This is a genomic window from Longivirga aurantiaca, assembly GCF_042660085.1.
Classification (GTDB): domain Bacteria; phylum Actinomycetota; class Actinomycetes; order S36-B12; family CAIYMF01; genus Longivirga; species Longivirga aurantiaca.
Map to the genome: position 1 here is coordinate 392,853 of NZ_JBHSTI010000002.1, position 55,271 is coordinate 448,123.

A 55,271-nucleotide genomic window follows, 5' to 3' on the forward strand; every position below is an offset into this window, starting at 1 on the left:
GCACCGACCTCGCGCACGCCGGTGACGGACGACGAGATGCACTCCGAGCACCGGTCCGTGGCAGGGCGGTCATGAGCGAGGCCGGCCCGTCAGTGAACGCCGACCCGACCCAGGTCGCGAGCCTGCTCCGGATGGCCAACCAGATCGCGAGCAACGCCCACCACAAGCCGCACGACGCGGCCGTCGCGATGGTCGAGACGCATCTGCGCGACTTCTGGGCGCCGTCGATGCGCGCGCACCTGACCGAGTGGATGGACGCCGGCGGCGAGGGTCTCGACCCCATCGCCGCCGAGGTGCTGGACCGTCTCCGCGCAGGCTGACCGGTCGCGCAACCGTCAGCTGCTCTCGCGCGCCCGGCGGGCGGCTTCGGCCACGACCTCGGCGGGCATGTCGTCCAGAGGCACGTCGCCACCGGTGCGCGCGGGTGTGGCGCCGGTCAGCAGCAGGGCGGGGGAGTCCGGCACCGAGGTGCCCGCGCCGGCGGCGGGCATGCCGTCGCTCCACGAGCCGGCGCCGTGCGTGTGGACGGCGTCGTCGGGGTGGGCGAGCAGGTGCCGGGTCATGGCCACCATGAGCACACCCAGCAGGCCGATCATCGTGAGGCCCAGCACCACCAGAAGCACCATGCCGACCATGAAAGGGCCAAACCGTCGATCCCGCCCGTCGAGACGGGCCTCGGACCGGTCGTCTCAGCTGGGTCGGCCTGCCGCGATGTAGGAGGTCTTGACCGTGGTGAAGAACTCGCGGGCCTGCTCGCCCTGCTCGCGCGGCCCGTACGACGACCCCTGGCGTCCGCCGAAGGGGACGTGGAAGTCGACGCCCGCGGTGGGGACGTTGACCATCACCATGCCTGCGGTGGACCGGCGGCGGAAGTCGGTGGCCGCAGCCAGGGACGTGGTGACGATGCCGGCGGTGAGGCCGAACTCCGTGCCGTTCGCGACGGCGAGCGCCTCGTCGTACGACGCGACCTGCACGACGGAGGCGACGGGGCCGAAGACCTCGTCGCGGTTGATGGTGTCCTCGGGCCTGGTCCCGACGACGAGCGCGGGCTCGAGGTAGAAGCCGTCGGTCGGGCGCTCGAGGCGGCGGCCGCCGATGACCGTGCCCGACTCGTCGCGTGCGATGCCGACGTACCGCTCGTCCTGCGCGAGCTGGGAGGAGTCGACCACCGGGCCCATCTGGGTGCCGGTGGCGCGGGCGTCGCCGACCTGCAGGGCGAGCATGCGCTCGGTGAGGCGCTCGACGAACAGGTCGTGGATGCCGGCCGTGACCACGAAGCGCGACGACGCCGTGCAGCGCTGCCCGGTGGAGCCGTAGGCGCCCTGCAGGGCGCACTCGACGGCGATGCCGAGGTCGGCGTCGTCCAGGACGACGAGCGGGTTCTTGCCGCCCATCTCGAGCTGGACGCGGGCGCGCGATCCCTGCGCGGAGGCGAGCACGCGCTCGCCGGTCTGCACCGAGCCGGTGAAGGACACGGCGTCGGCGCTGCTGGTGAGGATGTCGCCGATGTCGCGGCCGCGTCCCATCACGAGGTTGAGGACGCCGTCGGGCAGGCCCGCGCCGTGCAGGATGTGGACGAGCTCCCACGCGCTGCCGGGCACGAGCTCGGCCGGCTTGAACACCACGGTGTTGCCGTAGGCGAGGGCGGGCGCGATCTTCCACGCGGGGATCGCGATGGGGAAGTTCCACGGTGTGATGATCGAGACGACGCCGACGGGCTCGCGTGTGACGGCCACCTCGACACCTGGGCGGATCGAGTCGAGCAGCTGGCCCGCCGGGCGCAGTGCCTGACCGGCGTGGAACTTGAGGATGTGCGCGGCGCGCACCACCTCGCCGACGGCCTCGGGCAGGGTCTTGCCCTCCTCGCGGGCGAGCAGGTCGCCGAGCTCGTCCTTGCGGCGGATGATCTCGCTGCCGGCGTTGTCGAGGATCTCGAACCGCACCAGGGGTGAGGCCTCGGCCCAACCGGACGCGGCCGCGCGGGCCGCGGCGAACGCCTCCCGCGCCTGCACTGCGTCGGCGAGCGCATAGCGACCGACCACGTCGGAGGTGTCCGACGGGTTCACGTTCGTGTTCACGTCGGTGCCCTCGACCCACGCCCCACCGATCAGGTTCGGGTGCACGTCGTCCGGGCCGATGGACTCACGCCGACCGTGCGTCGTCATGTCCTGCGCTCGCTCTCATGGGGTGGGGAGGGGTGGTGCGTGGATTCCTATGCTTGCTCATGAGCGCCCCGGTTCGTCCTCCGAGCCCCAGCGCAGCGGCCCCTGCGAGATCCGTCGGGGTGTCCACGTCGTACGCGAGCGACGCCCAGGGCCCGACGAGACGGCGTGCGCCACTCGCTGCGTGCCGGGTGCCCGAGGCAGGCCCGTACCTGGGATCCAAGGGGAGGCCGTGCCCGGACAGGAGCAAGGTCGTCCCCGAGCCCTCGCGATCGGGAACGAAGCCTCGCCGCCCCCGGGCGGCGCGGATGGCCGCCTCGAGCTCGTGGGTCCGCAGCGCGGGCAGGTCGGCGGGGAGCGCGGCGATCGTGGCCCGGGCGAACCGTCGGCGGGCCAGGTCGGCTGCGACCCGCAGGTCGCCGTTCAGGCTCCCCGTCGCCGGGGAGCACGCGCCGGCCCCGACGTGCTCGGCCAGTCCGACGACGCGGGCATCGTCGGACACCACGACCGTGTGCACCACCTGATCGGCAGCCATGGCGGCCGACACGGTGTCGTGGACGATCGCCAGCACCAACCCGTCGTGATCGAGGTGCGCACCCCGAAGCCGCGACTTCGCCAGGGCGAGAGCCTTGACCGGCACCAGCAGCACCGCGGGATGCGGTCCGTGCCCCTCCGGGCTCAGCATGCGTACGCCGGGCCTAGGCGTTGTCGCCGAACACCGCCTTGGCCTCCAGGAACTCCCGGATGCCGAACACGGCGTACTCCCGGCCGTTGCCGGACTGCTTGTACCCGCCGAACGGTGCGTTGAAGTCGAGCCCTGCACCGTTGATGTGCACCATCCCCGTGCGCAGCCGCCGCGCCACCCGACGGGCGCGCTCGGTGTCTGCGGAGGAGACGAAGCCCGACAGGCCGTAGACGGTGTCGTTGGCCTTGGCGACGGCGTCGTCCTCCCCGTCGTACGTCGAGATGGTGATGACCGGCCCGAAGATCTCCTCCTTGGCGATCGCCATGTCGTTGGTGACACCGGCGATGACCGTGGGCCGCACGAAGTAGCCGTGCTCGAGCCCGGACGGACGGCCGAGGCCTCCGGCGACGACGGTCGCGCCCTCGTCGATCGCGGACTGGATCAGGCGCTGCACCTTGTCGTAGCCCGCCTGGGACACGAGCGGCCCGAGCTGGGTGTCGGGGGCCTCCGGCTCGCCCACGACGGTGGCGTCCGCGGCCTCGGCCGCGATCTTGATCGCGTCCGCGAGCCGGTCGGAGGGCACGAGGAAGCGCGACCCTGCGTTGCAGGACTGGCCCGAGTTGGCGTAGACGTCCCGCAGGTCGCGCGGGATGGCGACGGCGAGGTCGGCGTCGTCGAGCAGGATGTTGGCGGACTTCCCGCCGAGCTCCTGGTGCACGCGCTTGACCGTCGGTGCGGCGTTCTTGGCCACCTCGATGCCTGCCCGCGTCGATCCGGTGAACGACACCATGTCGACGTCCGGGTGGCTCGACAGCGCGACGCCTGCACCAGGGCCGTCACCGTTCACGAGGTTGAAGACACCGGCCGGAACGCCTGCAGCGTCCAGGATCTCGGCGAAGATGACGGCGTTGAGAGGGGCGAGCTCCGAGGGCTTCAGCACCATCGTGCAGCCAGCCGCGAGGGCCGGTGCGACCTTCGAGGCGATGAGCAGCATCGGCCAGTTCCAGGGGGTGATGAGGCCGACGACGCCGATCGGCTCGTAGACCACCGAGGAGGTGCCGACCTTCTCCTCGAACTCGAAGGTCCGCAACGCATCGAGCGCCACGGCGAACTGCCCTGTGCCGCACGGGACATGGGCGTTCTCGGCGAGGCCTCGCGGAGATCCCATCTCGGACATCAGCGCCTCGGCCAGATCGCCGGCTCGCTTCTGGTACTCGACGAGGATGCGCTCCAGCAGCGCGATGCGGTCGGCGACCGAGGTCTGCGAGAACGACTCGAACGCACGCTTGGCCGCAGCGACGGCGCGGTCGACGTCGGCCTGATCGGCCAGCGCGACCGTGGCGATCGACCTCTCGGTGCTGGGATCGATCACCTCGAGGGTGCGTGACGAGCTGGGGTCGACCCATGCTCCATCGATGTAGAACTTCGTGGCGTTCGACATGGTCGACGTCCCTTCACCGGCGGCGGCGCTGCGTCGGACCCGACGTGCGCGCTATAAACGTTTCCAACCCTAGGCACGCCCGACCCGGGTGGTCAAGTGGGGGGTCCACCTACGCGCGAGCCACCCGCAGGTGCGGCCGGTAGCGGGCGACCGCGTCGGCGTCGACCGAGGTGTCGGTCAGCACGGCCTCGACCTCGTCCAGCCCCGCGACCCGAGCCAGGACCCGGCGGTCGATCTTCGAGGAGTCGGCCAGCGCGATCGGATGCTGCGCCGCGGCGATCATGGCCCGCTTGATGGGGACCTCGATCGTGTTCGTGTTGGTGATGCCTCCGTCGAGCGACACGGCGTCGGCTCCGAGGAACGTCCAGTCGGCGCGCAGCTCGGAGAGGAACGACGCCGCCTTTCCTCCGACGAGCGTGAACACCGTTCCGAGCAGCTCGCCTCCGGTCACCAGCAGCCGCGCGGCAGGATCGGTCGCCACGAACTTCGCGATGCGCAGGTCGTTCGTGATGATGGTCAAGGGTTTCCCGCGCAAGGCCACCGCGACCTGGTAGGTGGTGGATCCGCTGTCGAGGATGACGGCCTCGCCGTCGGAGACCAGCGCGGCAGCGGCCTCGGCGATCTCGGTCTTCGCCGCGAGGTTGGCCGTCTGCTTGCGCGCGTAGGGGATGTCCCCCGTCCCGTCCGCGAGGAGCCGGGCACCTCCGTGCGTTCGACGGACGTGGCCGGCGCGCTCCAGCACATCGAGGTCGCGGCGGATGGTCGACGCGTTCACCCCCAGCTCGAGGGCGAGCGTGTGCGCTTCGACGTATCCGTCCCGGACTGCGCGCTCGACGATCGCGTCGCGTCGGGCAGCGGTGCTCACGTGGCCTCCTCGGGGCGGGGTCCGGGGCCCAGTATCCCGTTTTCGCGCAATGCCTTGACGAGAAGGGTGTCGGAATGATGCAGTTCGCGCAACAAGTGCGCGATAACGCGCAACGGCGAGGACTGGAGAGGTTTCTATGACGGCATCGACCCAGGAGCAGACCGACACCGACGGCCTGGCCGTCGGCGCCGGCGTCGACCTCGCCGCCTCGACCCAGGCCGCGGCGCTGGCCGCCTCCCCGTGGGTCGGTCGCGGGGACAAGAACGCCGTCGACGGTGCAGCGGTCAGCGCGATGCGCCGAGCCCTCGCCGGGATCAGGATCGACGGCACCGTCGTCATCGGCGAGGGCGAGAAGGACGACGCCCCCATGCTCTTCACCGGCGAGCGGGTCGGCTCCGGCGACGGGGCAGCCTGCGACGTCGCTGTCGACCCGATCGACGGCACCCGCCTCGCCGCGCTGGGGCTGGGCAACGCGATCTCGGCTCTCGCGGTCGCGGAGCGCGGCGCGATGTTCGACGCGTCCTCGGTCTTCTACATGGAGAAGCTGGCGGCCGGCCCTGCTGCCGCCGGCATCCTCGACCTACGCCTTCCCGTGCGGGAGAACGTGTTTCGCCTCGCCGAGGTGCTGGGTCGCGATCCCGACGGCATCTGCGTCGCCGTCCTGGACCGACCGCGGCACGACGACCTCGTCACCGAGATCCGTGCGACCGGTGCACGCGTCCGCCTCCTCCCGGACGGCGACGTAGCGGCCGCGATCGCCGCGGTCGACGCCGGGAGCGGCGTCGACCTCATGCTCGGTTCCGGCGGCTCGCCGGAAGGTGTCCTCGCCGCTGCGGCGGTTCGGTGCTTCGGAGGCATCTTCCAGGGCCGGCTCTGGCCGCAGTCGGACGCGGAGCGCGCGTGGATGGGCGATCGTGGCTACGAGAGCGGTCGGGTCCTGTCGGCGAGGGACCTCGTGGCTGGGGACGACGTCGTCTTCGTGGCGACCGGAGTCACCGACGGGTCGCTCCTTCGCGGCGTGCGGTCCGAGCTCGGCGTGCCCGTGACCCACTCGCTGGTGGCGGACACGCGCACCGGGATGCGCCATCTGGTCGAGACCCGTCACCCGCAGCGGGATCCGGGAACCGGCTGATCCGAGGGCCATTGCGGTCCCGCGCGGCGAGCGACTACGGTTGATGAAACGTATCTACAAAGGGAGCGTTGTGGTCGACCAGCATCCGGCATCAACTGTGGTCGTGGTCGGCGCGCTCAACGTCGACGCCGTCGTACGGGCGCCGCGGCTGCCTGCTCCCGGAGAGACGGTGGTCGGGCCGCATGTCACCTGGCACGGCGGGGGTAAGGGCGCCAATGCCGCGGTGGCCGCGGCGCGTGCCGGGGCTCGCACCCAGCTCATCGGCGCTGTCGGCGCCGATGACCAGGGCCGGTCCACGCTGCGCGAGCTGGCAGCCGAGGGAGTGGACATCGGTGGCGTCGCCAGCCTGGACGACTCCGCCACCGGGGTGGCGCTGATCGTGGTCGACGCCCAGGCCGAGAACCAGATCGCCGTGGGCCTCGGTGCCAACGCGGACCTCACGCCCGAGTACGTCGCACGCGCGCTCGAGGGCCGGCTCCACGCGGCCGGGTGCGTCCTGGTCAGCACCGAGATCACCCCGGGCGCGGTCATCGCCGCCGTCGATGCGGCGTCGCGTGCTGGCGTGCCGGTGATCCTGAACCCGGCGCCCGTGATCGCCGCAGTCGCCCGCTGCATCAGTGGTGCCACCGTGATCACGCCGAACGAGTCCGAGGCGGACCTGCTCCTCGAGCTGATCGGCGGCAGCACGGGAGGACGTCGCGAAGAGCGGTGGAGCGAGCTGGCCGAGCGTGCCGCAGCGTCCGTCGTGGTCACGCTCGGATCGGAGGGCGTGGCGGTGGTGCAGCCGGGGGAGCCGGTGGTGGTGGTCCCCGCCCGCTCCGTGAGCGCGGTCGACACGACCGGTGCGGGGGACACGTTCAACGGCGTCCTCGCCGCGCGGGTGGCCGCGGGCGACGACCTGAGGGAGGCCGTGGCCTTCGCGGTGGCTGCGGCGAGCCTCTCGGTGACGCGCGCCGGCGCTCGTGGGGGCATGCCGACCTTCGATGCCATCGCCGCGTTCAGCGGACGCGGTTGACACGTCGCCGCACGCATACTATAAACGTATCTACTCTGACCCGTGCCAGGTGAGCTGCGGGCATCGTCCGCGCCGAGCGATCAGGAGACCGCCATGAGCCAGTACGACCCCGATGCGCCGATGGCGCAGAGGTACCCGCGGGTCACCACGCCCGAGCAGATGGATGCCGCGCCGCGGCTGAAGTTCAACGACGGGATCTACACCAACATCTTCATCTCGGCCGAGGGCGAGGACGCCCGCTACTTCCGGCACGGCATCTGCTACGCCGAGCCCGGTCACAAGACCTATCGCTGGGAGCAGTGGGGCTTCGACGAGTCGCACTTCGTCCTCGAGGGCAAGGTGCGCCTGCGGGTCGAGGACGCCGACGGGCGCGTCATCTACCTCGAGGCGACGGCGGGCGAGCACATCTTCCTGCCGGCCGGCTACATCTACGAGCTCGAGGACACCGGTGGCATGAAGTTCTACTGGACCAGCGGGCCGTCCAACCGCAACGGCCTCGTCGAGGTCCCCGACTACAGCGCGACGCTGCGCGCGCAGAGGAGCTGACCCCGATGGCGATCACTGCCAGCACGACCAACCCGTTGAAGGGGGCCAAGCGCTGGGCCTACCTGGCGCGTGCCACGACGATCCGCGTCGCGACCGTCAACGACGACGGCTCCCTCTACCTGACTCCGCTCTGGTTCGTCGTGCGCGATCAGCGCATCTTCCTGCCGCTCGACGCCGGCGGCCGTCACGGCAAGAACGGCACGTCGGGCCGCCCCGTCTCGGCGCTGGTCGACTCCGGCGACGAGTTCGTGACCGTCGCGGGCGTCCGGATCCTGGGCCGGCTCGAGGCCGTCAACGACGAGAACGCCCACGGCGAGCTCGAGGCCCTCATGTTCGACAAGTACTTCTACGAGGGCCACCCCTACGCCCACCGCTACTTCGAGTTCGGCGAGTTCGCCGGTCGCGTCTACTACGAGCTCGTCGTCGACAAGCTCATCGGGTGGGACTCGCGCGAGACGACGGTGTCGGACACGCCCGAACGGCGGAGCCTGCCCGCCCACATCGGCGATCGGCTGGTGTGAGCATGGCAACGGGGCTTCGGGTCCTGGTCGTCGGAGAGTCCTGGATCAAGCACACGATCCACATGAAGGGCTTCGACCAGTTCCACAACACGTCCTACGAGGAAGGCGCCGGCGTCTTCCTCGATGCGCTGGACGCGAGCGGGTTCGACGTGACGTACATCCGTGCGCACGAGGTCTCGTCGCGCTTCCCCACCACGATGGAGGAGCTCCAGGCTTTCGACGTGGTCGTGGTGAGCGACGTCGGGTCGAACACCTTCCTGCTCTGCGACGAGACGTTCCTCAGGTCGGAGAGGGCTGTGAACCGGCTCGAGCTCCTGGCCGACTACGTCCGCGCAGGCGGAGGGCTCGTCATGGTCGGCGGCTACCTCACGTTCACGGGCATCGACGGCAAGGGTCGCTACGGGATGTCGCCGCTGGCTGACGTGCTTCCGTGCACCCTCATGCCGACCGACGATCGCGTGGAGAAGCCGCAGGGTGTGACGCCGTCGTTCGACGACCTCGCCCACCCGCTGCTCTCCGCAGCACCCACGCCCTGGCCCGACCTGCTGGGCTACAACCGCATGACCCCGAACCCGGGAACCGACGTCGTGGCGCGGGTAGGTGATGACCCGCTGGTCGTTCTGGGACAGGTAGAGTCGGGCCGCTCGGCCGTCTTCACGTCGGACCTCGCACCTCACTGGGCGCCACCGGAGTTCCTCGAATGGTCCGGGTACCGCCCCCTGTGGGAGGCGTTGCTGACCTGGACGGCCGGCAAGTCCTAAGAGCGCCTCACGTCGGAAGGCTCACCGTGGCCGAGAGCAGGACCAGGCCCACCATGAAGGATGTGGCTCGGCATGCATCCGTCTCGGTGAGCACGGTCTCCTACGTCCTGAACGGGACCGGCCCGGTCAGCCAGGAGCGCCGCGAGCGGGTGCTCGAGGCCGTCAAGATGCTCAGCTACACGCCCAACGAGGCGGCGCGCGGTCTGCGGCAGCGCAGCGCGCCGACGGTGGGGCTGATCGTCCCGGACCTGACCAACCCCTACTTCGCCATGATCGCCGAGGGAGTGGAGCGGTACTCCTCGGAACGCGATGCCCTGGTCGTCCTGTGCGCCCCCGAGGTCGCGGGAACCAGTTCGAGCGAGCCGACGACCACCCGGCTCCTGCGCAGCCAGCGGCTCTCGGGGTGCATCTTCCTGTCCGGCGCATCGGCCGTGCCGCGGTCGCTCATGGAGCTGACCGAGCTCGGGCCCGTCGTGCTCGTGGACGAGCTGCTCCCCGGCTTCGGCCTCCCCGCAGTCGTGTCCGACAACCGCTCGGGTGCGCGTGCCGTGGCCGCGCATGTGCTGTCCATGGGTCACCGCCGGGTCGGCATCATCGGCGGCCCCTCGACGTTGTGGTCCTCGCACCAGAGGCTTGCCGGCTACCGGGAGGCGTTTGCGTCGGGCGGCATCGAGCCGGACTCGATCCCGCTGGAGGTCGGCGACTACCGCCAGGAGTCCGGCTTCGACGCCGCTCGGCTGCTCATGGCACGCTCCGCGGGCTCCGACCGCATCACCGCGCTCGTGTGCGCCAACGACCTGATGGCCGTCGGCGCCATCGAGTACCTCCGCTCGCAGTCCCTCCGCGTGCCCGAGGACGTCAGCGTGGTCGGGTTCGACGACGTGCCGTTCGCGCGCTCTCTCACGCCGCGCCTCACCACCGTGCGACAGCCGGCGCACGACATGGGTGCTCGGGCCGCCGAGCTGCTGTTCTCGCTCCTCGAGAACCCCGACATGTCGCCCCCCGACTACGAGCCGCTCCCCGTCGAGCTCATGGTCCGCGACTCGGTGCAGCCCCCCCGGGCCTAGCGCACACCTCCCGTGCACCGCGACGGTCGCATCCGACGAGCGCTCGCGTGCTCGGACGCGCCGCGGTGTCGGCGGCATCGCCCCAATTTACCCAAACGTAGCGCGCAGGGTCTTGACGCGTCGACTAGAACCGTTAATAGTTGCCCCAGTGCTTCAGGGCCACTGCTGCTCTAACCCCCTTCGCTGTAGGCGATTCCGCACTCTGAGTCGAAATAGAAACGACTCAACAAGGAGGTGCCCTCCCCATGGGCCGGAGTTCTGCGTTCGACAACATCATCATCAACACGGACAACTACAAGCACTGTCACTACTCGCTGTACCCGCCGGGCACCGAGTACGTGTCGAGCTACATCGAGTCCCGGGGTGGAGAGTTCCCGTCGACGATGTTCGTCGGCCTGCAGGCCTTCATCCGCGAGTACTTGATGCACCCGATCACCCTCGAGGACATCGACGAGGCGGAGTTCATCGTCCGCGAGCAGGGTATGCACTTCAACCGTGACAACTGGATGGGCATCCTCAACGACCACGGCGGCTTCCTGCCCGTCGAGATCGAGGCGGTGCCCGAGGGCACGGTCCTGCCGCCCCGCAACGTTCTCGTGCAGCTCATCAACACCGACCCCAAGTACTTCTGGGTGACGAGCTTCTTCGAGACCGCCCTGCTCCGTGCGGTGTGGTACCCGACGACCATCGGCTCGATCTCGTGGCTGTCCAAGCAGGTCATTCGCGAGGCCCTGGACAAGACGTCGGACAACCCGCAGCTGCTGCGCTACATGCTCCACGACTACGGCGCACGTGGAGTGAGCTCGCAGCAGTCGGCGTCGCTGGGCGGTCTCGCCCACCTGGTGAACTTCGACCAGAGCGACACCGTCCCCGGCATCCTCGCCGCGAAGAAGTACTACAACGCGCAGAAGGTCTCGAACTCCGGTCCCAACTCCGAGCACGCAGGATTCTGCGCCTGGGGTCAGGAGCACGAGGCCGCGGCCATGAAGAACATGCTCGAGACGTACAAGGACAACGGCGTCGTCCTTCTGCTCACCGACACCTATGACCACGAGCACGCGGTCAAGCACATCATCGGCGGCGAGCTCAAGGAGATGGTGGAGAACTTCCCCGGGCTCGTGGGCATCCGTCCCGACTCGGGCGACGTCGTCCAGGTCACGTCGGACACCACCGAGTGGCTGATGGACATCTTCGGCTACACCACGAACAGCAAGGGCTACAAGGTCCTCCCGAACTTCGTGCGCGTCGTGCAGGGTGACGGTGTCACCTTCTACTCGCTGCCCGAGGTCTACATGGAGATGGAGCGCCGCGGCCTCTCGACCGAGAACGCCGTGTTCGGCATGGGTGGGGGCCTGCTCCAGCACCACAACCGTGACACGATGAACTTCGGCCAGAAGGCGAGCTCCGTCCGGATCAACGGCGAGTGGCGGGACATCGCCAAGTCGCCCACGGGGTCGGAGTTCAAGGTCTCGAAGAAGGGGCGTCTGGCTCTGGTCCACAAGGACGGCGAGTGCGCCACCGTCCTGCGCGACAGCGTCGCGCCGGAGGAGAACCTGCTCAAGCCGGTGTTCCGCAACGGGCAGCTGCTCAAGAAGTGGGACTTCACCGAGCTCATCGAGCGGAGCGAGCAGCCCGTGCCGGAGTCGTACTACCTGGACATCGTCGCGAAGATGCGCGAATCGTTCAACCGGGCGAAGTGAGCAGCTAGCGGATGACTGACGACGGAACCGGCCAGCAGGCGCGCGCGCTCCACGTCTTCGACATGGACGGCACCCTGCTGGCCGGCTCCGCGTGCTTGGATCTCTCAGCCCGTGCCGGCTACCTCTCCTCGGTGGAGGAGATGGAGGACGCGTGGGGCCGCGGCGAGATCGGTCACGTGGAGTTCTACGACCTGCTGATCCCGCTGTGGTCCGAGCTCACTCACGAGGATGTCGACGAGACCTTCGCCAAGGCGGGGTGGATCGAGGGTCTTCGCGAGGTGCTCGCGGACATCCGCAGCCGTGGTGAGCGCAGCGCCGTCGTCTCCCTGTCGCCGCACTTCTTCGTGCGGCGGCTGCAGGCATGGGGCCTCGACTACGCCTACGGCGCCGGAGTCGAGATCGGGGAACCGGTTCTCCCAGAACGGGTGTACGTCCCCGAGACCAAGGTGACCGTCGTGGCCGACCTCCTCGCAGAGCTGCGGCTCGGCGCGGACCGGTGCGTCGTGTACGGGGACTCGTCCTCCGATGTTCCGCTCTTCCAGCGGTTCCCCAACAGCATCGCCGTCAATGCGAGCAGCTCCTTGCTGCCCTTCGCGCACGTCACCTACGAAGGCCCGGACCTCGCGAGCGCGTACGCCCTCGGGCGTTCGCTGCTGGGGGACGAGGCCGAGGAGCCCCCCCAGCCATGAGCCCGACCAGCAGCGCCACGCTGCTCCCACCCGGCCACCGGATCCCCGTCGCGCACCGCGACATGAAGATCTTCGGAGGGCGGTCGAACCCCCGGCTGGCGGAGGAGATCGGGGTCCGTCTCGGTGTCGGTCTCAGCCCCGTGACGCTGCGCTCGTTCTCCGGCGGGGAGGTCTACTGCCGATACGAGGAGTCGATCCGCGGCTCGGACGTCTTCCTCATCCAGTCGCTGAGCGCGAACGCCGAGTCGGGCATCGGGACGAACGATGCTCTGGCAGAGCTGCTCGTGATGATCGATGCAGCGAAGGGTGCCAGCGCGCACAGGGTGACCGCGGTCGTCCCATGGTTCGGCTACTCGCGCCAGGACAAGAAGAGCGCAGCCCGCGAACCGATCAGCGCCCGCCTGATGGCGCGGATCCTGGAAGCCTCAGGCGCCGACCGCGTGCTGACGATGGATCTGCACGCACCACAGATCCAGGGGATGTTCCAGATCCCGGTGGATCACATGACTGCCTCGTTGGCGCTCAGCGACCACATCCTGCAGCTGCAGCTCCAGGACGACCTCGTGGTGGTCGCCCCGGATGCTGGTCGCGGCAAGCATGCACGGGCGTTCGCGACCATGGTGGGTGCAGGCTTCGCCATCCTGGACAAGCAGCGGCCGGCCCAGCAGCAGGCCGAGATCGGTTACGTCATCGGAGACGTCGAAGGCAAGACCGCGATCGTGGTCGACGACATCATCGACACTGCCGGCACCATCCGGGCGGCGGCAGACGCGGTGCTCGGTGCGGGGGCCAACCGCGTCCATGTGGTTGCCACGCACGGGGTCTTCAGCGGCAAGGCGTACGAGAACATCGCCTCGTCGGGCGTCGAGCGGTTCTTCGTGACCGACACGATCGCCGCACCGCCCGGCGTTCCGCCGAACGTCGAGATCATCTCGTGCGCCGACGTGCTCGCCGAGTCGATGGTGCAGATCTTCACGTGCGGATCGGTGAGCGCGGTCTTCCGAGGCCACAACCATGTCTACTGACCCGGCGGATGCAGCTCGCCACGTAGGTCGCAGCAGCCACCCTCCCCTCGTGGCCGTCCGTCCGGCCATGCCCGGCCTGGGACTGGCCCTCCTGGCCGTGCGTGGTGCCGCCACTGCGTCGCCAGCGCGGGCCCGACTGTTCCCAGCCATGGCTCTGGGGCTGCGCCGTCGTCGCGCCGTCCGACCGGGGTGACCCCCGCGATGAGGCTCGTGATCGACACCGACACGGCGAGCGACGACGCCGTCGCGCTGATGCTCGCGTCAGCGGCAGACGTGACTATCGAGGCGGTCACGATCGTCGCCGGCAACGTCCCCGTGGAGCTCGGCAGCAGGAACGCCCTGTCCGCTCTCGAGTTCTGGGGCGTCGACGTCCCGGTCTACGTCGGTGAGACGCGACCGCTCGCCCGCCCGCTCCAGACTGCCCAGCACGTTCACGGTCCTGACGGGATGGGCGACTCGCAGCTCCCCGCTCCTCGGCGGGTGCCGCGTGACCCGGACGCGGTCGACGTCCTCGTCGACATCCCCACCCGTGACCCCGGCGCCGTCACCCTCGTGACGCTCGGTCCCTTCACGAACCTCGCCAGAGCCCTCGAGCGCGACCCGGCATGTCTAGGGAAGTACCGGGCCATCTACTGCATGGCCGGCACCCTCGGCCGGGGCAACATCACGCAGCAGGCGGAGTACAACCTCTGGTGCGACCCTGAGGCCGCCGCCCTCGTGCTGGATTCCGGGATCCCGTTGACCTTCATCGGCTGTGACGCCGCGCGGGACTTCACCGGACTCTCGAGCGACCGGCTCGATCGTTGGCATTCGCTGGCGTCACCGCGCGCCGACTTCGCCATCGCCGTCACGCGCGGGGCGGTGCGCTGGTACAGCGACCGCGGCCTGCGCGGCAGCGCCGACCTCCCCGATCCCCTCGCGATGGCGGTGGCGCTGGATCCAGCCATCGTGACACGGTCGGAGACCGTCCATGCGAGCGTCGCACTCGACGACAGCCTGCGCGGGAAGCTGGTGATCCATCCGGACTCCGCGCCGGTTCGCAGGTCAGTGACGATGGTGACCGAGGTGGACGCAGACGCGTTCTGGTCGAGGGTCGACTCCATGGTCGCGGGCCACGATGAGCCCTCCGCCTCCGGCGGCGCTACCCGCTGAGGTGATCGATCAGGGGGCGTCGCCCAGCACCTTGCGGTAGGTGTCCTTGACCGCGATGCGGTCTCCTTCGAACTCGAACACGTCGACGGCTCTCGTGATGACGGGACGGCCGTCCGGGGCCGAGTCGCGCGCGGTCCACCGGACGACGCCGAAGCTGTCGCCGGTGGTGATCTCCAGCTGCTCGGTGGTGCCTGCCGGAGGGTTCGCGGGGTCGAGCAGTCTGGCGTAGGCCCCGCGCACGGCCGCAGCGCCGGTGAACGTCGTCCCGGGCTCGGGGCCGATCGAGGAGCGGAAGACGCAGGTCTCGGTCATGAGCTCCATGAGCGCGTCCACGTCGCGCCTGGCCCAGGCGTCGATGAACTGCTCGAGGACCCTGTGCTCGTCCACCGTACCTCCGAGAGTAATCGTTTCGTGCTTTCCTGCCCGACTAGGCCGCTACGGCTTGAAAGACAGCGTGAATCGACTCTAGCATAGAGGTCGAAACGATTACGGTATTCGTATCCGGCCCTCGGTCCCGTCGCGACGACGGGGCGCGGGCAGGCGGCGACCGTCCACGAGACCTCGAGGAGCACCGCATGACGATCCGCATCGGGTACAAGGCCTCTGCCGAGCAGTTCGACCCGAGGGAGCTGCTCCAGGTCTCCGTGGTGGCGGAGGAGTCGGGCTTCGACGTGGTGGGGGTGTCGGACCACTTCCAGCCGTGGCGGCACAACGGCGGTCACTCGCCGGCGGTGATCCCGTGGCTCGGCGCGATGACCCAGGCGACGAGTCGCGTCGCCCTCGGCACGAGCGTGATGACGCCGATGCTCCGGTACCACCCCTCGATCGTCGCCCAGTCGTTCGCGACGTTGAACTCGCTCGCACCGGGTCGCATCTTCCTCGGGATCGGGACGGGCGAGGCGATGAACGAGGTGCCGGCGACGGGTGCGGAGTTCCCGGCGCCCAAGGAGAGGCGGCTGCGCATGGCCGAGGCGGTCGAGCTCATGCGGCGGTTGTGGTCGGAGGAGCGGGTGGACTTCGAAGGCGAGTACTACCGCACGGAGAAGGCCACGGTGTACGACCGGCCGGAGACGCCGATCCCGGTGTTCTTCGCGGCATCCGGACCGCTGGCAGCCAAGCTCGCCGGTCGGACGGGTGACGGCTTCATCTGCACGAGCGGCAAGGCCCCCGAGCTGTACGAGACGTTGCTGGAGAACGTCGCTGCCGGTGCGACCGAGGCTGGGCGCGACGTCAGCGACATCCGGCGGATGATCGAGGTCAAGGTCTCGTACGACCATGATCTGGACTACGCATACGAAGCGTGCGGGTTCTGGGCTGCGCTCTCGCTCTCGAGCGAGCAGAAGACGGGCATCGAGGATCCGCTGGAGATGGAGCGGGTCGCGGACGCCAACATCGCCAACGCGCACACCCGCTTCATCGTGTCGAACGATCCCGAAGAGGTGGCGGCTCGCATCAAGCCGTACCTCGACCTGGGGTTCCAGGACCTCGTCATCCATGCGCCGGGGCACGACCAGCGTCGGTTCCTGAAGCAGTTCAGCGCCGACGTGCTGCCTCTGCTGCGGGGTGCGGGGAGTTGACTCCGACGCCGCCTGCGGATGGCGTCCTCGGCCGGGAGCCGGTCGACGTCCTCCGTGCCTGGCGCCTCGGTCGCGGCTGGGCTCCGCACGACGCCGCTCGCAGTCTCGGCGCGAGCACCGCGGAGTACCTCGCGTGGGAGTCGGGGACGGAGGAGATCCCCGATGCCGCGCGGCTCCTGCTGGGCCGTCGCCTCGGCGTACCGGCGTCCGCCGCACTGCCGACCGCCGCGCGCCGGTGGCGCGTCGATGCCGCGGCAGAGGACGGATGCGCCAGCCTGGCGTCGTTGCTCGCCTCATGGCGCGCGAACGAGGGGCTCACCCAGAGTGCCGCAGCGGGTCTGCTGGGGGTGTCCTCCGGCGCGGTGGGCCGCTGGGAGCGTGGGACGGTTCCCTCCCCCCAGGTCCTGGCCCGGCTGGCGGCGCTGTGGTCGGTGGACCGGGCGGTGCTGCGCGCAGCTGCCGGCCCCGATCCGATTCGCCGTGCGTCCAGCACCGAGAGCAGCGACGCCACCCCGCTGGTGCTGGCCCGCCTCGACCGGGGCATCAGCCAGGCAGAGCTGGCGCGACGGCTCTCGATCGGCCAGGCGACGCTGTCCCGATGGGAGAGCGGCGAACGCACACCGCATCGTCTTGACGTGCTGCGGATCGCGCAGGCGCTCGGCATGCCTCCGCAGACGGCGGTCTCACTGTTCGAGGCCTACCGCCCGCACCGCCGGCAGTTCGCCGGCAGGCTGCCGGGCTTGGCGCTGCTCCTGGCCGCTCGTGGTGTCGACGAGCAGGCTGCGGCCTGCGTTCTGGGAGTGAGCGATGCGGCCTTGCGGGACTGGGTGCGGGGTGCTCGTCCAGTCCCGGTGGTTGTCATCGACGGCCTGAGCGCTCTCGTCGGCCAGGACCTGTGGCCGAATCTCCCGGAGCTGCGCCGACCGCTTCGCACCGCCCCGGCACCGCCTGTCTCGGCGCTGGCGGCGAGGCGGCAGCAGCTCGGGATCACCCAACGTCAGCTGGGCCGTCACCTGGGAGCCAGCCAGACCACCATCTCCGCGTGGGAGGCGGGGGCACGTCCGGGCAGGTCCTGGCATGCACCCCTCGCGCGGGCCCTGCGATGGGACGTCGAGAGCCTCTGCTCGGCTCTGGGTGTCAAGGAGCCGACGCGGCCCGACGTGACGAGGTGCGGGCCCGGGGATCTCCCCGCGGTCCTACGGGATCTGCGCGAGTCGTCAGGCCTGTCGCGCGCCCAGCTCGGCCGATGCGTCGGGGTCGATCCGCGCACCGTCGGCAAGTGGGAGTCCGGCGCTGGCCGACCCTCGGCCCGGAGCCTGCTCCGGCTGGCTGCGCTGTTCGGAGTGCCGAGCCAGCACCTGGCACGGCTGCGCGGGGGTGGCGGCGAGGCCTGGCGCGCAGACGCCGATCGCCGGACGGCGGTGCGTGCCCGCCCAGACTCGGTGGGCGCGCGGATCACGGCGCTCGCGGCTCGGGCCGGCTAGGACGTCGGCTTCGCGGTCGCGGGCCCCGGCGTCGCGGAGCGCGTGCGGCCCTCCCGCCGACCTGCTGGTTCATGAGGGTGCGCTGGAACGCCCGCACGTTCTAGTCCCGCGTGTGGTTTCTCGCAAGCTTGTTACGTTTCTACTATCAGTACGACAGCATTTCCTCTTGAAAATGCTGAAGGTATTGACGTACTGGACCTGTTCATCATAATCGGTTCCACTCGCTGCACCGCACATCGGAAGGCAGCGCTCGGCGTCCGGACGAAGATCCGGGCCAGACCGCGAGGAGCCCCTATGGAAGCCCCGTTCTTCCCGGACCAGGTGACTGATCACCTGTTCCTGCTCGACTTCTTCTACGGAGTCGCCACCGTGTGCCTGATCCTCATCGTGGGAGCGGTGGGCCTGATCGACGGGGGGCTGGTCCGCCGCAAGAACACCCTCGACAACTGGGTGCAGAAGATCGTCGTGGCCCTAATCGGCGCCGGGTGCATGTGGCTCATCGGCTATGCGATCTGGCAGGTGCAGTTCTACGAAGCGTTCGGGGTCCCGAACCCGATCTCCTCGGCCATCAAGGACTGGTGGGCGCTCGGGACGAACGCCCAGACGTTCTCCCAGCAGCTCGACCCCGCCGTGGCGCCTGAGGCCGACGTCTTCCAGATCTTCATGGCCTTCTTCATGGCCTATGCCGCAGTCGGGGCCGTGCTGATCCACTCCGCGGGCCTCGAGCGCGTCAAGGCTGCGCCGATGTACGTGATGGGGGCCATCGCCGGCGGTCTGGTGATCCCCATCGCGCTCTACTTCACGTGGGGGTCGCTGAGCCCGTTGACGAACAACGGACTCCACGACTACATCGGGGTCTACTCCCTGTACATCGTCGTCGGGGTGTGGGCGCTGATCCTGGCCTGGCGGGCCGGTCCCCGGCTCGGAGCCTTCGCACCTCACGACAGGACGATGGGTCCGATCCCGCACAACTTCGGGTTCTCCGGGCTCGGCATCGCGCTGCTCATGTTCGCTGCGCCGTTCGCCTTCCTCGGCTGCGGCTACTGGATCGGTGATCTTGGCTACTTCGGCATCTCGATGACCACCAGCGGGTTCGGCATCGCCATGCTCAACGTCTTCGTGAGCTACATCGGCGGCGGGCTCGCGGGTGCGCTGATCGCGTACCGCACCAAGAACCCGCTCTTCGCGCTGATCGGTGTGGCCGCCGGCTACATCAGCGCCGGCGCGTGCCTCGACATCGCCAAGCCGTGGCAGACCTTCGTGGTGTCGTTCGTCGGGACGTTCGTCGTCTTCGGCACCTACAAGCTGCTCCACCGGTTGCGCATCGACGACAAGAAGATCGTGCCGCTGGCCCTCGGGGGCGGCATCTTCGGCGCGCTCGCCGCGGGCGTGGTCGGGGCCGGCATGAAGACTGGCGGATTCTTCGGGCTCGAGGGCGAGTACGTCTTTCAGGGCGCGACGATCAGCCTCGGGATGCAGGCGCTGGGCGTCGTCCTCACGGTGGCGTTCGCCGCCGTTACGGGCCTCATCGTGATCGTCGGCCTCGAGAAGACGATCGGCCTCCGGGTGGAGGAGCACGAGGAGCTCAAGGGTCTCGACGACCACTACTGGGAGACTCCTACGTCGCCGTACCACGACGAGCCGGTCGAGGTCGTCGACGCACGGGGATCGCGGCCCACCGCCGAGACCGACTAGCTCGGACGGCGTCGCGGCAAGAAACGCCGCACCAAGGGAGGGCGGCCGGTCGTGGACCGGCGGCCCTCCTTTGTCGTCAGGCCCCTGCTCGCAGCCGCGTCCGACCCGGCCGATCCGCGTCGAGCGGAACACCGCGGTGGAGGCGTATCGCTGCTCTCCCCAGCAAGGCGGCGTACGGGAGCGAGTGGGTGCTACTCAGGCCCTTGTGCGCCGGCTGCGATGAAGTCGTCCCAGGCACGCGGCGACCGCCACGTCACGGACGGAGGAAGTGCAGTCATGGGTCTGTTCCAGCAGATGAAGGATCTCAAGGGATTCGTCGCCGCAGCGCCGGAGATGATCGCGGAGGCGCAGCCGCTGCAGGCCGCTGCCCAGCGGTACGGCGCCGTCACGGCCGGTAGCGCACCGGTGATGGGGATGCCGACCGCCGCGGCGATCGACCCCGCCGACCTCCGCCTGGTGCCGATCGAGGGCGTCAGCATTGATATGTACGCGCGGATCGCGAAGGTGGCCGCGGCCGGCGTCGACCGTGCCTCCCTCGTCGGGTACGCCGCCGGCCTCGGCATCCGCGAGCAGGCGTGGGACTCGGCGTCGTTCCAGTGGAACGAGCGCATGCGCGGCGACATGCCGCTCGCCGTGCACTTCGGCAACCTCTACCGGTCGGTGTCGGTCTGATGGGCTTCCTCAACGACCTGCTCACCCTCAACCGGCAGGCGAACGAGATCCGCGCCCAGCACGACCCTGTGGCGAAGGCGCAGGCGCAGTCTGGGCGCGGGTCGATGCGGGCCGCGCGCGTCGCGATGCAGTCCGCCACAGCCGTTGCGACCGACGCGTCGGCGAGGTCCGGGTGCGCGACGGTGCTCCGCGTCGTCGACACCTGCCTGCGCGTCGGGCGCCACCCGGTCGCGGAGATCGACCTGCTCGTCGACGTCGACGGGCGCCTGCCGTTCCCGGCACGGGTCCGCACGGGCGTCCCCCTCGGCGGCGCCGGCCAGGCAGAGCTGGGCGCGCTGGTCGCCGTACGCGTCGTGGGCGAGTCGGTGGCCGTGCTCTGGGGCGTGCCCGCCCGCTGAGCCCGGAGCGTCAGGCGGACTTGGCCTCGACGTAGGCGCGCAGCGCGGGGGAGAGGGACGAGCCGTCGAGGCCGAGACCGGCCTGGCGCGGCTGACGGTTGAGGGTGCGCTTCACCTCGTCCTGGTGCTCGGACGGAACCTGCCCGCCTGGGTTGGCGACGAGCGCGTCGGCGCATGCTGCGGACAGCTCGCTCCACCACTGATCGAACGGGTGGCCGTGCAGGGCGATGAACGCGGCGAGGTCGTCGTCGGACCAGTGGTCGACGAGGTAGGTCTTGTTCCGCAGGCGGCGTACGTCGTCCCAGTCGTCGATGACCACAGGTGCGCGGCGCTCGTCGACGGTGGCGAGGAATCGCCCGTCGGCGTCGCGCGCGATCTCGAGCATGCGTTCGGACATGCCCTCGACTGTACGCGCCGCCCGGCTGCGCAGGAGCCGGCGAACGACCCGGCCACGCGCGGACGAGGGCCGGCGCCGGTGACGCAGGGTGCCGAGCCATGAGCCTTCGGCGACGCCGCTCGCCCGCGGCCCTTCCTCGAGGTAGTTCGGTCGGACACGCCGGTGCGGACCGGTCGGACGATCGGCAGGGGCCCGTGCGACGTGCCATGGTGGAATCCGGGGTCGGCGCACGGGGTGGGGCGGAGGTGGGTTCCGTGATGGTGGAGCGCGGCCTGCTGCTGCGTCGCCCGGGCGCGGTGCTCGGTGCCGTGCTGATGCTCATCGCGGTCGACTCGCTCATCTGGTCGATCGCGGGTCCCCCTGGCGCGCCGGTCGTCTTCGACCGCGTGGTCGCCGGAGTCCTGGCAGCGTTGGGCGTCGTGTGCCTGGCCTTCCCGCCGGGCGGACGGCGCGCGGTGCTCGAGACGTCGACGGCTGTCGCCGCGGCGCTGCTCACGGTCGCGATGGCCACGCGTGCCACGCCCGAGGGCGTGGTCGCCGTCGGGGTCGTGCTGCTGATGCTCCTCGCTGTCGCCGCGACGTTCGTGCCCACGCGCAGGCTCGCCGTGGGGATCGTCGCGGGCCTCGCCGGTCTCGTGCTCGGCGTCGCCCTGAACGACGTCACCGTGGGCGCGCTCTACGTGTGGGTCATGGGGACGGCCATCGTGGTGGTGCCGCTCGTCGTGTCTGCCCTGATGGCCGAGCTGCGTGCTCTCGTCGACGTCGCGGCCGAGGCCGCTGTGCACGACCCGCTGACCGGCGCGCTCAACCGCCGCGGCCTGGTCGCCGAGGCCGACGCGGTCCACTCCGTCACCGTCCGGGTGGGGACCCCGACCGCCGTCGTGGCGATCGACCTCGACGGGTTCAAGGCGGTCAACGACTCGCGCGGCCACGCGGCCGGCGACGAGCTGCTCGTGGCTCTCGTCGATGCGTGGACGGCGCAGCTGCGGGCCGGCGACGTCTTCGGCCGGTCAGGTGGCGACGAGTTCCTGGTCGTGCTGCCCAACACCGATGCGCGCGCTGCGGAGTCGGCTGTCGAGCGCCTGCGCGAGGCGCACCCGTTCCCCTGGTCGTCCGGAATCGTCGACTGGGACCCCGACGAGGACCTCGACGCCGCGATGGCGCGCGCCGACGTGCTGCTCTACGACGAGAAGGCACGCCGGGCGTCGACCATCGACCTGCGGGGCGCAACGGAGCGGACGTCTCAGGGCGAGTGACCCGCACAGGGACCCGTCTCACCCACCGAAGTGCCAGAAACCACAAGGGTTTTCTGGCACTTCGGTATGTGAGGCGACCTCGGTCAGGCGCGTGTCGGTCAGAGCTGGCCGACGTCGGTGAGGGTGAGGACGGCCTCGCCCGCCTCGTCCGACGCCGCGAGGTCGACATCGGCGGAGAAGCCCCAGTCGTGGTCGCCGGCAGGGTCGTCGAGGATCTGCCGCACGAGCCAGTGCCCGGGCTGCTCCTCCACGATGAGCCGCTGCGGGCCGCGGGCGTCCGGGCCGGTGCCGATGTCGGTGTGCTCCTCGAAGTACGGCTCGAGCGCCTCGCGCCAGGCGTCGGCGTCCCATCCGTCGGCGGCGTCGAGGTCGCCGAGCGCCCACCAGTCGCGACGCGCTGCCAGCTCGACCCTGCGGAACATCGCGTTGCGCACGAGCACGCGGAAGGCGCGCGTGTTGGCGGTGACACGCGGCGGCCCGGCCGGCGTCGGCGCGATGCCGGCGCCGTCGTCGTCCGTGCCCGAGCGCAGCTGCTCCCACTCGTCGAGCAGGCTGGAGTCGACCTGGCGCACGAGCTCGCCGAGCCACTCGACGATGTCGTCGAGCTCCTCGGTGCGGGCGGCGTCGGGCACCGTGCGCTTCAGCGTGCGGTACGCGTCGGCGAGGTAGCGCAGCACGAGGCCCTCGGACCTCGTGAGCTGGTAGTAGCCGACGTACTCCACGAAGTTCATCGCGCGCTCGAACATGTCGCGCACGACCGACTTCGGCCGCAGCTCGTAGTCGGCGACCCACGGGTGGCCGCGCTTGTAGATCTCGTACGCCGCGTCGAGCAGCTCGGCGAGCGGCTTCGGGTGCGTGACGTCTGACAGCAGCTCCATCCGCTCCTCGTACTCGATGCCCTCGGCCTTCATCGCCGCGACGGCCTCGCCGCGCGCCTTGTTGATCTGGGCGTAGATCACCTGGCGCGGGTTGTCGAGCACCGACTCGATCACCGAGACGACGTCGAGCGCGTACGTCGGAGCCTCCTTGTCCAGCAGCTCGAGCGCCCCGAGCGCCATGGGCGACAGCGGCTGGTTGAGGGCGAAGTTGTCGGGCAGGTCGATGGTGAGGCGGATCGTGCGGCCGTCCTCGTCGGGCTCGTCGAGCCGCTCGATCACGCCGCCCGCGAGCAACGCTCGGTAGATCGCGATCGCGCGGCGCACGTGCTGGCGCTTGGTGCGCTCGTCGTCGTGGTTCTCGAGCAGGAGCTTGCGCATCGCCTCGACGGGGTCGCCCGGGCGCGCGATCACGTTGAGCAGGGTCGAGTGCGTGACGCTGAACTGCGAGGTGAGCGTCTCGGGCTCGGAGCCGACGAGCCGGTCGTACGTCGGCTCGCCCCACGACACGAAGCCCTCGGCCGGCTTCTTGCGCACGACCTGCCGGCGCTTGCGCGGATCGTCGCCGGCCTTGGCGAGCGCCTTCTCGTTCGCGATCACGTGCTCGGGCGCCTGGACGACGACGCCGCCCGCCTCGTCGAACCCGGCACGTCCGGCACGGCCTGCGATCTGGTGGAACTCGCGCACCTTGAGGTGCCGCTGGCGCACGCCGTCGTACTTGCTGAGGCCCGTGAAGACCACCGTGCGGATCGGCACGTTGATACCGACGCCGAGGGTGTCGGTGCCGCAGATGATCTTCAGCAGACCCGCCTGGGCGAGGGTCTCCACGAGGCGGCGGTACTTCGGCAGCATGCCCGCGTGGTGAACGCCGATGCCGTGGCGGACGAGGCGCGACAGCGTGCGGCCGAAGCCCGCGGTGAAGCGGAAATCGCCGATGAGCTCGGCGATCCTGTCCTTCTCCTCGCGGGTGCAGACGTTGATGCTCATGAGCGCCTGCGCGCGCTCGAGCGCGGAGTCCTGCGTGAAGTGGACGACGTAGATCGGGGCCTGGCCGCCCGCGAGCAGCTCCTCGATCGTCTCTTGCAGCGGCGTCAGGACGTAGGAGTAGTAGAGAGGCACCGGCCGCTCGCCCGAGCTCACGAGCGCGGTCGGCCGGCCGGTGCGCGCGGTGAGGTCCTGGGTGAAGAACGAGACGTCGCCGAGGGTCGCCGACAGCAGCAGGAACTGCGCCTGCGGCAGCTCGAGCAGCGGCACCTGCCACGCCCAGCCGCGATCGGGCTCGGCGTAGAAGTGGAACTCGTCCATGATCACGAGACCGACGTCGGCGTTCCGGCCCTGCCGCAGGGCCATGTTGGCCAGCACCTCGGCGGTGCAGCAGATGATCGGCGCCTCCGGGTTCACGCTCGCGTCGCCGGTGAGCATGCCGACGTTCTCCGCGCCGAACGTGTCGCAGAGCGCGAAGAACTTCTCCGACACCAGCGCCTTGATCGGCGCGGTGTAGAAGCTGCGGCGCCCGCCTGCGAGCGCGATGAAGTGCGCCGCGGTCGCGACGAGGCTCTTCCCGCTGCCGGTGGGCGTCGCGAGGATGACGTTGGCACCGGTGACGAGCTCGAGGACGGCGTCCTGCTGCGCGGGGTACATCGCGATGCCCTGCGCCTCGGTCCAGGTGCTGAACGCGGCGTACAGCGAGTCCTCGTCCGGAGGCTCGGGCATCAGCTCGGCGAGGGTGGGCGTCATGGGCTGCCCATGCTGCCCGTTCCACGCGCGGAGGGGAAACGAGCACGCGTCCGAGGGCGATGCACGCAGGTCGGCCTGTCTGCCCCGTCACGCTTCTGGACCCGGGCCCGTCGACGTCGCCGAGCGGGGGAGAAGGATCGAGGCAGCGGGGCTCCCACCGGCCCGACCGGGTCGCCGCCTCGCGAGGACACGGAGGATCCACCCTCATGCGCACCGACGTCGTGACGCTCTTCCCCGCCGAGTTCGCCGTCGGCGACAGCGTCTTCGACCTGACGTCCCACCAGTGGCACGAGATCACCGGTATCGGCAGCGGCGACGGTCGGGTGCTGCTCGCGACCGACGACGGCTTGTCCCTCGCGGTTCCGGCATCCGAGCGGCTGCACGCCCGCCTGGCCGTCGAGCACCACGACGTCGCGCTCGAGCATCTGCGCCCGGCCACCGGGGCCGATCAGGTCGCCGAGCAGTTCTGGGACTGAACGGCCGGCGCGAACCCTCCCGCTCGCGCGCCCGCGCTGCCACACTCCAGCAGCCGGACCCGTGACCACCTGGAGGAACCGATGGACCCGCACAAGACCGCAGTCGTGCTCGTGGAGTACCAGAACGACTTCGCCAGCGAGGGCGGCGCCCTGCACGGCGCCGTCAAGGACTCGATGGAGTCGACGGGCATGATCGGCCACACCCAGGACGCCGTGGCCGCCGCCCGGGCCGCGGGGGTCACGATCATCCACGCCCCCATCCAGTTCGCCGAGGGCTACGGCGAGATCACCCGGAACCCGTACGGGATCCTCAAGGGGGTCGTCGACACGAACGCCTTCGTCAAGGGCAGCTGGGGGGCGGACTTCGTCGGCGAGGTCTCGCCCCAGCCGGGCGACATCGTGCTGGAGGGCAAGCGCGGGCTCGACGCGTTCGCCAGCACCAACCTCGACTTCATCCTGCGCAGCAAGGGGATCGAGACGGTGGCGCTCAGCGGGTTCCTGACGAACTGCTGCGTCGAGTCGACCATGCGGTCGGCGTACGAGAAGGGGTTCGAGGTCATCACCCTCACCGACTGCGTCGGGGCCACGAGCGCCGAGGAGCACACGAACGCCATCACCTACGACTACCCCATGTTCTCCAAGCCGATGACCGCCGATGAGTTCGCCGAGACCCTCGGCGGTGCGTCGGCCGCCGACACGTCCCGCGCCTACTGACGCCCGCGGGGCTCCCCGCTCGACGGCCCGTGCTCCGCTCGTCGGGGTCACGGGCCGTCCGCGTCTGACCGGTCCGGGCGCGGGTCGCCAGGACATAGGGACGGCGGAGGTCGAGGGATGGCGGCAGGACGACGGCAACGTCCGGCAGCCCCGTCCCGCGACGTCGCCCAGGGCCACGGTGACCGGGTCGCCCTGCGGTTCCCGTGCGCTCCGGCCGTGCATCGCGGGAGCGGACGGCGGATCCTGGGAGCAGGCGCCGCGACGTCTGTGCCGGCCGCCGGGGGTGCAGCGATGGCGGAGAACGGTGAGGCCGAGGCTCGGGAGCGGGCAGAGCTCGCACCTGAGCAGGCTCGCGAGCTGAGCGCCGCCCTGGGCCACCTCGCGCCGACCGAGCCGCTCGCCCTGCTGTTCCGTGACCTGCGCTCCAGCCGGCGCGGGCTCTCCGAGCGGGAGGCCGCGCGACGCCTCGCGACGTACGGGCCCAATGAGCTGCGGCGCGCCGCCAGGCGCAGCCCCTGGCGCGACCTGCTCGACCAGCTCATCCATCCGCTCGCGCTGCTGCTGTGGGTGGCCGCCGCCCTCGCGTGGGCGATCCGCACCCCGGTGCTCGCGATCGCCGTCGTCCTCGTCATCTGGCTCAACGCCGGGTTCGCCTTCGTCCAGGAGCGGCAGGGCGAGCGCGCGGTCGAGGCGCTGTCGGCGTACCTCCCGCAGAAGGCGGTGGTGCGTCGCGACGGGCGTCGGCGCGAGATTCCGGCGCGCGAGCTGGTGCCCGGCGACGTGATCGAGCTGACCGAGGGCGACCGCGTCTGCGCCGACGCACGACTGGTCGAGGGCGCGCTCGAGGTGGACATGTCCACCATCAACGGCGAGTCGCTGCCTGCCTACCGCACGGCGGCTGCACCCGACAGCGGCGTGCCGCTGATGGAGGCCGCGTCGCTCGTGTTCAGCGGGACGTCGTGCACGGGCGGCGACGCCGTAGCGCTGGTGAGCCGCACCGGCATGCACACCGAGCTCGGCCGTATCGCTGCACTGACCCAGCGCGTGGTGCGCGAGCCGAGCCCGCTCGAGACCCAGGTCCGCAAGGTGGCGTGGCTCATCGCGCTGGTCAGCGTCGGCGTCGGCCTGGCGTTCATCCCGATCGGCGCGCTGATGGCGGGGCTCTCGCTTGCCGACTCGGCCTCGTTCGCGATCGGCCTCATCGTCGCGAACGTCCCCGAGGGGCTGCTCCCCACGATCACGCTCGCGCTCGCCGTGGCCGTCCGCGAGCTGGCGCGCAAGGGGGCGCTCGTCAAGCGGCTCTCCGCGGTCGAGACCCTCGGCGCCACGAGCGTCATCTGCACCGACAAGACCGGCACCTTGACCGAGAACCGCATGCACGCGGTGCTCGTGTGGACCACGTCCGGCGAGCAGTGGCTCGGCGGCGCCCCCATGGCCGACGCCGAGTTCGCGCCGCTGCGCCGGCTCGCCGAGGTGCTCGCGTCCTGCAACACCGCCGAGCTCGCGCCGGACGATCCGGCGCGACCCGACGCAGGTCCGGCCGGCACGGGCGACCCCACCGAGGTCGCGCTCCTCGCCGCTGCCCGCGTGATCGGCGCCGACGTCGACCCGCGGCCGCGCGAGGCCGCCCGGCGGGCGATGTTCCACTTCGACCCCGGCCGCAGGCTCATGACCACCGTCGACGACGTCGGCTCCCGCACCGTCGTGCACACCAAGGGAGCGCCGGAGGAGGTGCTCGCGCGCAGCGCCGCGCTGCTCGACGACCACGGCACCGAGGTGCCGCTCGACGATGCGCGGCGCGAGCTCGTCCTGGCGGCGACCCAGCGGTACGCGGCACGCGGTCTGCGCCTCATCGCCGCCGGCTACCGCGAGCTCGACGGCGGCGACGTGCCGCAGGAGCGGGACGACGCCGAGCGGGGCCTGGTGCTCACCGGCTTCGTCGCGCTGCTCGACCCTGCGCGCCCCGAGGTGCGGACCGCCGTGGATCGCTGCCACACCGCGGGGATCCGCGTCATCGTGCTCACCGGAGACCACCGGCTCACCGCGGGCGAGGTGGCACGCGAGGTGGGCATCGGCGGCCCGGACCTCCTCCCCGTGAACGCCTCCGAGCTCGACGCCCTCACCGACGACGAGTTCGACGCCCTCCTCGCCGGCGGCCGCGAGATGGTCATCGCTCGCTCGTCGCCGGAGATGAAGATGCGCGTGGCCGAGTCGCTGCAGTCGGGCGGTCACGTCGTCGCGATGACGGGCGACGGCGTCAACGACGCGCCCGCGCTGCGTCGTGCGGACATCGGCGTCGCCATGGGCCGGAGCGGGACCGACGTGGCCCGCGAGGCGGCCACGATGGTGCTCACCGACGACAACTTCAACACGATCGCGCAGGCGGTCGAGTCGGGCCGTCGCGTCTACGACAACGTCCGCAAGTTCGTGCTCTACATCTTCGCCCACGCCACTCCGGAGGTCGTGCCCTTCCTGGTGTTCGCGCTGTCGGGCGGGCGCGTGCCGCTGCCGATCACGGTGCTGCAGATCCTCTGCATCGACATCGGCACCGAGACGCTGCCGGCCCTGGCTCTCGGCCGGGAGCAGGCCGAGCCGGGCCTCATGCACCAGCCGCCGCGGCCCAGCGGCGAGAAGCTCATCCGTGGCGCGCTGCTGCTGCGCGGGTGGCTGCTCCTGGGTGGGGTGAGCGCCGTCCTCGTCACTGGCGCCTTCTTCTGGACCTTGCTCGCCGGCGGCTGGAGCCCGGGCGCCGACGTCAGCGTCGGAGCGCCTCTGCACGACGTCTACCTCCAGGCCACGACGATGACCTTCCTCGGGATCGTCGCCTGCCAGGTGGGCACGGCCTTCGCCGCGCGCACCGACCGCGCCTCGCTGTGGTCGATCGGGGTGCTGTCCAACCGCCTGCTGCTCTGGGGCATCGCCTTCGAGCTCGCGTTCGCCGCGCTCGTCGTGCTGGTCCCGGGCGTGAGCGACGTCCTCGGCATGGCCGCACCCCCCGTCGAGCAGGTGGCTGTGCTCCCGCTGTTCGCGGTGGTCGTGTGGGGCGTGGACGAGGTGGTGCGCTGGGTGCGCCGAACGCTCGACACGCGCCGGGAGGGCGCGGCGGTGGGGAGCGCGGGCGGATGAGCGCAGCGAACCGCCCCGGGATGGGTGGAGGCTCGGTTCTCCCGGCTGGAGGGCGGTCCTGCGCCGGCATGGCCGTGTCAGGCGACGTGAAACGCGACGATGACCAGCGTGCAGCCTCACTGCTGTGAGGCCCTAAACTACGTACCTACCCAGCAAAGTTCCTGGTCAGAGCCCTGCGGGGTTGTCTCCAGGGTCTTGCCTACGCCCTCGTAGCTCAGGGGATAGAGCATCGGTTTCCTAAACCGTGTGTCGCAGGTTCGAATCCTGCCGGGGGCACCGACTTCCACTCGGCCGAAGGCCGCCGTCTGGAGGTGCCCCCTCCTCTGATTCGGGAGGAGCTCGACGCTGCCCCGCGCCGAAGGCGCCCGCCCGGCCCCGCGGCGACGGATCCTGCCGGGGCAGTGAGAGATGGTCACGACCTCACGGCCGCTTAGGGTCGGCCCATGGCTCAGGTACGGCTCTTCGGCGACGAGGTCCTCGCCCAGGGCCTGCGCGACCTGCTGCGCTCCACGCACCCTGTCGCGGCCGTCGCCGTCGTCACGCCGGCCGGTACGACGGTCGCGTCGTACGGAGCACCGCTCGAGTCGGAGTTCGAGATCGGGTCGCTGTCCAAGGCCATCACCGGCCTGCTCTACTCCGACGCCCTCGAGCGGGGGATCGTGCAGCCGACCACGCTGCTCGGCGACGTCCTGCCGCTGCCCGACTGCGACGCTGCGCGCGTCACGCTCGGGTCGCTGGCGACCCACGCGAGCGGCCTGCCCCGCCTGCCGAAGGGCTCGCAGACGATCACCAAGACGCTCGAGCTGTGGACCCGGGGCACCAACCCGTACGGCGAGACCCTCGGGCAGCTGCTCGAGCAGGCGCAGCGCACCCCGGTCGGCCAGGTCGGACGGCACTCCTACTCCAACCTCGGCTTCGAGCTGCTCGGCCATGCCGTGGCCGCAGCAGGAGGTACGACGTACCCCGAGCTCCTGCGCGACCGGCTCACCGCGCCGCTCGGCCTGGCTGGCACGTACGTCACCGAGACGGTGGACGACCTGCGGGTGAACGCGATCCGTGGCCGAACGCGCAGCGGACGTGCCCGCGACTCCTGGGTCGGTGAGGCGCTCGCCCCGGCTGGCGCGATCCGTTCCACCGCGGGCGATCTCACCGCGCTCACCGAGGCTCTGCTCAACCGGTCAGCACCGGGCCTCGAAGCGCTCGACCCGGTCGAGCAGTTCGCCGGCCCGGCCGTGCGCATCGGCGCCGCCTGGATGATCCTCAGCCGCAAGGGCCGCGACATCACCTGGCACAACGGCCAGACCGGGGGCTTCGCCTCGTGGTGGGGCCTCGACCGCGCGGCGGGCACCGGCGTGGTGATCCTCTCCGGCACGTCGGCGAGCGTCGACCGCCACGGGTTCGAGCTGCTCGAGGCGGTCACGCCCACGTGACAGCGCCGTCACCGGCACTGGGTACGGTCAGTGCATGACAGGCCCGGACGACATCATCACGATCGCGCTGCGCGTCTTCGAGACCGCGCGCGAAGGCCGCACCGCCGAGCTGGTGAAGTACCTCGACGCCGGCGTGCCGGTCGACTTCACGAGCCCGAACGGCGACACCCTGCTCATCGTCGCGTCGCACCAGGGCCACCTCGACACCGTGCAGGTGCTCCTCGACCGCGGCGCCGACCACTCCCGGGTCAACAAGCTGGGCGACACCGCGCTCGACAGTGCCCTGATGCAGAACCACGACGAGGTCGCGCGCGCCCTCCTCAAGGCAGGCGCGGTCCTCGAGCCGTAGCCGGGCTCGGTCAGTCCTTCTCCCTGGTGAGCGCCCGCCAGACCCAGCTCGAGGCTGCCGGCTCGTCGGACAAGCAGTAAGCCGCCGACGCGTCGACCAGCAGCGTCGACTCCATCGACCGCCTCGCGGCGGGCCTGCCGGCCAGCAATAGCCGGTCGCCGGCATGCAACCGGTGGTCGTCGGGTGGGGCAAGCGTGGTCCCGAGGTAGCTGTCGACCATGAGGCAGACCACGTCGAGCGTCGTGTCGCGGTCGAGCGGGTCGCGCAGTAGATCGCCGAGCAGCACGTGGTGGTGCGCCATCCGACGTTCCACGGCAGGTGCCTCGGTGGCGTTCACGGCGACCTCCCACAGCTCCGGGGAACCGAAGCCGCAGCGCTCGAGCAGCCGGTCCAGCAGCGCGGACGCCCAGGCCTGGCCGAGGTGCGCCGTCGACTCCAGGAAGTGCCACAGCATCGGAGCCCCGATGTGGGCGAGCGCCTCCTGAGCCACCACGGTCGTGGGGACGAGCAGCAGGTCGATGCGCATCGCCTCGAACAGCTCGGTGTTCGACGGCTGGTTCTGCCGGGCCACGACGTACATCGTCGGGTTGGACTTACGGGCGGCTGCCACGAGCGAGAGGTTCGTGATGTCGTTGTCCGTACCGGCGACGAATCCGACGGCGCGGCCGATGCCGGCGCGCTCGAGGATGTCTCGGCTCGTTCCGTCTCCGACGATGACGTCGTCGGCGCCCTCGGGGTCGTCGGTGAGTCCGGTGCCGGCGTCGATCACCATGACCTCGAGCTCCTGGCGGCGCAGGTCGCGGGTCATCTCACGTCCGAAACGGCCGTAGCCGTAGATGATCCAGAGGCCCGGCTCGACGGTCGCGTGCGCCTCGGGCAGCGGAGCGCCGGGGGCGCGGGTGAGCCAGTTCGACAGCTGCTCCGAGGCGGGGGCGCGCAGAGCGACGGTGAAGTGGTCGCCGAACCTGTCGAACGGGTCGATCACCGTGGGGTTGCCGAAGGCCCGCATGCGCGCCGTGATCGCCGACGACGAGCTCCGCGCGATCACCGGCAGGTCCGGCCGCAGCACCGTCGCGGCCATCGTGATCGCGAGGTTCGCCTCGTCGTCGTCGGTCAGCGCCAGGACCCCTGCGCAGCTGGGGTGCTTGAGGCCGGCCTGCACCAGCATCTGGGGATTGCGCGCGTCGGCCACGATGGCCGGTACGTCGGATCCGTACGACCCGAGGTCGAGGTCGTCGACCGCCTCCTCGCGGTGGTCGACCACGACGAACCGGCGGCCCAGCTCATCGAGCCAGGTGCCGAGCAGCTCACCGGTCTGCCCGTGGCCGGCCATCAACCAGAAGGGCTCGCGCATCCGGGTGACCGCTCGACGGAACCTCTGCGCGGCGATGGCCTGCTTGAACGGGCGGGCCTGGAGCAGGGACAGCAGCGAACCGATCGCGTACGCCCACCCCACGACCGTGAGGTAGATCGACAGGGTCACCCACATCCGCTGCGCGTCGTTGAAGGGCTGCGGGATCTCGCCGTACCCGATCGTGGTGGCCGTGTAGCTCATGAAGTAGAACGCGTCGAAGAAGCCCATCCGCCATGGGCCGTCCTCGGACGTCCCCGGTATCAGCGTCAACCCGAGGACGCTGATGGAGAAGATCGTGATGAGGACGATGAACGGGGTCCGCATCCGGCGAAGGACGAGGAACATCGCCTCGGACGACTGGGGTCCGACGGCCTCGCGCACGCGTGCGTTGCTCGGAGCCTGTTCCAGCCACGACATGGCCCGGCCTACCGACGTCGGTAGGAGACGGTCTCGACGACGAGCAGCACGACCGAGACCAGGTTGGCCAGCAGGGCGCCTGCGGAGAGCGAGACGACGCTCGCCATCGCCTCGGGGGTGATGCCCTCGGGGCTTACGTTGTTGGCGTAGACCAGGACGACGGCTGCCGCGATGAGCTGGAGGTCGGCGACCAGGCTCGTCGCGAGGTGGACCGCACCGATCTGGGTGCGGTCGCCGAACTTGAGCACGGTGGCGATCAAGTTGACGATCACCGCGGCGAAGAGCTCGTACCGGTTGTGCACCGACGGGTCGTCGATGTCCCCGATGAAGAAGCCGAAGTTGAGCGTCGCGGCGAGGAGCACGAAGAACCCGAAGATCACTTTCTCGAGGTTCACAGTCACTCCTCCGGCCTGCGTGGTTCCCGTTGCCCCGATGCTAGGGACACGGAGGGCGGTCGTCGGTGCGCCTCGCCGCCCGGGCTCTACCGTCGGCCTGCTTCTGCTCGGCCGGATGGCGCAGGGCTGCGACCGGCCCCCCGAGTCGACCCTCGCCACGGTGGCCTGGCTCGAGGCGCACGTCCACGTCGACCCCGCGCTGGCTGCCCGGGTCCGATCACTCTCGGCATGAGGTGGCCGAAGGGCTAGCCTCCCGCCATGGCCGGCGCCCTCCTCCTCGACCTCGACCGCACCCTCGTCAACGTCCAGCTGTTCACCGACTACGACGCAGCCTGAGCCGACGTCGTGCAGCTCGTGGGCGAGCATCCCGTCGACCTCGGTCTCGACACCGGATGGACGTCGGCGACGCGTGCCTGCATGGCGATCCTCGGCGACCTCCCCGCCGGCGAGCTCTGGACCGCGGTCGACCGCGCCATCGCGGTGCACGAGCATGCGGCAGTCGACCGGTCGGTCACCATGCCCGGGGCCACGCAGTTCGTCGAGGTCACTGCCGACCGACCGACCGCCGTCGTCACGCTGCTGCCGCCCGACGTCGCGGCCGCGGTGCTCGCGAGGCACGGCATGGCGATCGACGTCGTGGTCGGGCGCGACCCCGTCGTACGGCCCAAGCCCAGCGGTGACGGTCTGCGTACGGCGCTCGAGCTCCTCGGCGAGGACGCCGCGACCGCCGTGATGGTGGGCGACTCGTCGTGGGACGCCGCGGCCGCGCGCGATGCCGGGGTCCGCTTCGTGGGCGTGCACGCGCCGAGGTCCGAGTTCGTGGACGTGGACCCGCAGGCTCCGGTGTGCTCGAGCCTCGCCGACGTCCTCCTGCACGTCTCCCGCTGAGCGGTCAGCCTGCGGTCGCGACGTCCACGACCAGCCGCGGCGGGCCGGACAGCTCGGTCACGACGAACGGCGCCTCGCCGTCGACGCCGAGCACCCAGCTGAGCACCGCCTCGAAGTCGCCGGTGCGCACCGCCTCGGTCACCCGCACGGTGTCGCCCGTGACGCGGTCGGGGCCGGTGTACGTCGGCTCGTCCGGCGCGCCGACGAGGTCCCAGCCCGAGGACGGCTCGAGCCTGATCCAGAGGACCGCGCTCCCCTCCACCTCGACGAGGTCGCCGGACGGGTCGGCGGTGGGCGACCCGGAGATGTACGAGACCTGGTAGCCGGGGACCGCGTCACGGAACTCGAGCACGAACCGGTCGTAGCCGGGATGGCCCGCGAGCCGGACGGAGGTGAGCAGGCCGAACCCGTCGTCGCCCGGCGGCCGCGACACCGGCGTCGTCGCGGCACCCGGAAGCGTCGGCGTCGGCTCGGGGACAGGGGTGGTCGTGCTCACGCTCGGCGACGGCGACGGCGACGGCGACGTCGATCCGCTGGGCCCGGGGGCGGGCGAGCCGCACGACGAGAGGACGAGCGCGAGCGAGAGCGCCGTCGCGGCCTGCGCGGCGGTCCGGAACACCCCGGACGTCCCCACTCCTTCGACGGTACGCCGCTCGACCGGCGGTGTCTCCCGGCCGGTGCTCCCCGGCCCCGCCTGTGGTGTGGTGTGCTGTGATGCCCCGGCAGAGGCCCGGGGTCGGGAACAGGACGGAGCGTCAGGGTGCTCGAGGAGCGCTTCGCGGGGGTGCTGGCGGGAGCCGCAGCCGGCGACGAGCGAGCCTTCGACGCGCTCTACCGCGACCTGCACCCCGCCTTGCTGCGCTACCTCCGCTCGCTGCACTGGGAGCTGGCCGAGGACTCGGCGTCCGAGGCCTGGATCGAGGTCGCGCGCGGTGTCAGCGCGTTCGTCGGGCCCGAGAAGGCCTTCCGCTCGTGGGTGTTCGCCATCGCGCGGCGCAAGCTCATCGACCGCATCCGCTACGAGACCCGCCGGCCCGGTGCCTCCTTCGACGACGTCCCGGACGCCGGCCCATCGGTGCCGGATGTCGCAGAGCTGGTCCTCGAGAAGGACGCGACCACGCACGCTCTCGCCCTCATCCGCACCTTGCCGCGCGATCAGGGCGAGGCCGTGATGCTGCGCGTGGTCGTGGGCATGGACCACGCGGAGATCGCCGAGGTCATGGGACGTACGCCCGGAGCCGTGCGCGTCCTCGTCCACCGGGGGCTGCGACGCCTGGAGCGAGAGCTCACCGAACGTGGACTTCGGAGCGTAACGCCATGAGCACATACGGCGTTCTCCCCCCGGACGGTTCAGGGGATGAGCCGCAGGAGCTGGAGGCTTCGATGGATCTCTCCGAGCTGTTCGGGGCCTTGAGCGCGCCGGGCACCGAGGACGAGCTGGCGCACGCCGACACCGCGGTGGCCGCGATGGTCGCCGCGCACGCGCAGTCCGCCGGGGTCGTCGTCCCGCTCCGCTCGGTCAATCGCCGGCCCGCTCTTGTCGCCGTGGGTTCCGTCCTCGGCGTCATGGGCGCCGTCCTCCTCACGGGCACCGCCGCCGCGGCCTTCTCGGGCGCACTGCCCGAGAACCTGCAGCGGATCGCGCACGAGGTGCTCGGCGCCCCCGCGCCCACGCCCCTCGGCCCGGACTCCAGCTCTGACGGGACCGACGGCACCGAGGGGTCGGCCGACGGGACGTCGTCGCGCGGGCAGTCGGAGTTCACCGACACCCCGAGCAGCAACGGCTCCGGCCCCGCCGCCACGCTCGACGCGAAGGCGCTCCTCGGCCTCTGCATCGCGTTCGCCGACAACGGCCCGGACGACCAGAGCGGCGAGTCGGTCGCCTTCAAGGTGCTCTCGGAGGCCGCCTCGGCCAACGACCAGACGATCGAGGAGTACTGCGCGCCCATCCTCGCCACGAAGTCGCCGGGCAAGCCGACCGCTGCACCCGGCAAGCCCACGTCAAACCCGGGAGCCACCACCAAGCCCACCGCGGCCCCGGGGCGGACCAACGCTGCGACCACTCCGCCCGGGAGCACGCGCAAGCCCACCGCCCAGACCGTGGGCCCGGACGGCCGACCCAGCACTCCGCCCCAGCAGACGCGCGCGCCGAGCACCAGCGGCCGCTGACGCGGCCGCCCGGCTACTCGGGCTCGGTCACGTCCGCCACGACCGCGGCGGTGGCCTCGATGAGCGGCAGCGCCTGCACGGCGATCGCCACCTCGTGCGACCCCGACCCCAGCGTGATCTCGCCGCGCGAGGCCAGGACGACGTCGGCGACGACCGGCCATGCCGTGCTTGATCCGAGCGGGGTGATCGTGCCGCGCACGAACCCGGTCGCCTCGAAGGCCTCCTCGGCCGGCGGCATCGACAGCCGCGAGACGCCGAGCAGGGCGCGCAGCTTCGGCCACGAGATGGAGCGGCCGCCGGGCACCAGCACGAACAGGTAGTCGCCGTCCCCGCGTCGTACGACGAGGGTCTTGACTACGTCCACCACGTCCACGCCTCGCGCGGCGGCGGCCTCGGCCAGCGAGCGCACGGGTGCGGTGTGCACGAGCACCCGGTAGTCGAGGCCGAGCGACTCGAGGGCGGCGAGGACGGACGGCGCGGGGCTGGTCATGCGGCGATCAAACCACCAGGCGCCGGTCAGTCCTCTCGGCGGGCCGAGCGGCGGGCGGCCTCCGCGACGCCCATCGCCCCGCGGTCACGGGTCTGGCGCATCTCGCGGCGCGTCCACCACCACCGCTGGGTGTAGAGCGTGAGGATCCCGGCGACGACGATGGCCGACAGGTTCAGGGCGAGCTGGGCGACCGACCCGGACGCCTCGGCCCACACGCCGAGAGCCACCGCGGCCGCCGCGTTCGCCGCCGCAGGCACGGTGGTGACCGAGATCAGCACTCCGACGAGGGCGCCGGACTTGGTCGTGGTCAGCGAGAGCATCCCCGCGATGCCCGCGAGGAACGCGATGACGAACGAGAGGGCGTCGGGCCGCCAGATGAACGACGTGAGCGGTCGGTCGGCGGTGAGCATCGACGCGTCGGCGAGACCGAGCAGCTCGAGGCCCCAGGTGAACGCGACCGTCACCAGCATCGCGACCGGGAAGCCGACGAGGAGCGCCTTCAGCGACCTGCGCATGACATCCCACCGCTTCTGCACGATCGCCACGCAGATCGCAGCGAGCGGGCCGAACTCAGGGCCCACCACCATCGCGCCCACGATGAGGATCGGGCTGTCGAGCAGCACGCCCACAGCGGCGAGCATCGTGGCCACCGACAGGTAGACGAGGAACGTGATGGTGAGCGAGACCTCCTCGCTCGTGCGGGCCTCGACCTGCTCCCACACGACCGCATCGCCGGGGAGTCCCGGCGCCGCCTCCTCCGCTGCGACAGCCGAGTCCGACAGCACGAGGTCGGGAGTGCTCGCGACGATCGCCCCGTCGTGCTCGATCCCGAGGTCGCGTAGCGACTCGATGACGAGGCTCGCGCCCTCGCGTGCGACGTCGCACTCGATCACGTCGCCGTGGGGCTGGCGCGCCGCACCTGGGTACACCGCCAGGTGCGTCACGGCGGAGTCGCCGGAGAGCAGGCGCACGGCGTCGCGCGAGCGGTCCTCAGGGACGTGCAGGCGGAGGTGGAGCACGGCGACATCCTGCCGCAGCCCTGGCTGGGCGGGCGGCGGGTCGGGGTCAAGCGGTGGCGTCGACCGCGGCCAGCCCCGACGCGAGCGCCCTGGCCAGCCGGCTGCGCAGCGGTGCGCTCAGGTCCATCAGCTCGCGCTGACGACGTACGTACTCCGCACGGCCTTCGGGTGTCTCGACCCGCACCGGCGCGTAGCCGAGCGCAGCAAGGTCGTACGGCGCGGCCTCCATGTCGAGCCGCCGCGCCTCACGGGCCAGCGCGAAGCAGTCGGCGACGAGGTCGCTGCCGACGAGGGCGTCGTACTTCGCAGCCCACTTGTAGAGATCCATCGTCGCGTGCAGGCAGCCCGGCTGGTCGAGGCCGGGCTGCGTCTCGCGCGTGGGCGCGAGCTCGTTCAGCGGGACGGCGTCCGGCGTGAAGAAGCGGAACGCGTCGAAGTGCGTGCAGCGCAGACCGTTGTCGTCGACGACGTCGCGGATCTCGTCGGGCGTGAGCCGCAGCGCCCACGACTCGTGCCGCACCTCCTCCTGCTCGAGGCCGTAGACCATCGCCCACTCGTGCAGCCCGAAGCAGCCGAGCCGCGCCGGGCGGTCTGCGCTCGACCGCACGAGGCCCTCGACCCAGGCGAGGCCGTCGCGTCGGCGCGCGAAGTGCCGCGGATCGACGGTGGCTGCCGGGGCGCCGTCGATCTCGACCGTCGTGTAGGCCGCATCGCTCCCGAGCTCGCCCCCGCCGAGGAGCGCGATGCCGAGCCCGGGGTGCCACCGGCGCAGCTGCCCCGGGCGCGTCGGGTAGTAGGTGAAGAGGAAGTCGTCGACGGGGTGCTTCTCGCCGCGCTGCGCGCGCTCGAGCCTCGGCGCGGTCCAGGAGTCGACCCGCTCGGCGTGAGCGGCGGCACGCGCACGCCAGTCGTCCTCGGCGAGCGGCACGAGGCGCGGGTCGGCGGACACGGTCACGACGCCATTGTCCGCCACGGGTCAGGCGTCGAGGCGCTCGCGGGGGAGGTGGACCTCCTCGGCCGCGGCGTCGAGCCAGAGCCCCACCATCCGGTCCTCGGTGACCGACGGGTCCCCGAGCGACACCTGCACAGCCAGGCCGTCGAGCACGGCGACGAGCCGCACGGCCGAGGCCTCCGGGTCATGGCAGGTGAAGGAGCCCTCGGCGACGCCGTCCTCGATCACACCGCGGATGTGTGCCCGCCAGCGCGCGTCCATGGCCTGGCGCATCTCGCGCGTCCTGTCGTCGCGGAGCGCGCGGACCCAGATCTCCATCCAGAGCACCCAGTTGCCGACGGCCGGCCCGGTGTCCGCACCGATCACGCCCGTCAGCCTCAGCCGTTCCACTGCGTCGGCGCCCGGCGGTACGAGCCTCTCGTAGTCGTCGAAGAAGTCGTCCTCCACCGAACGCACCGCCTCGGCGAGCACGCCGTCCAGCGAGCCGAAGTGGTAGACGATGAGGGCGGGCGAGGTGCCGGCGACGGTGGCGATGTCGGCCACGCGGGTTCCTGCGAAGCCGCGTTCGCCCAGCACCTCGACCGCGGCGGCGAGGATGCGGCGGCGCCGTTCAGCCGGGTCCTTGGCGCCCAGCTCGTCCGTCGTGCTCACCGCTTCGTCCTCCAGGTCGTGGCCGGCGCGGCCCGGGATCGCCCGCGTTCCATCGTCGCACCGTCCGCGTGCGTTGCCGCGCTGCGACGTGCGCGGCGCCCCGGTTGAACGACGTCGCCCGAGCAACGGTTACGGTTGCTCCTCCACTTCGCTGCGTCCTCGAGGAGGGACCGCCGTTGGCGACCAACCGGCCTGTGATCACCCGTCGTTCGATGCTGTCGAGCGGCATCGGGCTCGGGGCCGGCCTGGCTCTCGCCGCGTGCGGCGTCCGCTCCGGCGACACCGCGACCCCGTCCGCCACCACCGGTGGTGCACCCTCGGCGTCGTTCACCGGTGCCGACTCCTCGGACGCCGACCCGCTCGTGCGCTGGTCGAACTGGCCGTACTACATCGACGTCGTCGAACCGGGCGACGAGGGCACGACGACGCTGACGGACTTCACCGCAGCGACGGGCATCGAGGTCGAGTACAGCGAGGACATCAACGACAACGAGGAGTTCTGGGCCAAGAAGTCGCCCATCCTCAAGGAGGGTCGCGGCATCGACCGCGACCTCGCCGTCCTCACCGACGTCACCGCGGCCCGCTTCCTGCGCAACGGCTACATCGAGCCGCTCGACCGCGCCGCGATGCCCAACACCGTCAACGTGATCCCGTCGCTCGCGGACACGGCGTGGGACCCGGGCCGCGGGTTCACCCTGCCGTTCCTCAACGGACTGATCGGCATCGGCTACAACAAGCAGCTCGCGGGCCGTGAGCTGAAGTCGTTCAGCGAGCTGCTCACCGACGAGTTCCGGGGGAAGGTCGCCATCTCCTCGGAGATGGAGGACACCATGGGGTTCTTCCTCATGGCCGACGGCAAGCAGACCGAGAGCTTCACCGACGCCGACTTCGACCAGGCGATCGCCGATCTGCAGGCAGCGTTCGACCGCGGTCAGTTCCGCCGCGTCGCGGGCAACGACTACGGCGCCGACCTCACCAACGGCGACCTCGTGGCCTCCATCGGCTACTCCGGCGACGTGCTGCAGATCCAGCTCGAGAACCCGGACGTGGAGTTCTACATGCCCGAGGAGGGCGGCGGCTTCTACAGCGACGTCTTCTTCATCCCCGCGGGTGCGACGCACCACCGCAACGCGGAGAAGCTCATCGACTACTACTACGACCCCGTGGCGGCAGCGAAGCTCGCGGCCTACGTGCAGTACCTCTCACCGGTGCTGGGGGCGCGCGAGGCGATGGAGAAGGTCGACCCCACGCAGGTCGACAACCCCGCGATCTTCCCGAGCGACGCCGACCTCGCCCAGGCGCACACCTGGCGGGTGCTGACGCCGCAGGAGGAGTCGCGCTACCTCGAGCAGTACCAGGCGGTCGTCCTCGGCTGAGCCGGGTGCGACCATGGGTGCATGACCGAGCCGACGCCCGACCCCACGGCGCAACCGCGGCTCGTGCTCGACGACGTCGACCTCGTGCCCGAGCAGACGAGCGACGACCTCGACGACGGCTGGTCGGCGGGCGCCCCGGCGCCCGGTGACAACGCCGCGGCCCTGCGCCGCTACCTCGACGAGAAACCGCCGCACCACGGGGACTGAGCCCCGCGGTACGGCGGTTCCGGTGGTCGTGCGGTCGGTCAGCCCTGCTGCTTGAGGGAGTCGCGGATCTCGCGCAGGAGCACGATCTCCTCCGCGGTCTCCGCCTCTTCCTCCTTGGCGCTGCGCGCCTTGATCGCGTTGATCGGCACGATCACGAAGAAGTAGATCGCCGCCGCGATGATCACGAAGTTGATGAGCGCCGTGAGCACCAGGCCGATGCTGAACACCGCGCCGTTGATCGTGAACGTGCCGACCTCGTTCAGGCTCGGCTTGCCGAAGATCGCGGCGATCAGCGGGTTGAGCAGCCCGTCCGTGAACGCCTTGATCACTGCGCCGAACGCCGCGCCGATGACGACGGCTACCGCGAGATCGACGACGTTGCCCCGCATGAGGAAGTCGCGGAATCCCTTGACCATGATGTGTCCCTCCACCAGTCCGCCCCGTACGACGAGCGACCCTAGCGAAGGCTGACGGCACGGCGTACCGCCGTCAGGTCATCCGGCACGGAGCACCACGCTCAGTCGCGATCCGACCGCAGCGCGTGCGATGGCGAGGCTCTGCGACGACGTGGTGGCCAGCACGACCGACGACCCGTCGATCGACGCCGGCATCGCGAGGAACCCGCCGTCGGACTCGCCCGCCCCGGTCGCGCTCGTCAGGAGCACCCGCACCCGTGCGGCGACGACCGACGCCTGGCCCGCGGTTCCCGAGGCGGTCGACCCCGACACCGCGGCGATGACGTCCACGACGTCCCCCGGGCGCAGCACCGCGAGCGCGGCGCTGTCGGCGAGGCGCAGCGGCGTCGCGACGACGTCCGGCCCGTACCCGGCGAGCAGGCCCGCGGTGAGGAGGTGCCGGGCGAGGACCGGGTCGCCCGCGAGCAGCGGGACGACGACCTGGCCCCCCAGCAGCGACGACGGGTCGGACGGTGCGTCGTCGGGTCGCGCTGCCACCGGCAGGGCGACGGTGGCGAGGTCGTCGGCGCGAAGGGTCGTGCCGGGCGGGAGGTCGCGGGCGGCGACGAGCACAGGGACGACCTCCGGTGGGGCCGGGCGCAGGATCGAGGTCAGCGACCAGACGAGCAGGCCGACGAGCAGCGCGAGGACCGGGCCACGATGGCGGTGCAGCCGGCGTCGCCACGCGGGTGGGCGGCCGGGGACGGACGGGGCGGGGGAAGGACGCACCCGGCGACGGTAGGGAGGCCAGGGGCGAGCCCGCCGGGCTCGTCCACAGGCGCCGGCGCGCCTGCGCCCGGATCAGGCTGCGGACCCCGAGGTGCCGCCGGAGGTGGATCCCGTCGACGGGGTCGCCGGGGTCGACGGCGCAGCGGGGGCGGGCGAGGAGGAGCCGGAGTCCGACGTGCCGCTCGTGGAGCCGCCCGCCGGGACGGTCGAGGACGAGCCCGAGCGGCTGTCGGTGCGGTAGAAGCCCGAGCCCTTGAACACGATGCCGACGGCGTTGTAGAGCTTGCGCAGCGGGCCGCCGCACGCAGGGCACTCGGTGAGGGCGTCGTCGGTGAACTTCTGCACGACCTCCAGCGGCTCGCCACAGGCGGTGCACGAGTACTGGTAGGTGGGCACGGTGCTCTCCTCGGGCCGGGCTCGCGGGACGGGTCGTCCCGCGATGTCGCGCGACGCCTGCCGGGCCGTTGGCACTCGCAGGCGTCGAGTGCCAATGATGCCAAATCCCGCGGGGGTTGACCACTCGCCTCCGGGCCTCGGTCGGTTGCCAGGTCGCGAACCGATTGTGCCGTGGGGGCCTGAGCGGGGGCGCCATTCGGCTTTCCGCCAGCCCCAGCGGGCGGCGCGAAGCACGGCAGCGTGAGAGGTGGGCGCACAGGATCGGAGATGGCGGTCCGCGTGAGTGCGGACCCCCGACGAGCACAGGTCCGGGTGCTGGGCAGCCGGCTCAGGTCGGGCGCGTGGCCCGGATGAACGCGCTCATGGCGACCCCGTCGAGCTCGTCCCGGGCCCGCGTACGGATCTCAGCGTCGGGCTGGTCAGAGCGCCAGCCCCCGGCCATGGACTCGAGATCGGCGCCGGTGTAGATGCGGACCGGTTCGATGTCCACGTCGACGAACCCGGCGGAGACCAGCCCTGCGCGCATGTCCTCCTCGAGCATCGCGCCGGAGATGCAGCTGACCCACAGGTCCATCAGGGCGGCGTCCTCGGCCGAGAGCGGTCGGCGGAGCACGACGTCGGAGATCGCCAGGCGCCCGCCTGGGCGGAGCACGCGGAACGCCTCGCGCAGTACCGCAGGCTTGTCGGGGGACAGGTTCACGACGCAGTTGGAGATGATCACGTCGACCGATTCGTCGGGGAGCGGGATGTCCTCGATCGTGCCGGTGAGGAACTCGGCGTTGGACACGCCGGACACGGCCTGGTTGTGCACGGCGAGCTCGTGCATCTCGGGGGTCATGTCCAGGCCATAGGCCTTGCCGGTCGGTCCGACTCGGCGCGCTGAGAGCAGCACGTCGATGCCTCCGCCGGAGCCGAGGTCGAGGACGACCTCGCCGGGGCTGAGCTCGGCGAGCGCGGTGGGGTTGCCGCAGCCGAGGGAGGCGAGCACGGCGGCTTCGGGGAGCTCGGAGCGTTCGCTCACGTCGTAGAGGGCGGCGCCGAACGGGGCGGTGGCCGGGGTGCTGTCGCAGCAGGTGGACGTGGTTGCGCAGCCGCAGGACTGCGACTGCTCGGCGGCGCGGCCGTAGTGCTCGCGGACGGCGGCCCGGACCTCGTCGGCGGTGGGGGTATTCATGGGTCCTCCTGGCAGTCGTGCACTGATCGCCCGGGCGTGGTCACGGGTGCCGTGGTCCGCTTCCGACGCTACCCGCGGCGCTGCCGGGTGGCGCGTCCGCGGCGCAGCGGCGGGGACGGCGTGGGTCAGGCGGGGGTCGGGGCGAGCAGGGCGCTGAGTGCGGCTTCACGCTCCTGGCCTGCTCCGACTCGTTCGGGCCGCGCACCCGCGGAGTCGAGACGCTGCGTCCGGATGCAGAGTCCTGCTCACCTGGCGTCATCGGGACGCTGCCTGACACCCGTGCGTGGCTCCCGTGGGTCGCAGCCACGGTGACCTTCGATGTCCTGCCGCTCGAGGGCGCTCGACCGCAGCACAGCGTTGTCTCGTCTTCATAACGGTTCGTTACGGACTTCTTTCGAACCTCTTGCAAAAGGATCGAAAACAAGTGAAGGTCGGCATGTGACCCCGACCACGTCCGCCGCCCTCAGCGCCGTCCCGGCGCGCGAGGAGCAGGGCGTGCCCGCCGAGCTGCGGCAGGCCCGCACTGCTGCGCTGGTGGAGAACGAGGGCTTCCTGCGCGTCACCGACCTCGCCGACCGCTTCGGTGTCTCGACCGTCACCGTCCGCTCGGACCTCACAGCGCTGGAGTCCGCGGGCCTCGTGCGCCGCGTGCGCGGGGGAGCGGTCGCGAGCGGCGCGGGCGTCGCCGAGCAGCCGCTCGAGACCGCGGCCGCCGTCGCGGCCCGGCAGAAGTCGGCCATCGGCCAGCGCTGCGCCGCGATGGTGTCGCACGGCGACGTCGTCCTCCTCGACGTCGGGTCGACCACCACCGCGATCGCCGCGGCGCTGCGCGACCGCCCCGATCTGAGCGACGTCACCGTGGTGACCAACGCCCTCAACATCGCGCTGCTGCTCGAGCCCGCAGCCGTCGCCGGGCGCATCTCGATCATCGTCGCCGGCGGCACGGTGCGCCCGCTGCAGCACTCGCTCGTGAACCCCTACGCCACGCTCCTGCTCGAGCGGCTGTCCGCGCACCTCGCGTTCATCGGCTGCAACGGCGTGGACGTGCGCGGGGGCGTCACCAACCGCAACGTCGCCGAGGGCGAGATCAAGCGCGCGATGGTCGCAGCCACACGCCGCTCGGTCGTCGTCGCCGACGGCACCAAGCTCGGCGAGGTCGAGGTGGCGCGCGTGTGCGACCTCGCCGACGTCGATCACCTCGTCACCGACGCTGGGGCGGACCCCGACGTGGTGGCGAACATCCGATCCGCCGGGCTGTCGGTAGACGTCGTCGGATGACCGGGGGCGGCGCCGCTCGTGAGCAGCCGCCCCACCTGCACCACACCCACGTGCCGCCCGGCACGCGGGGGGAGACGTCGGCCGCGTGCGGACGACGACACGGAAAGTACAACGAGGAGTGCGCATGCGGATTCGCAAGTCACTGGTGATCCTGCCGCTCGGTACGGCGCTGCTTCTGAGCGCCTGCGCGAGCACGAGCAACGACGGCGGTTCGAGCGGCAGCGCGTCGCCGACCGCATCGGCCAGCGAGTCGGTCGCAGCCGTCGACCTGCGTTGGCGCACCCGGCCTGACAACCAGGCCGAGGCCGACGTCTACAAGGGCATCTCGGACGCCATCACCGCCAAGGGTGTCGGGCTCAACCTGACCTACGAGGCCGGCAACTCCGAGGGCTCGCCCTACCAGGACAAGCTCAAGACCGAGCTCGGCGCGGGCACCGCCCCCGACGTGTTCTGGATCCCCGGCACCGACATCGCGGACTTCGCGAAGGCCGGCCTGATCCTCAACTTCGCCGACGAGGCGGCCACGGCCGGTCTCAACCCGACCGACTTCTACGAGGGCCCGATCGCCTCGCTGACGGTCGACCCGGCGTCGGGCCAGCCCGCCGATGGCTTCCTCTGGGGCATCCCGCGCGACGTCTCGACGTTCGCGCTGTACCTCAACCTCGACCTCATCGACAAGGCTGGGGCCGAGAACCCGATCGAGCTCGCGAAGAACGGCGAGTGGACCTGGGACAAGTTCGCCGAGGTCGCGGACAAGATCACCGCTGACGGCGGCAAGGGCGTCAAGGGCTTCGCCGCCAACTCGTGGTGGGCCAACTACGGCTACTTCATCAACTCGGCCGGTGGCTCGTTCTTCAGCGAGGACCGCACGAAGTGCAACCTCGACTCGGCCGAGTCGGTCGCGGGCATGAAGTTCTTCAAGGACCTCTACGACTCCGGCAGCACCGTCAAGTTCGGTGAGGACGGCGAGCCCCCCTTCAAGGGCGGCACGGTCGGCATGTTCATGAACGGTCGCTGGGCCACCCCCGGCAGCCGTGAGATCAAGGACTTCAACTGGGACGTCGCGCCGCTGCCCACGGGCGCTGCTCCCGGCAAGAACTGGCAGTTCTGGGGCGCGTACGTGATCAACGCGAAGACCGCCAACCCCGCGGCAGCGGTGAAGCTCGTCCAGGAGCTCACCTCGGCCGAGGTCCAGGGCCAGATCTCCGAGCTCGGCGCGAACATCCCGTCCCGCAAGGGTGACGACGTGATCGCCAAGTTCCTCACCTTCACGCCGCCCACCAACAACCAGGCGTTCGTCGACGGGATCACCAACGACCCGGTCGCCGAGGGCCCGCTCTGGAAGGGCAACTGGCCCGCGTTCGACAAGGCCAGCAACGACAAGATCAACGCGCTCATGAACGGCCAGATCACGATCGACGAGTACGCCTCGTCGGTGTGCAAGGCCACCGTGGACGCGGGCGCCTTCGAGTAGCACCCGCACGACCGGCTCGCGGGGGCGGGTCACCCGACCCGCCCCCGCGACGCCGCGCACGTCCACCGTCCCAGCGCCCCTCGTCGCCCGGGACCGGAACGCCCCGTTCGAGGGTGTGCCGACGGCGCCTCCCGGCGCCCCAGGCCCCTCCACCTCGCGCACCCGTACGCACCCACGACTCAGGGACGTCCCATGAGCACAGCCGCACCTCCCGCGGTGGACACCACCACCGCGGTACCCGAGCCACCGGTGGAGCCCAGCGGCTTCGCGGTGCGACTCCGTCTCGTCCAGGCCTGGCACCTGCTGCTCGCCCTCGGGTGCGCCTTCATCCTGCTCAACATCGCCAACGGCGCCTGGAAGCTCGAGTCGCTGCCCCGCAGCGCCGTCGCTGCCATCGGCGTCCTCGGCCTGGTGGGCAACCTGCTCGCGGTGCTGCTCATCGCCCGCGGCCGCCATGTCGCCCGGGGCGTCTCCTTCACCCTCCTGTACGCCACGATCCTCGGCGCGGTGGCTCTCCTGGCGGAGGTGCTCGGCCTCTACGAGGGCCTCGACCTGTTCGCTGGAGCGTTCCAGGCCGCCTTCTGGCAGCTCGTCATCGTCGGCGTCGGCATCGCGTGGTGGGTCATCGCCCGCCGGATCGAGAAGCGGGTGGGCGAAGGCACCGCTGCTGCCGCCGCCGCGATGTGGCTCGGCCGTCTCGGCCTGCTCGCCGCAGCCGTGGGAGCGGTGTGGTGGCTCATCGTCATCGACATCCCGGCCGGCATCACGTTCATCCTCGACAACGCCAAGGCCTCGCCGGTGCAGGCGACCGCCTACCTCCTGGTCACCGTCGGCAGCATCCTCGCCGCCCGGATCATGTGGTCGCAGGAGGCGGCGCTGCACTTCAGCGCCACTGCCAAGCAGGCGGACCGCATGGTCGGCTGGCTCTACCTCTCGCCGAACCTCGTCGGCTTCCTGGCGTTCTTCGCCTTCCCGCTCGCGTTCTCGCTCGTGATCTCGTTCTTCCGCTGGGACGGGCTCACGTCCCCGACGTTCATCGGGCTCGAGAACTATGCGACGACCGTCACGGACCCGCTGTTCCACAAGTCGCTCACGAACATCTTCTGGTTCATGATCCTGGCGGTCCCGCTCTCGGTCGTGAGCGCTCTGATCCTCGCGGTGCTCATCCACACGAACTACCCGGGCGTGAAGCTCTTCCGCGCGGTCTTCTTCGTGCCCAGCGTCGCCGGCGTCATCGGCGTCACGCTGATCTGGAAGCGGCTCTTCAACGCGCAGAGCGGCACGATCAACTGGGTGCTCGGCACCTGGGGCCAGTGGGTCAACAGCGTCCTTCCGGGCGACCCGCTCCCTGAACAGGTCGAGATCGGCTGGCTGTCCGACCCGTCGGCGCCGTTCGGCCTCCCGGACTACTGGTGGATGCCCTCCATCGCGCTGATCACCGTCGTGATCGTCTTCTCGTGGGCCCAGTTCGGCTTCAACACCGTGCTCTTCTCCGCGGGCCTGCAGTCGATCAGCAAGGAGCTCTACGAGGCCGCCGAGCTCGACGGCGCGAACGCGTGGCAGCGCTTCCGCAACGTGACGCTCCCGTCGCTTCGGTCCACGACGTTCTTCGTGACCGCCACGACCGTGATCCTCTGTCTGCAGCTGTTCGACATCGTCTACGCGCTGAACCAGCCGAACCCGGTGGGCTTCCCGAACAACGCGACGCTCACACCGGTCGTGTACCTGTACCAGCTCGGCTTCCAGCAGAACGCGTTCGGACTGGCGTCCGCGGTGGCCTGGGTGCTGTTCATCTTCATCTTCATCTTCACGCTGGCCCAGTTCCGCCGTCAGCGCGCAGAAGTGGAGGGCTCCTGATGTCCGGTACGTCGACCCGGCGCAAGGCGCGGGGCTTCAAGGAGAAGTCGGCGCGGGGATCTGTCTATCTGATCCTCGGCGTCGCGGGCCTCATCGTCCTCATCCCGTTCCTGCTGGCATTCCTCGGCTCGTTCAAGACCGCGGAGGACATCAACACCTATCCGCCGCGACTCCTGCCGTACCAGCCGACCACGACCCAGATCGACGGCGTGGAGTACCCCGTCTTCACGGTGACCGTGGGCGACACCTCGCAGGAGCTGGCCCAGGTCGCGGGCGGCAAGAGCGCCAACGAGTACCGAAGCGTGGCGACGAACGAGACGGTCGTGTTCACGACCGAGGAGAACGTCACGCCGACCGGTCAGACCGTCGAGGTCGGCGGCGAGACCCGCGAGGTCTTCACGTACACGCCCCCGGGCGGTGAGCCGGTCGAGGTCTACTTCGAGCGCACCCGCATCGTGAACGAGTACGTCGACCCCGCGAACCCGAACGCACCACCGGTCTACGCGCCGTCCACCAACGCCGTTCCCGCGGAGAGCGTGCAGTGGCGGACCGAGAACTACACCGAGGTGCTCGAGCTCAGCTCGCTCGATCGCGCACTGACCAACACGGTCCTCATCACGATCCTCGTCGTGGTCGGCCAGGTGCTCACGAGCATCATGGGCGGCTACGCGTTCGCCCGGATCAAGTTCGCGGGCCGCGACAAGCTGTTCCTGTTCTACCTCGGATCGATCATGATCCCGTTCGTCGTCCTGCTGATCCCGCTCTACCGCCTCATGGTGACGATCGGCTGGGTGAACGACCTCGTGAGCCTCGTGATCCCGTTCGTGTTCACGGCGTACGGCACGTTCTTGATGCGCCAGTTCTTCGTCGGGATCCCGAAGGAGCTCGAGGAGGCGGCGGTCATCGACGGCGCCTCGCGATGGCGCATCCTGTGGCAGATCTTCGTGCCGCTGTCGATCCCGGCCATCGCGACGCTGTCGACGTTCTCGTTCCTCTATGCGTGGAACTCGTTCATCTGGCCGCTGATCATCCTCGACAGCGGAAACCTCGACAACAACGTGCTGGCGGTCGCCCTGTCGACCCTCGGCGGCCGAGCGGCGGACAACGCCAACCTCGTCCTCGCCGGCGTGATGATCGCGATGCTCCCGCCGATCACGGTGTTCCTGCTGGCGCAGCGCTCCTTCGTCGAGAACGTCGCGAGCAGCGGCCTCAAGGGCTGAGCGGTCCGGACGCGACGACGCCCCGCGCAGAGGTTCGCGCGAGGCGTCGGGGTCACGGGCGCTGGGCCCGCTGCGGCAGGTCCCCGGTCAGGGGACCTGCCGGGAGAAGATCTCGTCGATCTCCTGGCGGTCGGCTTCGCTGATGGCCGCGGCGCGCATCTGATCCCAGAGCGCGATCGTCTCGGCGACGTCCTCCGGAGCCAGGCTCCGGCGCAGGTCGGTGAGGGTTCCCATGTGCGGTCACCTCCTCTCGTCTCGGGGACGCGGCCTCGTGAGCTGCGTCCGTCAGGAGCGCGACCCGGGTTCTCCGGGTCCTGCGCTCTGTCCATGACAACGCTTTCATCGGTCCGTGAACTCCGTGTTCTGACCCCGTGTCAGCGAGGTGAACGTCACCCGTGACGGCCGTCACAGCAGGTCAGGGGCCTGGGCGGGGTGCCGGTGCGGCTCAGGGTCGGTCGGGGGTCGGGCCCTGAGGCCAGGGCCTGCTGCGGGCACCTAGCGTCGGCTGCGGATCGCCCGACCGGCAGGGGACACCTTGCCGGACCGGGCGATCCGCCACGATGGACGAGACGCGCACCGTCGGCACCGGCCGGCGGGAGAGGGGACAGCGATGGCGGTCGAGGCACTCGGCCTGGGCAAGAACTACGGCGCGGTACGGGCCGTGGACGATCTCAGCTTCACGCTCGAGCCAGGGTCGGTGACCGGCTTCCTCGGTCCGAACGGCGCGGGCAAGTCCACGACGATGCGCCTGATGCTCGGGCTCGACTCGGGCGACGGGCAGACACTGTGGGACGGCGGTCGGCTCTCCGAACGGGTCCCCGTCACGCGGACGGTGGGCGCGCACCTCGACGCCCGGTTCTTCCACCCGTCGCGCACCGCTCGCAACCACCTGAGGATGCTCGCGACCGAGGCCTCGGTGCCGACGTCCCGCGTCGACGACGTGCTGCGCCTGGTCGGCCTCGCCGAGGTCGCCGACAAGCGCCCGTCGGGCTTCTCCCTCGGCATGGCGCAGCGGCTCGGCCTCGCCGGCGCGATCCTCGCCGAGCCCGACGTCCTGCTCCTCGACGAGCCGGCGAACGGGCTGGACCCGCAGTCGATCCAGTGGCTGCGCGACTTCCTGCGCGCGTACGCGGCCCAGGGCAAGGTCGTGTTCGTCTCGAGCCACCTGCTCTCGGAGATGCAGCAGATGGCCGAGCACCTGGTGGTCATCGCGAAGGGACGGCTCATCGCGGACGAGTCGCTCGACTCGTTCGTCGCCCGCAGCACGCGCAACGACGTCCTCGTGCGCGTCTCCGACCCGGCTGCCCTTGCCGCTGCCCTCGCAGCCGAAGGCCTGACAGCGGTGCCGGAGGGGGAGGACGGTCTCGCGGTCGCGACATCGGACACCGACCGGATCGGTGAGGCAGCGTTCCGAGCCGGCCTCTCGGTGCGCGAGCTCACGCGGCGCACGGCCAGCCTCGAGGAGGCCTTCCTCGAGCTCACCACGGGCGAGCAGCAGTTCCAGACCGGTGGGGGTGCGGCATGATCGCCGCCCTGCGCTACGAGTGGATGCGCCTCACGACCATCCGCTCCACCAAGCTCGCGCTCGCCTTCGCCCTCGTGATCTCGACCGGGCTGGGCTGGCTCATCGCAGCACCGAGCACGATGTACGACGAGTTCGGCAACGTGGTCGGCGAGGAGGCCGGCGACTGGTACGGCGCCTTCGGCTTCCCGTTGACCCTCACCGCGGTCGTCGCGTCCGTGATCGCGTCTCAGGCGATCGGTCAGGAGTATCGCTTCGGCATCATCCGGCTCACGCTGACGGCATTCCCGCAGCGTGCCCGCATCCTCACGGCGAAGCTCGCCGTGGTGGTGCTGGCCGCGGTGGCCATCGGGCTCCTGTCGTACCTCGGCAGCTACCTCGGCGTCGTCCTCCGTGGATACCCGAGCCCGCCGGATGGCGTCACGCCGGTGGACTCGACGTACTTCCTGCGGGGCATCGTGTTCGTCGTGCTGTGGTCGCTGGCGTCGTTCGCCCTCGCGGGCATCGTGCGCCAGACCGCGGTCGGAATCGCCGTCCCGATCATCAGCGGGCTCATCGTCGAGAACATCCTGCAGTTCGTGCTCTTCGAGCGGGCCGAGTGGCTGGCCAGGATTCTGCCGTGGTCGACCGCGTCGCGTTGGTCGGCGGCCACCGACCCGACAGGCGAGAACGTGCTCGCCGTGGGGTGGGCGGCGCTGGGCATCTTCTCCGTCTGGGTCGTGGCGTTCCTGATCCTCGAGGTTGTGGCGTTCCTGCGCCGCGACGCCTGAGCAGGGCGGCGCCGCTCCCTAGACTCCGCACGTGACCACGGCGACCCGCACGGCCCTCGCGAGGCCGGACGAGGTCGCCGCCGTCGCGCTCGGGGGAGTGCTCGGCGCGCTGGCGCGGTACGCCGTGTCGGTCGCCGTGCCGCACGACGACCCTGCCGCCTGGCCGTGGGCCACCTTCGTGGTCAACCTGCTCGGCTGCCTGCTGCTCGGGATCCTGCTCGACGTGGTCGACGCCCGGCGCAGCGCGTGGGCCGTGACGCAGCCGTCCCGCGCCCGGCTCGCCCGGCCGTTCCTGGCGAGCGGCGTGCTCGGGGGCTTCACGACGTTCTCGACGTTCTCGCTCGAGGCGGTCAGGCTGGCGGGCGAGGGCCGTCCCGCGACCGCGGCGGCGTACGCCGGGTCGAGCGTGGTGCTCGGGGTGCTCGCCGTGCTGGTGGGTCGCCGGATGGGTGCGGCCGTGGCCGGCCCCGCCCCGGTCGACCTGCGGGAGGACGAGGACCTGTGACGCCGCTGGCCCTCCTCCTCGTCGCACTGGGTTCTGCTGTCGGCGCCCCGGTGCGCTTCCTCGTCGAGCGCCGTCTGGCCGGGGCCTACCCGTGGGGGACGTTCGTCGTGAACGTCGCAGGCTCGGCGCTTCTCGGCGTGGTGGTGGCAGCGGCCGGCACGTCAGGCTCGACGCCCGTGGTGGCGCTGGTGGGCATCGGCTTCTGCGGCGCGCTCACCACCTTCGGCGGCTACGCGGCCCAGGTGCTCGACCTCGCGGTGGCACCGGGCAGCGTCCCCGGGGGCCAGCGGCTGGTCCGCTCGCTGGTCTACGCCGCGCTCTCGGTGGCCGGGTGCGTGGCGGTGGCGGCGATCTCATACGTCACGGTCGTGTCGCTGACCTCCGGTTAGCACCCGTTCACCTCTACCCTGCCACCGTGCGCAGACTCGGCAAGGTCCTCGGGATCATCGGCATCGTCCTGCTCGTGCTCGTCGTCGCCGCGGCGACCTTCGGGGCCTGGACGGTGCGGCGGTCCTTCCCCCAGGTGTCGGGAGAGCTCGCGCTCAAGGGGCTGAAGTCCGAGGTGACGGTGCTGCGCGACGAGCGCGGCATCCCGCAGATCTACGCGGCGTCGGCCGAGGACCTCATGTTCGCGCAAGGCTACGTGCACGCCCAGGACCGCTTCTGGGAGATGGACTTCCGCCGCCACATCACGGCGGGCCGGCTCTCGGAGCTGTTCGGCAAGAGCCAGGTCGAGACCGACACCTACCTGCGCACCCTCGGGTGGCGCAGGGTCGCCGAGCGCGAGCTCGCCCTGCTCTCGCCCGAGACGCGCCGCAACCTCGACTCCTACTCCGCCGGCGTCAACGCGTGGCTGGCGGACCACTCCGGTGCGACGGCCTCGCTGGAGTACGCCGTGCTCGGGCTGCAGAACTCCGGCTACGTGATCGAGCCCTGGAGCCCGGTCGACTCCATCGCCTGGCTCAAGGCGATGGCCTGGGACCTGCGCGGCAACATGCAGGAGGAGATCAGCCGCTCGATCATCAGCGCGACGGTGGGCGAGAAGCGGACCGCACAGCTGTTCCCGCCGTACCCCTACCTCCAGCACCGCCCGATCGTGACCCAGGGCGCGGTCGTCGACGGCGTCTGGGACCAGAACGCTCCCCGCGACATCGCCACCGCCGCGGGACTCGCGCCCGCAGTGCCGCCGGACGCCGTGGACGTGCTCCGGGCGACGGGTGCGGCATCCGAGGCCATCACCGACATGCTCGGCCCGGACGGCCCCGGCATCGGCTCGAACTCGTGGGTGATCAGCGGCGAGAAGACCGAGACGGGCCTGCCGCTGCTCGCCAACGACCCCCACCTCGGCCCGATGATGCCGAGCATCTGGTACCAGATCGGGCTGCACTGCACGACGGTGTCGGCCGAGTGCCCGTACGACATGGCGGGCTACAGCTTCTCCGGCCTCCCCGGCATCGTCATCGGTCACAACCAGACCGTCGGCTGGGGCTTCACCAACCTCGGGCCGGACGTGACCGACCTCTACCTCGAGAAGGTCGAGGGCGACACCTACCTCGTCGGCAACGAGCGCAAGCAGATGACCACCCGCCAGGAGACGATCAAGGTGGCCGGCGGTGACGACGTGGTCATCACCGTCCGCGAGACCGAGCACGGCCCGCTGCTCTCGGACGCGTCCGAGGAGCTGCGCACGGTCGGCGCCGATGCACCCGCCGGGATCGTCGCGCCGCCGAAGGGCGACGGGTACGCCGTCGCGCTGCGCTGGACGGCGCTCGAGCCCGGGCGCACGGCCGACGCGATCGACCGGCTCAACCGCGCCCAGACGTGGGAGGACTTCCGATCCGCCGCCTCGATCTTCGAGGTGCCCGCGCAGAACCTCATCTTCGCCTCGGTCGACGGCACGATCGGCTACCAGACGCCGGGCAAGATCCCGATCCGGTCGGGCTACGACGGCAAGTACCCCGCGCACGGCTGGGACCCGAAGCAGACCTGGACGGGCTACATCCCGTTCGAGGCGCTGCCGAACGTCAAGAACCCGGACGACGGCTGGGTGGTCACCGCCAACCAGGCGTCGGTGTACGAGTCGTACCCGTTCTTCCTCACCGACGACTGGTCGTACGGCGCGCGCAGCCAGCGCATCGTCGACCTCGTGAAGCTCGCGACGTCCGACGGCCAGAAGATGACCGCCGACCGCATGCGCGAGATCCAGTTCGACGCGTGGAACGAGAACGCGGCGTTCCTCGTGCCCAAGATCAAGGCGCTGAACGTCGAGGGCGTGGACGGCGTGGCGCTGCTGAACGACTGGGACTTCACGCAGCCCGCGGACTCCGCGCCGGCGGCGTACTTCAACGTGTTCTGGAAGAACCTGCTCACCGACGTCTTCATGGACGAGCTCCCGGAGGACGAGATCATCGGCGGCGGCGACCGCTGGTTCACCGCGGTGCGCGACCTCTGGGACAGCCCGGACGACGCGTGGTGGGACGACACGCGGACGCCGGACGTGCAGGAGTCGCGCGACGACGCCGTGCGCACGGCGCTGCAGGAGGCGCAGACCGAGCTCGCAGGGCTGCAGGGCGGCGACCCGCAGGGCTGGCGCTGGGGGGCGCTGCACACGCTGCTCGTGGAGAACCAGACCTTCGGCACGAGCGGCATCACGCCCATCGAGATGCTGTTCAACCGCGGTCCGGTCGAGACCTCCGGCGGCGAGTCGATCGTGAACGCGACCGGCTGGACGCTGCCGGAGTACACGGTCGACTGGGTGCCGTCGATGCGGATGGTGCTCGACATGTCGGATCTCGACCGGTCGACCTGGGTCAACCTCACGGGTGCCAGTGGTCACGCCTACCACCCGAACTACGTCGACCAGCTCGACGCCTGGGCCGCCGGCGACACCTTCCCCTTCCCCTTCACCAAGCCCGCCGTGGAAGCCGCAGCGACCGACACTCTCACCCTCACCCCCGCCGGCTGACCGGACCCGGGGCGTGGACGACGAGGTCCTGGCTCGGGTCGACGCGTTCCTCGACGCCACG

General features: G+C 70.8%; 58 protein-coding genes and 1 tRNA gene (2 of these 59 cut by a window edge). 39 read left to right on the forward strand and 20 right to left on the reverse strand.

The genetic code is table 11. The features are described from left to right. Window positions 1-75, forward strand: the 3' portion of a protein-coding gene (gene fdhF / locus ACFQGU_RS02095) for a formate dehydrogenase subunit alpha (RefSeq protein ID WP_386763694.1). It extends 2,742 nt beyond the left edge of the window; only the last 75 of its 2,817 coding nucleotides appear in the window; its start codon lies off the left edge, out of view; its stop codon occupies window positions 73-75. Beyond that, a complete protein-coding gene (locus tag ACFQGU_RS02100; protein ID WP_386763695.1) occupies window positions 72-320 on the forward strand; it encodes a formate dehydrogenase subunit delta in 249 nt (82 codons plus the stop codon). The genes fdhF and ACFQGU_RS02100 overlap by 4 nt, the downstream gene beginning before the upstream one ends. A 15-nt stretch (window positions 321-335) precedes the next feature. Here the strand turns inward: ACFQGU_RS02100 and ACFQGU_RS02105 are convergent, their stop codons facing one another. From ACFQGU_RS02105 to ACFQGU_RS02125, 5 genes are all read right to left on the reverse strand, one after another. Further along, window positions 336-626 carry a hypothetical protein gene (locus ACFQGU_RS02105; protein ID WP_386763696.1) on the reverse strand — a complete coding sequence of 97 codons (291 nt, stop codon included), beginning with the start codon at window positions 624-626 and terminating at the stop codon, window positions 336-338. A gap of 63 nt (window positions 627-689) precedes the next feature. Continuing rightward, the gene (locus ACFQGU_RS02110; RefSeq protein ID WP_386763697.1) at window positions 690-2,165 is read right to left on the reverse strand and encodes an aldehyde dehydrogenase family protein; all 1,476 of its coding nucleotides are present in this window, start codon (window positions 2,163-2,165) and stop codon (window positions 690-692) included. Next, complete coding sequence (cofC, locus tag ACFQGU_RS02115) at window positions 2,143-2,847, reverse strand: 2-phospho-L-lactate guanylyltransferase (RefSeq protein ID WP_386763698.1); 705 nt, start codon at window positions 2,845-2,847, stop codon at window positions 2,143-2,145. Before cofC ends, ACFQGU_RS02110 begins: the two co-directional genes overlap by 23 nt. A gap of 13 nt (window positions 2,848-2,860) precedes the next feature. Next, a complete protein-coding gene (locus ACFQGU_RS02120; RefSeq protein ID WP_386763699.1) occupies window positions 2,861-4,288 on the reverse strand; it encodes an aldehyde dehydrogenase family protein in 1,428 nt (475 codons plus the stop codon). A 109-nt stretch (window positions 4,289-4,397) separates the two neighbouring features. Further along, window positions 4,398-5,153, reverse strand: coding sequence for a DeoR/GlpR family DNA-binding transcription regulator (locus ACFQGU_RS02125; RefSeq protein ID WP_386763700.1), 756 nt, complete (start codon window positions 5,151-5,153; stop codon window positions 4,398-4,400). Between the two features lie 136 nt (window positions 5,154-5,289). Between ACFQGU_RS02125 and glpX the strand changes: the two genes are divergently transcribed. From glpX to ACFQGU_RS02175, 10 genes are all read left to right on the forward strand, one after another. Then, a complete protein-coding gene (glpX, locus tag ACFQGU_RS02130) occupies window positions 5,290-6,285 on the forward strand; it encodes a class II fructose-bisphosphatase (RefSeq protein ID WP_386763701.1) in 996 nt (331 codons plus the stop codon). Window positions 6,286-6,355: 70 nt separating this feature from the next. Next, window positions 6,356-7,300 carry a ribokinase gene (locus ACFQGU_RS02135; RefSeq protein WP_386763702.1) on the forward strand — a complete coding sequence of 315 codons (945 nt, stop codon included), beginning with the start codon at window positions 6,356-6,358 and terminating at the stop codon, window positions 7,298-7,300. A 93-nt stretch (window positions 7,301-7,393) separates the two neighbouring features. Continuing rightward, window positions 7,394-7,846, forward strand: coding sequence for a hypothetical protein (locus tag ACFQGU_RS02140; RefSeq protein ID WP_386763703.1), 453 nt, complete (start codon window positions 7,394-7,396; stop codon window positions 7,844-7,846). A 5-nt stretch (window positions 7,847-7,851) separates the two neighbouring features. Further along, window positions 7,852-8,367 (forward strand): pyridoxamine 5'-phosphate oxidase family protein, encoded by a 516-nt coding sequence (locus ACFQGU_RS02145; protein WP_386763704.1) that lies wholly within the window; start codon window positions 7,852-7,854, stop codon window positions 8,365-8,367. Window positions 8,368-8,369: 2 nt separating this feature from the next. Continuing rightward, window positions 8,370-9,128, forward strand: a complete 759-nt coding sequence (locus ACFQGU_RS02150) for a glutamine amidotransferase (protein WP_386763947.1) — start codon at window positions 8,370-8,372, stop codon at window positions 9,126-9,128. 53 nt (window positions 9,129-9,181) lie between these two features. Continuing rightward, window positions 9,182-10,195 carry a LacI family DNA-binding transcriptional regulator gene (locus ACFQGU_RS02155; RefSeq protein ID WP_386763705.1) on the forward strand — a complete coding sequence of 338 codons (1,014 nt, stop codon included), beginning with the start codon at window positions 9,182-9,184 and terminating at the stop codon, window positions 10,193-10,195. A 245-nt stretch (window positions 10,196-10,440) separates the two neighbouring features. Continuing rightward, window positions 10,441-11,895, forward strand: a complete 1,455-nt coding sequence (locus ACFQGU_RS02160; protein ID WP_386763706.1) for a nicotinate phosphoribosyltransferase — start codon at window positions 10,441-10,443, stop codon at window positions 11,893-11,895. Between the two features lie 11 nt (window positions 11,896-11,906). Continuing rightward, a complete protein-coding gene (locus tag ACFQGU_RS02165) occupies window positions 11,907-12,584 on the forward strand; it encodes an HAD family hydrolase (protein WP_386763707.1) in 678 nt (225 codons plus the stop codon). Window positions 12,585-12,646: 62 nt separating this feature from the next. Further along, on the forward strand, window positions 12,647-13,609 hold the full coding sequence (locus ACFQGU_RS02170) for a ribose-phosphate diphosphokinase (protein WP_386763948.1): 963 nt from the start codon (window positions 12,647-12,649) through the stop codon (window positions 13,607-13,609). A 210-nt stretch (window positions 13,610-13,819) separates the two neighbouring features. Next, window positions 13,820-14,761, forward strand: coding sequence for a nucleoside hydrolase (locus ACFQGU_RS02175; protein ID WP_386763708.1), 942 nt, complete (start codon window positions 13,820-13,822; stop codon window positions 14,759-14,761). A 9-nt stretch (window positions 14,762-14,770) separates the two neighbouring features. On the opposite strand, the gene ACFQGU_RS02180 is transcribed toward ACFQGU_RS02175, so the two are convergent. Beyond that, window positions 14,771-15,148, reverse strand: a complete 378-nt coding sequence (locus ACFQGU_RS02180; protein WP_386763709.1) for a nuclear transport factor 2 family protein — start codon at window positions 15,146-15,148, stop codon at window positions 14,771-14,773. A gap of 188 nt (window positions 15,149-15,336) precedes the next feature. On the opposite strand from ACFQGU_RS02180, the gene fgd reads away from it, so the two are divergent. The 5 genes from fgd (at window position 15,337) to ACFQGU_RS02205 (ending at window position 20,587) form a co-directional block, all read left to right on the forward strand. Further along, window positions 15,337-16,338 carry a glucose-6-phosphate dehydrogenase (coenzyme-F420) gene (fgd, locus tag ACFQGU_RS02185; protein WP_386763710.1) on the forward strand — a complete coding sequence of 334 codons (1,002 nt, stop codon included), beginning with the start codon at window positions 15,337-15,339 and terminating at the stop codon, window positions 16,336-16,338. Then, a complete protein-coding gene (locus ACFQGU_RS02190) occupies window positions 16,335-17,822 on the forward strand; it encodes a helix-turn-helix domain-containing protein (protein ID WP_386763711.1) in 1,488 nt (495 codons plus the stop codon). Before fgd ends, ACFQGU_RS02190 begins: the two co-directional genes overlap by 4 nt. 294 nt (window positions 17,823-18,116) lie before the next feature. Then, window positions 18,117-19,517 (forward strand): ammonium transporter, encoded by a 1,401-nt coding sequence (locus ACFQGU_RS02195; RefSeq protein WP_386763712.1) that lies wholly within the window; start codon window positions 18,117-18,119, stop codon window positions 19,515-19,517. A gap of 276 nt (window positions 19,518-19,793) precedes the next feature. Then, complete coding sequence (locus tag ACFQGU_RS02200; RefSeq protein ID WP_386763713.1) at window positions 19,794-20,189, forward strand: hypothetical protein; 396 nt, start codon at window positions 19,794-19,796, stop codon at window positions 20,187-20,189. Further along, a complete protein-coding gene (locus tag ACFQGU_RS02205; protein ID WP_386763714.1) occupies window positions 20,189-20,587 on the forward strand; it encodes a hypothetical protein in 399 nt (132 codons plus the stop codon). The genes ACFQGU_RS02200 and ACFQGU_RS02205 overlap by 1 nt, the downstream gene beginning before the upstream one ends. A 10-nt stretch (window positions 20,588-20,597) precedes the next feature. Here the strand turns inward: ACFQGU_RS02205 and ACFQGU_RS02210 are convergent, their stop codons facing one another. Then, window positions 20,598-20,984 carry a hypothetical protein gene (locus ACFQGU_RS02210; protein WP_386763715.1) on the reverse strand — a complete coding sequence of 129 codons (387 nt, stop codon included), beginning with the start codon at window positions 20,982-20,984 and terminating at the stop codon, window positions 20,598-20,600. Between the two features lie 257 nt (window positions 20,985-21,241). On the opposite strand from ACFQGU_RS02210, the gene ACFQGU_RS02215 reads away from it, so the two are divergent. Then, window positions 21,242-22,240, forward strand: coding sequence for a GGDEF domain-containing protein (locus ACFQGU_RS02215; protein WP_386763949.1), 999 nt, complete (start codon window positions 21,242-21,244; stop codon window positions 22,238-22,240). A 98-nt stretch (window positions 22,241-22,338) separates the two neighbouring features. Here the strand turns inward: ACFQGU_RS02215 and ACFQGU_RS02220 are convergent, their stop codons facing one another. Then, the gene (locus ACFQGU_RS02220; protein WP_386763716.1) at window positions 22,339-24,852 is read right to left on the reverse strand and encodes a DEAD/DEAH box helicase; all 2,514 of its coding nucleotides are present in this window, start codon (window positions 24,850-24,852) and stop codon (window positions 22,339-22,341) included. Window positions 24,853-25,058: 206 nt separating this feature from the next. On the opposite strand from ACFQGU_RS02220, the gene ACFQGU_RS02225 reads away from it, so the two are divergent. From ACFQGU_RS02225 to ACFQGU_RS02250, 6 genes are all read left to right on the forward strand, one after another. After that, complete coding sequence (locus tag ACFQGU_RS02225) at window positions 25,059-25,328, forward strand: hypothetical protein (protein WP_386763717.1); 270 nt, start codon at window positions 25,059-25,061, stop codon at window positions 25,326-25,328. A gap of 81 nt (window positions 25,329-25,409) precedes the next feature. After that, the gene (locus tag ACFQGU_RS02230) at window positions 25,410-26,042 is read left to right on the forward strand and encodes a cysteine hydrolase (RefSeq protein WP_386763718.1); all 633 of its coding nucleotides are present in this window, start codon (window positions 25,410-25,412) and stop codon (window positions 26,040-26,042) included. 291 nt (window positions 26,043-26,333) lie between these two features. After that, window positions 26,334-29,168 (forward strand): cation-translocating P-type ATPase, encoded by a 2,835-nt coding sequence (locus tag ACFQGU_RS02235; protein WP_386763719.1) that lies wholly within the window; start codon window positions 26,334-26,336, stop codon window positions 29,166-29,168. Window positions 29,169-29,371: 203 nt separating this feature from the next. Continuing rightward, window positions 29,372-29,444: transfer RNA gene (locus tag ACFQGU_RS02240), tRNA-Arg, on the forward strand. 167 nt (window positions 29,445-29,611) lie between these two features. Continuing rightward, window positions 29,612-30,598 carry a serine hydrolase domain-containing protein gene (locus ACFQGU_RS02245; RefSeq protein WP_386763720.1) on the forward strand — a complete coding sequence of 329 codons (987 nt, stop codon included), beginning with the start codon at window positions 29,612-29,614 and terminating at the stop codon, window positions 30,596-30,598. Between the two features lie 34 nt (window positions 30,599-30,632). Continuing rightward, the gene (locus ACFQGU_RS02250) at window positions 30,633-30,947 is read left to right on the forward strand and encodes an ankyrin repeat domain-containing protein (protein WP_386763721.1); all 315 of its coding nucleotides are present in this window, start codon (window positions 30,633-30,635) and stop codon (window positions 30,945-30,947) included. Between the two features lie 10 nt (window positions 30,948-30,957). Here ACFQGU_RS02250 and ACFQGU_RS02255 read toward each other — a convergent pair whose 3' ends face one another. Both ACFQGU_RS02255 and ACFQGU_RS02260 read right to left on the reverse strand, forming a co-directional pair. After that, window positions 30,958-32,718, reverse strand: coding sequence for a potassium channel family protein (locus tag ACFQGU_RS02255; RefSeq protein ID WP_386763722.1), 1,761 nt, complete (start codon window positions 32,716-32,718; stop codon window positions 30,958-30,960). Between the two features lie 8 nt (window positions 32,719-32,726). After that, window positions 32,727-33,113 (reverse strand): DUF6394 family protein, encoded by a 387-nt coding sequence (locus ACFQGU_RS02260; protein ID WP_386763723.1) that lies wholly within the window; start codon window positions 33,111-33,113, stop codon window positions 32,727-32,729. Between the two features lie 354 nt (window positions 33,114-33,467). Here ACFQGU_RS02260 and ACFQGU_RS02265 point away from each other — a divergent pair, with 354 nt between their 5' ends. After that, window positions 33,468-34,001 (forward strand): HAD family hydrolase, encoded by a 534-nt coding sequence (locus ACFQGU_RS02265; protein WP_386763724.1) that lies wholly within the window; start codon window positions 33,468-33,470, stop codon window positions 33,999-34,001. Between the two features lie 4 nt (window positions 34,002-34,005). Here ACFQGU_RS02265 and ACFQGU_RS02270 read toward each other — a convergent pair whose 3' ends face one another. Beyond that, complete coding sequence (locus tag ACFQGU_RS02270) at window positions 34,006-34,635, reverse strand: AMIN-like domain-containing (lipo)protein (protein ID WP_386763725.1); 630 nt, start codon at window positions 34,633-34,635, stop codon at window positions 34,006-34,008. Window positions 34,636-34,761: 126 nt separating this feature from the next. On the opposite strand from ACFQGU_RS02270, the gene ACFQGU_RS02275 reads away from it, so the two are divergent. Beyond that, the gene (locus ACFQGU_RS02275; RefSeq protein WP_386763726.1) at window positions 34,762-35,322 is read left to right on the forward strand and encodes an RNA polymerase sigma factor; all 561 of its coding nucleotides are present in this window, start codon (window positions 34,762-34,764) and stop codon (window positions 35,320-35,322) included. 62 nt (window positions 35,323-35,384) lie between these two features. Beyond that, window positions 35,385-36,170, forward strand: coding sequence for a hypothetical protein (locus ACFQGU_RS02280; protein WP_386763727.1), 786 nt, complete (start codon window positions 35,385-35,387; stop codon window positions 36,168-36,170). A 13-nt stretch (window positions 36,171-36,183) separates the two neighbouring features. On the opposite strand, the gene ACFQGU_RS02285 is transcribed toward ACFQGU_RS02280, so the two are convergent. The 4 genes from ACFQGU_RS02285 to ACFQGU_RS02300 are packed head-to-tail and all read right to left on the reverse strand — an operon-like array spanning window position 36,184 to window position 39,282. Next, window positions 36,184-36,660 carry an aminoacyl-tRNA deacylase gene (locus tag ACFQGU_RS02285; protein WP_386763728.1) on the reverse strand — a complete coding sequence of 159 codons (477 nt, stop codon included), beginning with the start codon at window positions 36,658-36,660 and terminating at the stop codon, window positions 36,184-36,186. A gap of 26 nt (window positions 36,661-36,686) precedes the next feature. Then, complete coding sequence (locus ACFQGU_RS02290) at window positions 36,687-37,679, reverse strand: DUF389 domain-containing protein (RefSeq protein WP_386763729.1); 993 nt, start codon at window positions 37,677-37,679, stop codon at window positions 36,687-36,689. 46 nt (window positions 37,680-37,725) lie between these two features. Next, window positions 37,726-38,634, reverse strand: a complete 909-nt coding sequence (locus ACFQGU_RS02295; RefSeq protein ID WP_386763730.1) for a 3-methyladenine DNA glycosylase — start codon at window positions 38,632-38,634, stop codon at window positions 37,726-37,728. Window positions 38,635-38,655: 21 nt separating this feature from the next. After that, entirely contained in the window at window positions 38,656-39,282 is a 627-nt protein-coding gene (locus ACFQGU_RS02300; RefSeq protein WP_386763731.1) for a TetR/AcrR family transcriptional regulator, read from the reverse strand. Window positions 39,283-39,476: 194 nt separating this feature from the next. Between ACFQGU_RS02300 and ACFQGU_RS02305 the strand changes: the two genes are divergently transcribed. Both ACFQGU_RS02305 and ACFQGU_RS02310 read left to right on the forward strand, forming a co-directional pair. Next, a complete protein-coding gene (locus tag ACFQGU_RS02305) occupies window positions 39,477-40,658 on the forward strand; it encodes an ABC transporter substrate-binding protein (protein WP_386763732.1) in 1,182 nt (393 codons plus the stop codon). Between the two features lie 21 nt (window positions 40,659-40,679). Continuing rightward, window positions 40,680-40,865: a hypothetical protein gene (locus ACFQGU_RS02310; protein ID WP_386763733.1), complete on the forward strand. Its 186-nt coding sequence runs from the start codon at window positions 40,680-40,682 to the stop codon at window positions 40,863-40,865. 38 nt (window positions 40,866-40,903) lie between these two features. Here ACFQGU_RS02310 and mscL read toward each other — a convergent pair whose 3' ends face one another. The 4 genes from mscL to arsM form a co-directional block, all read right to left on the reverse strand. After that, window positions 40,904-41,281, reverse strand: a complete 378-nt coding sequence (mscL, locus tag ACFQGU_RS02315) for a large conductance mechanosensitive channel protein MscL (protein WP_386763734.1) — start codon at window positions 41,279-41,281, stop codon at window positions 40,904-40,906. A gap of 78 nt (window positions 41,282-41,359) precedes the next feature. Then, window positions 41,360-42,049: a Flp pilus assembly protein CpaB gene (gene cpaB / locus ACFQGU_RS02320; RefSeq protein WP_386763735.1), complete on the reverse strand. Its 690-nt coding sequence runs from the start codon at window positions 42,047-42,049 to the stop codon at window positions 41,360-41,362. Window positions 42,050-42,121: 72 nt separating this feature from the next. Then, a complete protein-coding gene (locus ACFQGU_RS02325) occupies window positions 42,122-42,445 on the reverse strand; it encodes an FmdB family zinc ribbon protein (protein WP_386763736.1) in 324 nt (107 codons plus the stop codon). A 328-nt stretch (window positions 42,446-42,773) separates the two neighbouring features. After that, the gene (arsM, locus tag ACFQGU_RS02330; protein ID WP_386763737.1) at window positions 42,774-43,619 is read right to left on the reverse strand and encodes an arsenite methyltransferase; all 846 of its coding nucleotides are present in this window, start codon (window positions 43,617-43,619) and stop codon (window positions 42,774-42,776) included. Between the two features lie 438 nt (window positions 43,620-44,057). Here arsM and ACFQGU_RS02335 point away from each other — a divergent pair, with 438 nt between their 5' ends. The 4 genes from ACFQGU_RS02335 (at window position 44,058) to ACFQGU_RS02350 (ending at window position 49,448) form a co-directional block, all read left to right on the forward strand. After that, window positions 44,058-44,897 (forward strand): DeoR/GlpR family DNA-binding transcription regulator, encoded by an 840-nt coding sequence (locus ACFQGU_RS02335; RefSeq protein WP_386763738.1) that lies wholly within the window; start codon window positions 44,058-44,060, stop codon window positions 44,895-44,897. A gap of 124 nt (window positions 44,898-45,021) precedes the next feature. Next, on the forward strand, window positions 45,022-46,371 hold the full coding sequence (locus tag ACFQGU_RS02340) for an ABC transporter substrate-binding protein (RefSeq protein ID WP_386763739.1): 1,350 nt from the start codon (window positions 45,022-45,024) through the stop codon (window positions 46,369-46,371). 192 nt (window positions 46,372-46,563) lie between these two features. Continuing rightward, window positions 46,564-48,228 carry a carbohydrate ABC transporter permease gene (locus tag ACFQGU_RS02345; RefSeq protein ID WP_386763740.1) on the forward strand — a complete coding sequence of 555 codons (1,665 nt, stop codon included), beginning with the start codon at window positions 46,564-46,566 and terminating at the stop codon, window positions 48,226-48,228. Beyond that, window positions 48,228-49,448 carry a carbohydrate ABC transporter permease gene (locus ACFQGU_RS02350; protein WP_386763741.1) on the forward strand — a complete coding sequence of 407 codons (1,221 nt, stop codon included), beginning with the start codon at window positions 48,228-48,230 and terminating at the stop codon, window positions 49,446-49,448. Before ACFQGU_RS02345 ends, ACFQGU_RS02350 begins: the two co-directional genes overlap by 1 nt. Window positions 49,449-49,535: 87 nt before the next feature. On the opposite strand, the gene ACFQGU_RS02355 is transcribed toward ACFQGU_RS02350, so the two are convergent. After that, window positions 49,536-49,682: a hypothetical protein gene (locus tag ACFQGU_RS02355; RefSeq protein WP_386763742.1), complete on the reverse strand. Its 147-nt coding sequence runs from the start codon at window positions 49,680-49,682 to the stop codon at window positions 49,536-49,538. A gap of 376 nt (window positions 49,683-50,058) precedes the next feature. On the opposite strand from ACFQGU_RS02355, the gene ACFQGU_RS02360 reads away from it, so the two are divergent. The 6 genes in view from ACFQGU_RS02360 to ACFQGU_RS02385 are tightly spaced (at most 31 nt apart) and all read left to right on the forward strand, a layout consistent with a single transcriptional unit that may run on beyond the window. Next, entirely contained in the window at window positions 50,059-50,973 is a 915-nt protein-coding gene (locus tag ACFQGU_RS02360) for an ATP-binding cassette domain-containing protein (protein ID WP_386763743.1), read from the forward strand. Further along, a complete protein-coding gene (locus ACFQGU_RS02365; RefSeq protein ID WP_386763744.1) occupies window positions 50,970-51,740 on the forward strand; it encodes an ABC transporter permease in 771 nt (256 codons plus the stop codon). Before ACFQGU_RS02360 ends, ACFQGU_RS02365 begins: the two co-directional genes overlap by 4 nt. 31 nt (window positions 51,741-51,771) lie before the next feature. Next, entirely contained in the window at window positions 51,772-52,245 is a 474-nt protein-coding gene (locus tag ACFQGU_RS02370; RefSeq protein ID WP_386763745.1) for a fluoride efflux transporter FluC, read from the forward strand. Then, entirely contained in the window at window positions 52,242-52,634 is a 393-nt protein-coding gene (locus ACFQGU_RS02375) for a fluoride efflux transporter FluC (protein ID WP_386763746.1), read from the forward strand. Before ACFQGU_RS02370 ends, ACFQGU_RS02375 begins: the two co-directional genes overlap by 4 nt. Window positions 52,635-52,660: 26 nt before the next feature. Then, a complete protein-coding gene (locus tag ACFQGU_RS02380; RefSeq protein ID WP_386763747.1) occupies window positions 52,661-55,210 on the forward strand; it encodes a penicillin acylase family protein in 2,550 nt (849 codons plus the stop codon). 13 nt (window positions 55,211-55,223) lie between these two features. Continuing rightward, window positions 55,224-55,271, forward strand: the 5' portion of a protein-coding gene (locus ACFQGU_RS02385; RefSeq protein ID WP_386763748.1) for a GNAT family N-acetyltransferase. 717 nt of this gene lie beyond the right edge of the window; the window shows 48 of its 765 coding nt (coding positions 1-48); it begins with the start codon at window positions 55,224-55,226; the stop codon falls past the right edge of the window.

Bases quoted from the DNA above. Each gene is read 5' to 3' on its own strand.
- ACFQGU_RS02100 (WP_386763695.1), top strand. From the start codon at position 72: ATGAGCGAGGCCGGCCCGTCAGTGAACGCCGACCCGACCCAGGTCGCG.
- ACFQGU_RS02105 (WP_386763696.1), bottom strand. From the start codon at position 626: ATGGTGCTTCTGGTGGTGCTGGGCCTCACGATGATCGGCCTGCTGGGT.
- ACFQGU_RS02110 (WP_386763697.1), bottom strand. From the start codon at position 2,165: ATGACGACGCACGGTCGGCGTGAGTCCATCGGCCCGGACGACGTGCAC.
- cofC (WP_386763698.1), bottom strand. From the start codon at position 2,847: ATGCTGAGCCCGGAGGGGCACGGACCGCATCCCGCGGTGCTGCTGGTG.
- ACFQGU_RS02120 (WP_386763699.1), bottom strand. From the start codon at position 4,288: ATGTCGAACGCCACGAAGTTCTACATCGATGGAGCATGGGTCGACCCC.
- glpX (WP_386763701.1), top strand. From the start codon at position 5,290: ATGACGGCATCGACCCAGGAGCAGACCGACACCGACGGCCTGGCCGTC.
- ACFQGU_RS02140 (WP_386763703.1), top strand. From the start codon at position 7,394: ATGAGCCAGTACGACCCCGATGCGCCGATGGCGCAGAGGTACCCGCGG.
- ACFQGU_RS02145 (WP_386763704.1), top strand. From the start codon at position 7,852: ATGGCGATCACTGCCAGCACGACCAACCCGTTGAAGGGGGCCAAGCGC.
- ACFQGU_RS02150 (WP_386763947.1), top strand. From the start codon at position 8,370: ATGGCAACGGGGCTTCGGGTCCTGGTCGTCGGAGAGTCCTGGATCAAG.
- ACFQGU_RS02155 (WP_386763705.1), top strand. From the start codon at position 9,182: ATGAAGGATGTGGCTCGGCATGCATCCGTCTCGGTGAGCACGGTCTCC.
- ACFQGU_RS02160 (WP_386763706.1), top strand. From the start codon at position 10,441: ATGGGCCGGAGTTCTGCGTTCGACAACATCATCATCAACACGGACAAC.
- ACFQGU_RS02165 (WP_386763707.1), top strand. From the start codon at position 11,907: ATGACTGACGACGGAACCGGCCAGCAGGCGCGCGCGCTCCACGTCTTC.
- ACFQGU_RS02170 (WP_386763948.1), top strand. From the start codon at position 12,647: ATGAAGATCTTCGGAGGGCGGTCGAACCCCCGGCTGGCGGAGGAGATC.
- fgd (WP_386763710.1), top strand. From the start codon at position 15,337: ATGACGATCCGCATCGGGTACAAGGCCTCTGCCGAGCAGTTCGACCCG.
- ACFQGU_RS02195 (WP_386763712.1), top strand. From the start codon at position 18,117: ATGGAAGCCCCGTTCTTCCCGGACCAGGTGACTGATCACCTGTTCCTG.
- ACFQGU_RS02200 (WP_386763713.1), top strand. From the start codon at position 19,794: ATGGGTCTGTTCCAGCAGATGAAGGATCTCAAGGGATTCGTCGCCGCA.
- ACFQGU_RS02205 (WP_386763714.1), top strand. From the start codon at position 20,189: ATGGGCTTCCTCAACGACCTGCTCACCCTCAACCGGCAGGCGAACGAG.
- ACFQGU_RS02210 (WP_386763715.1), bottom strand. From the start codon at position 20,984: ATGTCCGAACGCATGCTCGAGATCGCGCGCGACGCCGACGGGCGATTC.
- ACFQGU_RS02215 (WP_386763949.1), top strand. From the start codon at position 21,242: ATGGTGGAGCGCGGCCTGCTGCTGCGTCGCCCGGGCGCGGTGCTCGGT.
- ACFQGU_RS02220 (WP_386763716.1), bottom strand. From the start codon at position 24,852: ATGACGCCCACCCTCGCCGAGCTGATGCCCGAGCCTCCGGACGAGGAC.
- ACFQGU_RS02225 (WP_386763717.1), top strand. From the start codon at position 25,059: ATGCGCACCGACGTCGTGACGCTCTTCCCCGCCGAGTTCGCCGTCGGC.
- ACFQGU_RS02230 (WP_386763718.1), top strand. From the start codon at position 25,410: ATGGACCCGCACAAGACCGCAGTCGTGCTCGTGGAGTACCAGAACGAC.
- ACFQGU_RS02235 (WP_386763719.1), top strand. From the start codon at position 26,334: ATGGCGGAGAACGGTGAGGCCGAGGCTCGGGAGCGGGCAGAGCTCGCA.
- ACFQGU_RS02245 (WP_386763720.1), top strand. From the start codon at position 29,612: ATGGCTCAGGTACGGCTCTTCGGCGACGAGGTCCTCGCCCAGGGCCTG.
- ACFQGU_RS02250 (WP_386763721.1), top strand. From the start codon at position 30,633: ATGACAGGCCCGGACGACATCATCACGATCGCGCTGCGCGTCTTCGAG.
- ACFQGU_RS02255 (WP_386763722.1), bottom strand. From the start codon at position 32,718: ATGTCGTGGCTGGAACAGGCTCCGAGCAACGCACGCGTGCGCGAGGCC.
- ACFQGU_RS02280 (WP_386763727.1), top strand. From the start codon at position 35,385: ATGGATCTCTCCGAGCTGTTCGGGGCCTTGAGCGCGCCGGGCACCGAG.
- ACFQGU_RS02285 (WP_386763728.1), bottom strand. From the start codon at position 36,660: ATGACCAGCCCCGCGCCGTCCGTCCTCGCCGCCCTCGAGTCGCTCGGC.
- ACFQGU_RS02310 (WP_386763733.1), top strand. From the start codon at position 40,680: ATGACCGAGCCGACGCCCGACCCCACGGCGCAACCGCGGCTCGTGCTC.
- mscL (WP_386763734.1), bottom strand. From the start codon at position 41,281: ATGGTCAAGGGATTCCGCGACTTCCTCATGCGGGGCAACGTCGTCGAT.
- arsM (WP_386763737.1), bottom strand. From the start codon at position 43,619: ATGAATACCCCCACCGCCGACGAGGTCCGGGCCGCCGTCCGCGAGCAC.
- ACFQGU_RS02340 (WP_386763739.1), top strand. From the start codon at position 45,022: ATGCGGATTCGCAAGTCACTGGTGATCCTGCCGCTCGGTACGGCGCTG.
- ACFQGU_RS02345 (WP_386763740.1), top strand. From the start codon at position 46,564: ATGAGCACAGCCGCACCTCCCGCGGTGGACACCACCACCGCGGTACCC.
- ACFQGU_RS02350 (WP_386763741.1), top strand. From the start codon at position 48,228: ATGTCCGGTACGTCGACCCGGCGCAAGGCGCGGGGCTTCAAGGAGAAG.
- ACFQGU_RS02355 (WP_386763742.1), bottom strand. From the start codon at position 49,682: ATGGGAACCCTCACCGACCTGCGCCGGAGCCTGGCTCCGGAGGACGTC.
- ACFQGU_RS02360 (WP_386763743.1), top strand. From the start codon at position 50,059: ATGGCGGTCGAGGCACTCGGCCTGGGCAAGAACTACGGCGCGGTACGG.
- ACFQGU_RS02365 (WP_386763744.1), top strand. From the start codon at position 50,970: ATGATCGCCGCCCTGCGCTACGAGTGGATGCGCCTCACGACCATCCGC.